Below are 57,671 nucleotides of genomic sequence, written 5' to 3' on the forward strand. Positions count from 1 at the left end.
GTAGCATCAAGAACGCAGGGTTTAATTATCAATAAACGTCTGCTGCCACTCCATAATAGTCTTTGGTCTTTTCTCTTTATTTTCCGGCACATTAGTAAAGTAGTGGACTCGCAAACTTCCATTTTTTTCTGGTGCGACGTAGGCGGCCCATATTTGGCCTATGCGATTGTACATAATTATCGATGCCCGTTTATTCGCTGCACCTCTGACCCAGGTAGATAACACTTTTGCGCCTCGGTTATCTTTATCATTGATATATAGATAGACATTGGCTGAAGCGACAAATTGATCATAATTTTTACCGACTAAATCGCGAAATGATTTATCAATGGCTGCATCTGTAAAGATGCCAATATTCAGCAAGTTTGGCGCTGGGCGGGGATCTTTTTCTGCTCGAACATATTGGCCGTCAATGAAAACATCTTTTGGCATCGAAATACGGCAACCCCAACTTCCGTTGCTGTGTACTTGCATTGAACCGTCTTTTATCGGGATCAACAATAATCGGCAACTGGCGGTATTTTCAATCAGGTCAACCACGGCTAATCCTTCGACTTTCCGTGCTTCTGCCATAAAATGACCCGAGTTCTCCCCTGACCATGCATGGCTATCAATACTAAATCCCCAGTCTGTAACCCGAGTTATTTTAATAACACCGCCACGGTCATTTCCTTTGGTCACATTCCACCATTGGCCGTTCCAGTTAAAATTCTTGTCAATATCAGACATAGACGCAATGCCTTGAAAATAGGCACGCTGGATGCAACTGTTACTGGTACAACTATTAAGAGCCTTCGCCCATTCTCGCCGTTGCTGATAGACAGTTTCAGTATCATATTTCACTAACATTGCTTGATAAATGCCACTGAATGTCTGGTCTAGCCAATGTAAATCTTCATTACCGCATACAGTGTACTCGACCGGCGTTGTTGCACGTTGACAGTTAATGGCAAAAGATGATGATGAGATAATCATCATCAATAGAAACAAAATACCGCGAAAAATAGCCATATTTATTATTAACCTAATGAGAAGTGTATTTTTATTATTAATAGACGATTCTTAAACGCACTTATTATATCGTTTTTATGATAAAAAATCTTTAGCAGGCAATGCCAATCCCCTATTCGTGTTTGGCATTTAGCACAAATAGGGGGCGTTTATCCATACTATTATTAGGGCAATACTTTATTACGATAATTATTCGTAATACTTAAATTTTTTCGCTAAGTTCATCTCTATCAAGCAACTTATATATTGTTCGATAGATTAAAAACAGCAACAGCCTGCGTCAATTGGCGGGCCTGCTCTTCAAGAGAAGCGGCGGCGGCGGCAGATTCTTGCACCAAGGAGGCATTTTGTTGCGTAACCCCGTCCATTTCTGCGACCGCCTGACCAATTTGGCCTATCCCTCGGCTCTGCTCATCAGAAGCTGAAGCAATTTCCCCCATAATATCAGTCACATTGGTGACCGCCTGAACAATAGTGCTCATCGTTTTTCCAGCCTCTGAGACTTGTTGAGACCCTATATTGACCCGTGATACCGATTCACTAATAAGTCCTTCAATTTCCTTAGCCGCCTGAGCACTACGCTGAGCCAAATTGCGGACTTCGCTGGCGACCACGGCAAAACCACGCCCCTGTTCCCCAGCTCTTGCCGCTTCCACTGCCGCATTTAATGCTAAAATATTGGTCTGAAAAGCAATGCTGTTTATTACACCAATAATATCCGCAATGCGGCGCGAGCTTTCAGTAATACTGCTCATGGTCTCGACCACATTATTGACAATTTTTCCGCCATTTTGCGCCGTGATAGACGCATTTTCCGCCAATTTACTGGCCTGATGAGCATTCTCTGCATTCTGTTTAACAGTCGCATTAAGCTGCTCCATACTTGCCGCTGTTTCTTCCAATGCTGCTGCTTGTTGTTCCGTACGCGAAGAGAGATCTGCATTACCCGCGGCTATTTCACCTGCGCCGGTATAAATAGCATCGGTGCTATTGCGGATGGTTGATACTGTATTTACCAGGCTATTTTGCATCTCACGTAAATAAGGTATTAATTGCCCAACACAGTTACGACCGAACTCTGTCATAGGGTGGCCTAACTGCCCTTCAGCCAAGAGTTTAAAGTGCGATTTAATCGCATTGAGTGGTTGCACCAGATAATTGACAATATAGCGGTCAGTAAAGAGTAAAATGATGCCCCCAGCAATTAATGCAGCCAGTAATGCCCATTCGCACCATTTTACTAATAAATGAACTTGTATATTTGCAGCTTCAGTTTCTTCATTAGCCTTAGAGTTGTATTTATCTATTGCCGCCCCAAACTCGCGGCTAAATGAAGGATAAACGTTGTTAAACAAATGGCTATAATCTTCAAAGCGATTATCTGTAACTGCTTTAAACATCGGGTCAATCCCTTTGTTCAATAATGTTGACCAGCGTTGTATCGTGTCATCAGTCAATTGTTTATCCATCCCATTAGGGGATTGTTGCGTAAACTTCTCTAGGGCATCTTTAGTAATTTTAAGTGCTGCACCTGCCGACTTTAATTCGCGGTCGGCATCTGTAATGGCTCCAGCTTGGCGATAAGCTGCGGCACGACTTAAACGTGTTACTGCACGGAAATATTGATCATTACCCTGGTTAAGAATATGAATATTTTTCTGTTGATGGGAGCTTTGCTGTAGGGAATCCGTCAATTGGTTAAGTGAGAATAATGTAAAGGCAGAGACGCCCCCCCAGAGAAGCAAAAATATAACAAGAATAGATAATAGCGCCATCCTGATGGTGATATTTTTTAGAAAATTCACGTCAATACCTTTGTATTTTATTTTTAGTTTATTCCCTTGAGGTTTCAAGGTGTTTATCGCTGATAATTTCCACATAAGAATATTATTATCAGGATTAATGATCAAAATAGCACAAAACCAATACAAAAGATCACAACCACCGATCAATAACAATCAACTGATTGCTTTTGCCTATTAAAATGTAAATAACAATCGTGATTTGTGATTACAAATGACAGCTAACCATCAGAATTTACTACATAATATGTATTTATTATGAATATAAATACAGCCTGATAATGTCAATTGACCATTAAAGTTTAAAAGCTATTAATTAATATAATTACAGAGATGTCATTAGCCACAGATATAACAACAGAATTAAATATCTTATTAAATAAGATTTGGCGTGATAAATAAAACAATAACAAAAATTCATATCAGACCAACAGGAATGATATGCAGAGAAATTTATCTATTTATTATTTTAGGTTCTTTTAGCTATTTTTGAGCAGAAATCTCGCATTGGTGAAAACGTGATTTTATGCATTTAGCTACGTCAAAGTGCATAACGCCAAACCGCAAGGCACCTCTCGGCAAAAATGATGGCATTGGCGGGCATGGCTTCAGAACCACTCTGTTCGTCAGGGTTGCTGTGGCACACATTGGCCTTCACAGAGATACAAACTGTAATAATAATTACTATCATTAGTTTTCGCGAATGGTAAATTACGGCTCAGCATTCACATTGCAAATCAATGCAAAGAGATGATTAACACTTATTTATATCAATCCGCTAAATATAAACACACTCACTTAGCGCCGACTCATCAGCAGAGAAAATGTCGTTATGTCCCTAGATATTCAGCATAAAATATCCCGTTCACGATTTATTAGCTTTGGTTTTTTCGCCCTGATTTTCTGTTTATCCGGCTGTAAACCTGCTGAAGAAACAACAGGTAAGCCAGCGCCTTCATCTGCCAATGACAGCACTGCGACCTGGTCGCGCACAGTAGAAACAGCTAAAGGCCCGGTGACACTGACCCATCAGCCGATACGAATTGTATCCACCAGCATTACCATTACCGGCACCTTGTTGGCTATCAATGCCCCGGTGATTGCCAGTGGGGCAACAGTACCAGATACCACAGTGGCGGATAACCAAGGTTTCTTTACCCAGTGGTCAGATGTGGCACAGTCGAGAAAACTGGTGCCGATGTATCACACCGAGCCAAATGCAGAAGCGGTCGCGGGTATGGATCCTGATTTAATTATTATTTCTGCCACTGGCGGCGATTCAGCATTGAAGTTGTATGAGCAATTGTCGGTAATTGCCCCCACATTAGTCATTAATTATGATGACAAAAGCTGGCAAGAATTGGCCCTTGTACTGGGGCAGGCGACAGGGCATGAAAAAGATGCGCAACAAGTGATTGATAAATTTGCCAATCGTCTCAATGAGGTAAAGCAGAATATTACTCTGCCACCACAACCGGTTTCAGCCTTTGTTTATCAATCGGCTGGCAGCACCGCTAATTTATGGACCGAGTTTTCAGCTCAAGGGAAATTGTTGCAGGACTTGGGTTTTACTCTGGCCAAGATCCCGGATGCAGTGAAAGGCAACACCAGTATGGGGCATCGTAAAGATATCATCCAACTGGGTGGTGAGAAGCTGGCTGAAGGCCTTAATGGCGAGACAATTTTGCTATTTTCTGGCGATCAACCGGCAATTGATGCATTGAAAAGTAATAAGTTTTTAGCCCACATCCCGGCGATTGAACACCATCGTGTTTATGCTGCGGGTTATGATACGTTTCGGCTGGATTATTATAGCGCGAGCAATTTGTTAGCACGGATTGAGGGGATGTTTAAAGCCAAGCCTCCAGCTCTTTAAGGATTAAAATATCATGAATCCGGCAGCAAATGGCCTGCTGTGGTTGCCCGGGGCAGATTAATCTTGTTTGGGATGGGGTTTTGCCTATGCATTCCCATAATAAGTCGTGCTAACATGCATCAATCAAATAATAATGATAATCAAAGCAATAACAAGACTCATTTGTTAAAGAAGAGTTACAATGCCAGCAGCTGATTTATCAACATCATCCTCACTGAAATCGCAGAAACGCCTCCTCCAGCGAGGAGAAAAAGCCCCGCGGCATCGCGGGATTTTGCTCTTGCTCAGCATTGTTATATTGATATTCGTGATAGCCGCCAGCTTAATGCTGGGGGCTAAAGCTATTCCTTTTTCCGTGGTCTGGCAGAGTTTGCTGGGCCAACACCACCATGCTGACAGCGTGTTGATTTTAGAATCTCGGCTTCCCCGAACCTTAATTGGTGTGCTTGCGGGTGCCGCATTAGGGTTATCTGGCGCAGTTATTCAGGCGCTGACTCGTAATCCATTGGCTGATCCCGGCATTTTAGGTGTCAATGCGGGGGCCAGTTTTGCGGTGGTGATCGGCATTACCGTTTTTGGTGTGCATGCCATTTATGGCTATATGATTGCGGCCTGTATTGGGGCCATGATGGCCACACTCGCCGTGTATTGGGTGGGAACACTGGGGGCCGGGCGGATTAATCCTCTGCGCCTGACACTCTCCGGCGTGGCAATTGGCGCAGTATTAATGGGGATATCTTCAGGTATTTCGCTAACCCACCCGCAGGTCTATGACAGTGTGCGTTTCTGGCAAGCCGGTTCACTGGATATCCGCAATATGTCAGTGGTGATGGCAGTCACGCCAGCAATTGTGCTCGGCAGTGTGATGGCCTTATTGCTGGCCCGCCCCCTCAATGCCATGCATATGGGCGAAGATTTAGCCGCAGCTATTGGCGCGCATATTGCCCAAACGCAATTTTGGGCCGTGGTCACAGTGACGTTACTCTGCGGCGCGGCCACCGCCGCCGTCGGGCCTATCGCCTTCGTCGGCCTGATGGTGCCACATATTGCTCGCTGGATTGTCGGGCCGAATCAATGCTGGGTGCTGCCTTTCACTTTGGTACTAACACCTATTTTGTTATTGGTCTCGGATATTGCTGGCCGCTTTTTAGTCCCCGGAGAATTGCGCGTTTCTGTCGTGACGGCATTTATTGGTGCGCCATTATTAATCTGGCTGGTGCGAAGTAACAAAAGGATGACCGCACTATGAAACCGGTAACGTCGCCGTGGCTATTTGGTCGCCCTGACGGCCCGATAAATCTGCGCATCCAGCCGCGTAGTGTGGTGGTGGGCAGTTTGCTGCTACTGGCCTGCTTATTGGCCGCCCTGCTGGCATTAATGATTGGCACGTTGTCGCTATCGCCACAACAAGTGGTTGCTGCGCTATTGGGTCACACCCACGGAGCGGCCAATATTATCGTCAACCAATGGCGGTTACCTCGGGCGGTAATGGCCTTGATTTTCGGCGGCGCACTGGGGATAAGCGGCGCAATATTTCAATCATTAGTGCGCAACCCCTTGGGCAGCCCCGATATTATTGGTTTTAATGCCGGTGCTTATACCGGCGCATTGGTAGCAATCATATTATTTAACGGCAGCTATTTTGAGATAGCCAGCAGCGCCCTGGGTGGCGGGTTATTATCTGCGGTTGCGGTGTATTTATTGGCTTACCGCCAGGGAATTCAAGGTTTTAGGTTAATTATTGTCGGTATTGCCATTGGCGCGATGCTCACCGCCTTCAACACCTGGCTGACCATCACGGCATCCTTGGAATCCGCCATGACTGCGGCGGCTTGGGGAGCCGGTTCACTCAATGGCCTGACATGGGCCAAAGGGCTGCCATCAGTCATATTTATTTTTATCGCGACCGGGGTGGCAATGCTACTCAGCCGCCGTCTGCCGCTGTTGGAAATGGGTGACGATGCCGCCGGCGCCTTGGGCGTACCGGTCGAAAGAACCCGACTGGGTTTGATGGCGATTGGAGTGATTTTGATGGCCGCAGTCACCGCCGCCGCCGGGCCAATTTCATTTATCGCGCTCGCCGCACCGCAGATTGCTAAACGCCTGGCGGGCACTCCCTCCGTGACCTTAACCGCATCGGCTCTGATGGGTGCGCTGTTATTGATTGGCGCAGACTTATGCGCCCAAAATCTCTTCTCACCGAATCAATTGCCGGTCGGAATAGTGACATTCAGCATCGGCGGTTTATATCTTATTTGGCTTTTAATCCGGGAGTCCGGGCGTTCATGAGCATTGTTAATTCAGCCCGTTTACAGGCCGAGGCCCTGACCTTAGGTTATGACGGCAAGATAATCAGTGAAAACCTAACTGTCGCCATTCCTGATGGTGAATTTACAGTTATTGTCGGCCCCAATGCCTGCGGGAAATCCACCTTGCTGCGCGCCTTAAGCCGCTTGCTAAAACCGCTGGCAGGCCAGGTGATTTTAGATGGTAAGAATATTGCCAGCATTGATACCCGCCAGGTTGCGCGCCAGTTAGGATTATTGCCACAAAGCTCGCAAGCGCCGGACGGCATCAGTGTGTTGGATTTAGTGGCGCGTGGCCGCTATCCCCATCAGAAATTGTTACAGCAGTGGACACAAACCGACCAACTGGCGGTCAGCAATGCTATGCAAGCCACTGGGGTGACGGAGCTGGCAGACCGGCCGGTGGATGCATTATCTGGCGGGCAGCGCCAGCGGGTGTGGATAGCAATGGTATTGGCGCAGCAAACACCATTGCTGCTGCTAGATGAGCCAACCACTTATTTGGATATCGCCCATCAAATTGATTTACTTGAGTTATTTAGCGAACTTAATCAGCAGCAGCACCATACGCTGGTGGCTGTTTTGCACGACCTTAATCACGCCTGCCGCTATGCCACACATATTATTGCCATGCGCGATGGGCAGATAGTGGCGCAAGGCAACCCCAGAGAGATCATCACCGCAGCGCTGGTGGAGCAGGTGTTTGGCATGCCGTGTTTGATTATTGAGGATCCGGTGTCACATACGCCGTTGGTGATACCAAAGGGGCGATTTTAGCTTTCATGTTAGTGTAAGTTGATAGCGATTTACTGGGGTTTCATGGGTTATCGCGCCCTGATTTTTCCTCAGTGGAACCGAATAAACTGGCGCCTAATAAACAGTGCAATCCATCAATCAAACCACCACGCCAACACAATGCATCGTGACCGCCTGAATAAATACGATAATGCAACCGGTGCCCGGCTTGGCGTAGCGCCTCACTCATGACTTCATTAACCTGATAAATCACATTTTCACGGCGGCCAGCCTCCATAAAAATATCCAATGGATGGTCAGCCCCCAGCCCTTGATGGACTTGTTCCGTTAACCAACCTTGGCGAGCGGCGGCCCCCGCCGTCAGTGTTTTCAAATTATCGACATCTGGCCACCAGAAGGAACCGGATTGGCTCAGTACACAGCCAAAACGCTGCGGCCAATGTAGCCCAGCATACAAGGAGGCCAACCCGCCAAAGCTTTGCCCGGCTACCAGAGTGCGCGCGGCTTGTTCAGTGAAAGGTTGCAGCAAGGCAATCTGTGGCAATAATTCTGTTTGCAGCGCCTGCCAGAAATCCTGATTGCAGGGCAATTCTTTCGAACGATGCGGCTGGTCAATAATGTCGATCAGCACATACACAGTTGCGGGTAAATGACCGGCCGCAGTTTCATTATCTAACACCCCAAATACCGGCTGCTGCTGCGCCCAATACTGGCCATCCAACAAAATCGCCAATGGCCTTTGCGCGCTATTTTCCATCTCAAAACCAGCCTGACTGACCGTGTGATAAACCCACACTTTGCGGCTGTTACCCAACAGTGGGCTGTTCCAGTTAATCAGTTGGAGCCGTTTGGCGTCGGTTGGCAGTTGTTGCCCGGCATCAATGCCTTGCCAGGCTTTTTGCGCCAACGCATCCGCTAACTGCACCGCAGAAAGCGGCATACCCCGATAACTGCGATGGGCACTCGTGAGGTTTAAGGGGTCGTTTTCTGACTGCGCCAATAATGAAAGCCACCAAGTTCGCTGCGCCTGACGCCGCTCTTGGGGGGTGCCCTGTGGTAAATTTAAACATGGCTCGGCGGCGACGGGGATAAAGCAATAACTGCCACGAAAATCAGCTTCTACTTCCGTCTGCCAATACCAAACATCCGTTTGCCCCCAGCGCTGGAGAGCTTCCGGATTAACACTGTGGTGGTCTGTCACGCCATTGACGTCAATATAAACCCGGCTATCAACAGAATTGCTCACCTTTCCCTGCCGGTCGCGCCACAGGAAAGTCAGCTTTACTTTGCCAGTTTCGAGTGGCTCCACCAGCGGTGTTCCCCATTGCGCTATCTGCTGCCACCATGAGTCACTGCCCGCCAAAGACGAAGCCAGCAGTTGCTGACTATCCGGGTATTTATTTGTCTGGCCCACACTCAATCCTCTTGATTTTATTACCTAAGTCTAGCGCCCTATCTTCGCACAAATACACATCTGATCACGGCGAGTTTATCAAAGAATAAGTTGCCAATGGCGGCGTGTTTCTATGGCAGCAGCCGTGTTGTCACCGCGACAGTCGGCGATTGCGGGGTAAGGATAACTGACATTTCCCCTGCACCGGTTTTGGCTGGTGCGAGTTTTAGCGCAAACTTATTTAAAGATAAGTAAATTTTCACCTCAGCCCAGGGGATTTTGGCTCTTAGCTCAAAAATAAGTCGAATAAATTCAGCCAACTAACCTTTTAGCAACCTTTCATATCATTCAATGCAACCCGATAAAACCATTCTAAAAACAGGGAGATAGCCTTATACTTGCTGTCAGTATTATTCCATCCCGCCACTGATTCAGGGTAAACATGCCAGCATTGCAGGGAATATCACAGCTGATACACCGGATGCGCGCCAATAAAAAGCGCCTGTGCGGGATGCTGTTGGTTGCCTGCTGGTTTATTCTGAATGCGCAATTGGCGGTGGCCGGCCATCAGTGCGATATTACCCCCACAGCTTCACCGGTCTTTACCCAGCATCAAGGGCATTTACAGCACGCCATGCCCTCGATGATGGATATGTCACATGGTCAGGCGCAAAATTCACTGTGTGAAAAACACTGTATCCCAGATGCCGTCCAGTCTGACAGTGGGATGCTGGTGTTGGCCGCCTTGCCGACCCAGACCGAATTAGTGTTGGCGGAACGGGCGCAAACACCACGAACTTCCCGCCTTGGCTGGTTTACCCCACCCATTGTCGGCCCTCCTACTGAAATCGTTTTCTGTCGATTTAGAGAATAGATCCGGACATTTTTAACCACATTATTCATGCAATTTTTGCGTGTCGTGATTATTTTATGTTTTGGAGCTATTCCTATGAATACCTTATCTCGCGCTATTTCCGCCACTGCGGGCATTCTGCTCTGCACTGCGGTGTTTTTCTCCTCTTCCCTGTTTGCTGCCAGCGCGCCAACAACCGGCGACATGCCGATGGCCCATAACCACCGGGCAATGATGGCCGATGCTGCCGCCACTGACACCAACAGCTATCACTCTACTGGGCAGATAAAAGCCTGGAATGCAGCCAGCGTCTCTATTGCCCATCGTGCTATTTCAGCCCTCAATTGGCCGCCGATGACCATGACATTCGACCTGCCGGATAACCTGATTGCCGCCCCACTGCCGGTGGGCGCACCAGTTGCATTCAGCTTTCGCCAGACCGAACAAGGTTATCAGCTCACCGCGATTTCAGCGCAGCAGCCATAAGGCGGAGTCATAATGAATCCTTTATTGAAGCACTCTCTGCCGGTGTGGCCGACGGCTGCGCTGCGTTTAAGATTGGCTCGCCTGTTATGGGCGACAGCGCTCAGTTTGCCCGCCACCAGCCATGCAGCAGATATCACACTGGCGCAAGCGCTGGCTTCGGCGCAGCAATACTCGGCTGAATTATCAGCCAATCAACATCAGGTTAATGCGCTAGAAAACATGGCCGACTCTGCCACCCAACTTCCTGATCCTAAACTGAAATTTGGTATTGAAAACCTGCCAGTTGGCGGCAGTAATGCTCGCCGCTTTACCCGCGAGGGCATGACAATGCAGCGAATTGGTTTTATGCAGGATTATGTCAGTAGCGATAAGCGGCAAAGAAAAGCCGATACCCTGAATGCAGAAGCCCGTAAAACAGCGGCGGGTAGCGAAACTATCCGCACCCGGCTTCAAAAAGAAACCGCGCAAGCTTGGCTGGATCTGGCACTGACTGAGCAGGCGGTAAGAGATGCCAAGGTTTTGGTGCAAGAGAGCGAAAAACAAGTTGGGCTGCAACGAGCCGGTGTCGCCAGTGGTGGCGCATTACCCAGCTCAGTGCTGGATGCGCGCCTGACACTCTCTGCCATGCAAGATAGGTTAACTACCGCGCAACGCGATGTGGCTTTGGCACAAACCCAACTGACACAACTGACCGGCATTGACGTCCAGCATATCACTGGCCCATTGCCGCCTTTCTCCCGCCTGCCCGCAGAGATAACCGCCTTGCGCGATGGCATCAACCAGCACCCGGAAATTTTGCTCGCCAGCCGTGAAGCCGAAGTGGCGAAAGCCCGCTCAGCACAGTCGGCGATTGCGGCCACGCCGGATATCGGCATTGAGGTCTATTACGGCAAACGCGCAGAAGAATATGAGGATATGGCCGGAGTCATGGTCACCGTCGACCTGCCGCTGTTTCGCTCACAACGTCAAGATAAAGACTATGCCGCCGATGTCTCGCGCTCAATGGAGGCCAATGACCAACTGACCTTACTGACCCGTGACCACCGGGCGCAGCTCGATACCCTATTGGCGCAATATCAGGCCACACAGCAGTTATGGCAGCGGCAAACCAATGAAGTTTTACCCCTGCAAAAACAGCGAGTTAATTTAATTATGGCGCAATATCAGGCCAATAAGAGCGATTTAAGTAATGTATTGGAAGCCCGTCGCGCCCTGCTCGACAGCCAACTGAATACCAGCAATGCCGCTCGGGAACTAGCCCGCACTTGGGCTGCCATCCGTTATCTGACTCCGCAGGAGGTAGTGCAATGAAAAAATCATTAAGTCTGACTTTGCTGGCCGTCGCGGTGGTCAGTGGCCTTGCTGGCTATCTCTTGGGCAAACCGGCGTCACCGGTCACCTCCACCACCAGCCCTGATGCCACGGCAGAACACAGCCGCAAAGTGCTTTATTGGTACGACCCTATGTCCCCCGGTCAGCGTTTTGATCAGCCGGGAAAATCACCTTTTATGGATATGGAACTGGTACCGCGTTATGCCGGTGAAACGGTGGAAGATGGCGGCGTGACCATCAGCGCCCGCCAGCAACAAAATCTGGGGGTGCGCACCGCCCCCGCAGAAATGCGCGCGCTCGATTATCGCCTGACGGGTTATGGCACAGTGGCAACCGATGAACGCAGTGTGCAGGTCATTGCCGCGCGGGCTAATGGCATTATTGAGCAATTATATGTGCGGGCAAATCAGCAGCTGGTCACCAAAAATCAGCCTTTGGCCCAGTTATGGGTGCCAGACTGGAGTGCTGCTCAGCAGGAATATTTGGCAATCCGTCAATTAGGTGATAACCAGCTCACCGCCGCCGCCCGCCAACGGCTACAGCTGCAATTTATGCCGGAAGCCGTGATCCGCAGTGTAGAAAAAAGGGGTCAGCCGCAAACCAGAGTGACACTGTTCTCCCCCGCCAATGGCTATGTGAATAAACTGGATATTCGCGCCGGAGCACAAGTCACCGCCACCCAATCCCTGTTCGAGCTCGCCAGTCTCGACTCGGTGTGGATCCTGGTGGATTATCCGCAATCTCAAGCCAATGTCGTCAAGATAGGCAGCACCATAGCCGCCACCACCGCCAGTTGGCCCGGCGAAACTTTCCAAGGCAAAGTCAGTGAGTTATTGCCCAATATGGATCTTGCGACCCGCACCTTAAAAGCACGGATCCAGCTAGAAAACCCACAACAAAAACTGAAACCGGGTATGTACCTGAATGTGCAATCTGCCCCCACTGATAATTTGGCACCGGTGCTGGCCATTCCACAGGAAGCTTTACTGATGAGCGGCAACCGCAACCGCGTGTTGCTGGCAGAAGGCAATGGCCACTTTAAGCCAGTCGAAGTCAGTGCCGGGCAGACTCAGGACGGCTGGGTAGAAATTAAATCCGGGCTCAGTCACGGCCAACTTGTCGTGACATCCGGGCAATTCCTGATTGATTCGGAAGCCAGTTTGCAAAGTGCCTTACCACAAATGGATGACATGCCGGCATTGGCGGCCGATGTTGATACAAATGCAGATAATAAGGCAAAAAAACCTGCTGATATTTACTCGGTACAAGGGGAAGTCAACGCCATTAGTGGCACAACTATTACCTTGTCTCATGGCCCCATCGCCGCCTTGAAATGGGGGGCAATGACCATGGATTTCCTGCTGCCACCGGGTGATTTATCTCCGGAAATCACCGTCGGCAGTCAGGTTAATTTTACCTTCACCTTGAATGAAGCAGGGGCGCAGATCCGCCAGATCCAACCAGTGAAAACCAATCACAACACGGATATTCATGGGAGCCACTTATGATTGCTGCCATTATCCGCTGGTCACTACGTAACCGGCTATTGGTGCTGCTGGGGGCGGTGATGATGGCCGCTTGGGGAATCTGGTCTTTGCAGCAAACACCGCTGGATGCCCTGCCGGATCTGTCGGATACCCAAGTCATTATTCGGGTCAGTTATCCCGGCAAAGCGCCACAAGTGGTGGAAGATCAAGTCACTTACCCGCTGACCACCACCATGCTGTCAGTGCCGGGTGCCAAAACAGTGCGCGGCTTTTCGATGTTCGGCGACGCCTACGTTTATGTGCTTTTTGATGATGGAACCGACCCCTACTGGGCGCGATCCAGAGTACTGGAATACCTCAGCCAGGTGCAATCCACTCTGCCCGCCGAGGCCAAGGCCTCACTGGGGCCGGATGCCACCGGCGTCGGCTGGATTTATGAATATGCCTTAATTGATAAAACCGGCAAGCAGAGTCTGGCGGATCTGCGCGCATTACAGGATTGGACACTAAAATTTGAGCTGAAAACCGTACCGAATGTCTCGGAAGTTGCCAGTGTTGGCGGCATGGTGCGCCAGTATCAAGTGGTTCTCGACCCTGAAAGAATGCGGGCTCTGAATCTCTCTCATCAGCAAATTGCCAGCGCCATTACCGACAGCAATCAAGAAGGTGGCGGTTCCGTGTTGGAAATGGGCGCGGCTGAATATATGGTGCGGGCCAGCGGCTACCTGAAAACACCGGAAGATTTTAGGAATATCGTGATCACCGCCCGCGATGGCATTCCTATTTTGCTGTCAGATGTTGCCACCGTGCGTATGGGGCCAGAGATGCGGCGCGGGGTTGCCGAACTGAATGGTGAAGGGGAAGTCGCTGGCGGCATCATTGTGATGCGCTATGGCAAAAATGCCCTGGAAACTATCAATGCCGTGAAAGAAAAGCTGCAACAGATTCAGCAAAATTTACCCGCAGGGGTAGAAATCGTGCCGGTTTATGACCGCTCGCAGCTGATTACTCAGGCCATCGACAGCTTGTCATTTAAATTGCTGGAAGAATTTTTAGTCGTCGCAATCATCTGTTCGCTATTTTTATTCCATTTCCGCTCGGCACTGGTGGCCATTATCACCCTGCCACTGGGGATCCTTGGTGCCTTTATTGTCATGCATTATCAGGGGGTTAATGCCAACATTATGTCATTGGGCGGTATCGCCATCGCTATTGGCGCTATGGTGGATGCCGCCATTGTCATGATTGAAAACATGCACAAAGTATTGGAACAATGGCGACGAGATAACCCTGGGCAGGTTCCAGCCAGCAAGGATTATTGGCACATTTCAGAGCAGGCGGCAATTGAAGTCGGCCCGGCACTCTTTTGCAGCTTACTGATTATCACCTTATCATTTATTCCGGTATTTACCTTACAGGCGCAAGAGGGGCGAATGTTTTCCCCACTGGCCTTCACCAAAACCTATGCTATGGCGGTTTCCGCAGGGCTAGCCATCACCTTAGTCCCTGTATTAATGGGCTATTTTATTCGCGGAAAGATTCCTGACGAAAATGCCAACCCCATTAACCGCTGGCTAATCGCCCTGTATCACCCGGTGTTAACCGCGGTATTGGCACGGCCGAAAACCACGTTGGTGATTGCGGGCATGTTGTTACTCGCAACTCTGTACCCACTCAGCCGCTTAGGCAGCGAATTTATGCCCGCCCTGGATGAAGGCGATTTACTGTATATGCCCTCAACCTTACCAGGGATTTCCGTGCGGGAAGCCAGCTATTTGCTGCAACAAACTGATCGCCTGATAAAAACAGTGCCGGAAGTCGACACCGTATTTGGTAAAGCCGGTCGAGCAGAAACTGCCACGGATCCCGCCCCACTCACCATGATCGAAACCACGATTAGGTTTAAACCCAAAGATCAATGGCGGCCGGGAATGACCATGACAAAATTGATTGAGGAGCTGGACGCGACCGTCAATGTCCCTGGCATTGCCAATCTGTGGGTGCCGCCGATCCGCAACCGGCTGGACATGCTATCGACCGGCATCAAAAGCCCGGTTGGCATTAAGGTCAATGGCAAAGATGTGCATCAGATTGAGCAAGTGGCACAGCAAATTGAGCAGGTGGTGCGCAAAGTACCGGGCGTAACTTCGGCTCTGTCTGAGCGGCTGGCTGATGGCCGCTATGTGGATATTGATATCGACCGCAAACGCGCCGCCCGCTATGGCGTCTCAGTCAAAGAGTTGCAATCGCTGGTGGCCACGGTGATTGGTGGGCAAAACATTGGCGAAACCATTGAAGGGCGCGAACGCTATCCCATAAATCTGCGTTATCCCCGGGAGATTCGTGATTCACTACAGAAATTGCGTGATTTGCCGGTAGTCACCGCCAGTGGCGGGCAAGTGGCATTATCAGAATTGGCGGATATCAAGGTGGCAGAAGGCCCGCCGATGCTAAAAAGTGAAAACGCGCGGCTGTCGGATTGGGTTTATGTCGATTTACGTGGGCGGGATCTGAAATCAGCGGTCACCGAGATGCAACAAGCCGTCGCCCAGCAAATAAAACTGCCGGAGGGCATTTCACTCAGTTGGTCGGGGCAATTTGAATATCTGGAGCGGGCAACCGCCAAACTGAAAATTGTGCTGCCGGTGACACTGGCGATCATTTTCGTGTTGCTGTATGTGACATTCAGCAGTGTCCGTGATGCTGCTTTAATCATGACAACCCTGCCTTTTGCGCTGATTGGCGGGGTCTGGTTACTCTATGGATTGGGATATAACTTTTCCGTTGCCGCCGCCGTCGGCTTTATCGCACTGGCGGGGGTTGCGGCAGAGTTCGGCGTCATCATGGTGCTGTATCTAAATCAGGCGGTCAAAAAACATCAGCAACCGGGTATCACTATGAGCGCCAGTGAGATGAGAACCGCAATTCATGAAGGAGCAGTACTGCGGGTGCGGCCAAAAGCCATGACTGTCGCCACGATTATGGCCGGTTTGCTGCCTATTATGTGGGGTGGCGGCGCGGGTTCAGAAGTAATGCAGCGCATTGCCGCCCCAATGATCGGCGGGATGGTCAGTGCGCCACTACTTTCTATGCTGGTTATTCCGGCGGTGTATATGTTGCTACATAAAAAAGGCCATCAACAGTAGCTTAATCTCAACAAATATCATCACGGCCCTGAGTTTTATCTGGTAGAACTCAGGGCTATTCTTTTGAGAAAAGAGAATACGAACAAAGTTTGTGTCAAATTTGATACTCAATGGCCAATATCATTACCCATAGATAGCCCTCTTTCACCCCTCTCATAATCTCTCTACCTGCTCAATATCAAGACCGGTTAAATTAATCAGCCAGGTATTCATTATCAAAAAAAAACAAACTTATCGTAAAGTTAACGGGAAAGTCACCTCAGACCGTCATTTTCACCTACACAATCCAATAACAAATATTATATTTAACAAACTAAGATGTAAAAACATATAAAAGAAATCAGAATATAGAAGACTAGTATAATAACCAAAATTTGGTGACAATAAAATTTAATAAACATATAAGAAATGGTGATAATAAATAATAACAAATATCATATTAAGGCCAGATAGAGACTTGTTAATCCCAATTACATCGTGCAAGAATACAGCGGGTAGCCGTTAGAGAAATTTTGAGAATTAAAAAACATAAACAAATGGTAAATTAACAATCTTAATACTGCCATTGCATGGAAAAAAGAAATCATAAAACTTACAATACTAAAGAGAAATACTCACTCGACGTAAGTCTGACTTACCCATAACAAGATAGAAACATATCGTGTGCTCAAAGAATAAATAGACACCTTTTACAGGACAGGTAGCCGTCAATATGGAGACAAAAGAGATTGTGTTTAAATTAGAAGGAATAGTGCTATTTTCCCCCTCTCAACGTTGTTTAAATGGCCCAGATGGTTCAGTTGTAATATTAACTGAAAATAATCTTAGGTTTTTACAACTGCTGCTAAATGGGGTAACTGAAAAAGAAGAAATAATCAATCAAGTATGGAAGGAACAGCGCGGAGCAGTGAGTGAAAGCAGTTACTATGGGCAGCTTTATATGTTGCGTAAGGCATTCGTTCAGGTTGGGCTAAAAGAATCTCTCATCCATACTATTCCACGTAAAGGTGTGCGCTACACTGGCTCAGTAAGCCAAATAGCGGCATGTAAAGAAATTGAAAGCCCGCAGAGCGGTATTGATAATACGCAAGTAACCACAGAGCCAGAATCCTCATATATTCCTATGCCTTCGCTACCAATAAAGAGTGCGCCAACAGCGGTTCCTCATGCTCAAATTAAGCACAATTTTCTCCAGAGTCATGGTTGGAAAAAATTAATTTCTTTACTCGCATTTTTTTCTTTTTGTTGGCTCTCATTCCTCTCAGTCTTAATCATTATTATCTTATTCAATGGTAATAACCCGGCATCTTAATGATGCCTCTGTAATAAATGTGATTTAACAAGACTAAATGATGATAGTAAAAAGGTCTCTCGGAAAAAAAAACTGTTAAATAGCTACCACTACGAACGAGGCGAACATAACAACATATCAATTCGGGTAGTAGAGTAGAGAGACAAAATAGATACTTAATTTACTATAACGGGATAATCCCAACACATTTAACAAGGAAAATAAATCATGATGAACTTAATCACTAAAGGCTATGTTACTGCTCAAGTTAAAACCCAAGAGTTTATGAAAGATAATCGCGGTTCTATTATTGAATACGTGATGATTATTGCTCTGGCGGGTGTTCTTATTACTGCTGCCTCGCCTACATTGCAAGCTTTGGTTACTGACTTAGTTGCTGCTGCAAAGAAAAGTGTAACACCGGCCTAAGTGTAATACCGGGTAATGCATAATAAGTAAATTAGATTTAAACTATAACATAGCAACCTTAAGTTGCTATGTTATCTACATAAGTCAGGAATAGCATTGAATATATTTCAATCATTATTAATTACATTTTTAGTGATGCAATTACTGCTAATTTGCTACAGCGATATTCGTTATCGAATTATTAGCAATAAATTTGTAGTCACTATCGCTATCACTGCATTGGTTTTAAGTTTTATCACCTACAATACGGTAAGCATTGTGATTCCGCTGATAGCACTACTCACCGGATATATTATATTTCACTTTAATTTTATTGGTGGCGGTGACGTTAAGTTAATCGCTGTATTGTTATTGACTCTAAATTCCGGTCAATCACTCAATTTCATTCTCTATACTGCAATAATGGGTGGTGTAGTGATGATAATAGGTATGTTAATCAACCGAGATGATATTCAACAGAGAGGGGTTCCCTACGCTGTAGCAATTTCTGGCGGTTTCTTATTGTCACTATTCTCATAAGAAAAAGCACAGTACTTCAGAACAACACGAGGTTATGATTATGAATCGTAAGTTCCTTTTATTAGTATCTCTTCTTATTATCGCAATAGGCACCACTGGTATATTGTCAGGTTATGGGGATAGTAATAAAAAAGAAGGTGAATTAATAAAACCGAATATAGAAAAGGAAATTGCCATTGTTCTGGCACAAGCCACACATGATTTACCCTCTGGTTCCCTATTAACAAAAATGGATTATTCCATAAAAAAATCAGCAGTTCCTCAATCAAGTAAACTGATAAAAGATGACATTTCAGCAATACCTAACATTGATAGTTACTTGCTAAAACACAATATACTTGCAGGATCTTATATCACTCAGGATATGTTAGTCTCACCTGATAGTGATGAATTTAACTATCATAATTTACAGCAAGGTCAAATAATTTATAAGTTTAACATCAAACAACAAGATGAATATTTATTGGACACCCTGCAAATCGGTGATGTCGTCTCGTTTCAATTAAGAGCTCTGGAGATAGATAATAATAAAGGAATGGAGAATGGTACTGTAATTGAAAGCAACAGCATGAATAACAGAAAAAAACAGAGTTATTCATTAAATGAAATAATCACCGGCGTAAAAATAATAAGAATAAAAAAGCACTCAGAAAGAGAATTATCAGAAAAAAAATACAATAATCAAAAGACTGAAAATGCATCAGCAGGTTATATTGACGTTATAATAAAAACAGAAGATCTCGATGTACTACATATAGTGGAAAAGTCAGGTGATATATTTCTAACACCAAGTTATAAACCAGATGATAAAGAGAGCAGAGCAAGAAATTTATATGATGTTATCCCAAAACTGCGCACAACAAGAGAGTTAAGAGGATGAAAATAGCTGGACTAAACCAAAAATACTTTAATACACTATTTATTTTACTTATCATTGCTGTTTGCCAGATCACGATAAACAGAGCCATTGCCAAACCTATTTATCTCTCTACTGGTGAATCCTATATCATAAATAGCCCGGATGAAATAGAGACTATTTTTGTGTCTGCTGCGGCAATTGCAGACTATGAACTTGTTGGTAAAAACAGTGTTATTGTTTATGCAAAAAATGAAGGTGTAGCAGAATTTATCTTATTCGACCAGAACCATAAACCGATCACTAAATCTGTCGTCATGGTCAATAATATCATTACCTTAGCAACAAAAAGAATACAGGCAGAATACCCAGGTAGCATTATAGATATTAGCAAGATAGGAAATAGCTATATTTTAACCGGAACAGTAGAATCAGAAGAAGCCAGAGATACTATTGTAAACATTGTCGGTGAGGCTATTGGTAGCAAGAAAAATAAAGGTAGTGACAATCAATATATTAATACCAACGATTATCCTGGCATAGTCAATAAAATAAAATTACCACAATCTAATCAAGTTAATGTTAAGTTGACCATTGCAGAAGTCACTAAAGATTTCACTGAAAACATTGGCATAAACTGGAGCACAATAGGAAATAATGTTGGTGCATTTCAATTTTTCCAATTTAATGCAAAAGGAATTAGTACGCTGGTACATGCTATTAATGATGATGCTATTGCACGTGTATTAGCCGAGCCTAATCTTTCAGTATTATCTGGTGAAACAGCCTCATTTTTAGTCGGTGGTGAAATACCCATTGCTAGTACGTCACAAAATGGTGTCAAAATTGACTATAAAGAGTTTGGTATCAAATTAAATATTGGCGCTAAAGTGAATGATAAAAAACGTATTCGCATCATGCTAAATGAAGAGGTCAGCAGTATAGGCAAATCATTCAATGTCACTGGGGGAGATTCTTATCCCTCTCTAAGAACACGTAAGGCGGCAACAACACTAGAATTAGGCGATGGCGAGAGCTTTATATTGGGCGGCCTCATAAGTAGTAACGAAAGGGAGTCCCTCAAAAAAAATACCTCTGATCGGCGACATACCTATATTAGGTGCATTTTTTCGTAATGCACAAACAGAACAAAGTCAGACTGAATTGGTCGTAATAGCCACTGTAAATTTAGTGAATCCCGTTACCGAGCAAGAGGTGGAGCTACCTGATTTTATGCGAGCATCAACACTCGAACGTTTTTTTAACTTTACACCTATTATGCAAACAAAAAGAGAAGCGATTGCCAGAGAATTTCTGCGTAAAGGAGGGTTTATTAAGTGAGATTCTTAATAATAGGGAGTTTGATGTTTTTCTTCAATATGGCTCAGGCCGCATTAACCATCCAACCTGAAGAAAATGATTATTCATTAATACTGACAAAAAACAATAAAATTAAAGAAAAAATATTTTTAGCACCTAAATGTAACACCAGCAGATTTAAATACGCCGTTTGTAATTATAGCCTTAATGACTATCGCCGCTTTAGAAATAGTGAAGTTGGATGTGCAGTAAATAACAACAGGAATAAATCCCGTATAAATGGTGTCACATGCAATTAATTACAAATAAAGACCTAATAAGTAAAAAAGATACCAAGATAAAAAATACAATTGCTATTATCTCTAAAAGGAAATGGTTGATAGATAATGTCGCTGAAAAAATACGACTAGCTGACATGAATAATATTAAAGAAATAGAAAAAGATATACTTACTGTTTCATCAGTTAACTTACCCGAGCAAACTATCGGAATAATTATTGATATTGGCAATGATCACAATATAAAAAACATATTGGATTTAATAAAGAACTGTACACCACGCGAATGTTGGTGTGTATTAGTCGGTGATATTGACTCAATCAGCATTGCCCAACAATTCACAGAGCAAGGAATATTATATTTAAATATACAATCACAGTCTGCCGAACTAACGCAACTTCTACTGAAAGGTATTCGGATAGAATCAGATCGAAAAGCCTTTTTCATCAGCGTACTTGGCTGTAAAGGTGGGATAGGTACCACACTGCTCAGTTTTCATTTAGCTAATGAAATAGCACAAATAAAAAAAACTCCTACGTTGTTATTGCAAGGAAATCAAGGGTCACAAGATCTTGATCTCGTTGTAGAAAAGAAAATGAGTACTGAAATAACTGAATATTATAAAAACCTCAATTTAATGCGCTGCAAAGAAAACAAGTTAAGTGAGGTTGATGCAAAAACCAATAATAAACACAACTTCATTGTGTTTGACCAACCTATTCATAACATACCAAAAGAAAATATTACAGATTATATTGAGCAATCTAATTGTATTATTATATTACTCGATAACAGTATGATGTCAGTCCGTATTGCCAAAGAATTCATTGGAATATATGACCGTTTCAAAAGAGATAATAGACAAGCAATTAGATTAATACTCTGTTTAAACGAAAGCAGACCCGTCGCTAAAAGCATGTTGGCGACTACTGATATTGAATCACTATTAGAAAGAAAAATCGATATACATATACCCTATATATATAAAACAAAAGAATCACTCAGTGACCAGAACTATTTTGGAAGAAAAAAAAATAAAATAGATACCTTGGTTAAAAATACGCTAGGCATAAGAGTTAACTCCTCCTTAAAAAATAGAATATGGATAAACCGAGTAATTTCATCATTCATAGGAAAGAGATAGGAAATGAAAATATCATTAACCATTCAAGAATTAATCCGCGAAAAAATGCTGGCTAATATTGATATAGATAAAGTCGAGCATCTTGTTAATGATTACAACAAACTTAATGGTTTGCTGACTCAGACATTTTATGAGTTGTTCAATGACAATGAACATCAACTAACTACGCAGGATCAGAAAAAAATAGTTTCAATGATTGCGGATGAAATTACTGGTTTTGGGCCATTAAGAGAACTGATGGCAGATGATTCAATTAGTGACATTATGGTTAATGGCCCAGAAAAAATATTTGTTGAACGGTTTGGTTTAATAACATTAACCGACCGTCGGTTTATTAACAATACCCAACTGACAGAGATTGCTAAACGTTTAATGCAAAGAGTCAATCGACGTATTGATGAAGGTCGCCCACTGGCTGATGCACGTTTAATTGATGGCAGTCGCATTAATATAGCACTGAGTCCCATAGCTCTGGATGGCACTGCGCTTTCTATTAGAAAATTCAGTAATAACAAGCGAAAATTAGAAGACTTAGTTGATATGGGTGCAATGAGTAGCGATATGGCAAATTTTTTAATTATCTCGGCCAGTTGTAGGGTCAATATAATTATTTCTGGTGGTACTGGATCAGGAAAAACAACACTGCTAAATGCGTTATCAAAGTATATTGCTAAAAATGAAAGAGTTATTACTTTAGAAGATGCCGCAGAGCTGAATCTTGAGCAACCTCATGTAGTAAGAATGGAAACACGCTTAGCTGGTCTGGAAAATACCGGGCAGATCTCTATGAGGGACTTAGTTATTAACTCACTGAGAATGCGCCCAGACAGAATTATTATCGGCGAATGTCGAGGTGAAGAAACTTTTGAGATGCTGCAAGCAATGAACACGGGACACAGTGGTTCTATGTCCACACTGCATGCTAACTCACCCAGAGATGCTGTTGCCCGCCTGGAAAGTATGATTATGATGGGGCCGGTCAATATGCCTCTTTTTACTATCCGCCGTAATATAGCATCTGCCATTAATCTTATTGTGCAGGTTTCGCGCATGAATGATGGCACAAGGAAGGTGTGCCACATCAGTGAAATTATGGGAATGGAAGGCGATAACGTTGTACTACATAATATCTTTTCATTTAAGCCAGCCAGTACACGCAATGAACAGGGCAACATTCAAGGTGAATTTATCAATCATGGTTTATTTAGCCGTTCCTCCGTTAGAGTCAATGCCGATATTTACAATTTATCAAATGAATTAAATAGCATTTTTTCTGGGATGGAAAAATGATTTACTACATAGTCCTTTTATCCGGGGTATTATTACTCTTATTAAGTAATAACAAATGGATGAAAATAAGAAAATCCATTTGTCCTATTGATAACAACACCATCATAAATAATTATTTTTTAATTACACCTTTAAAAAAAATAATTTCAGAATGGCTAAAGTACATAAAAGAGACAAATAAAGAAAATAATAAAAAACATATAACATACCCAATAGCATACTCAATATGTATATTTTCAGTGAACTTATTTTATTTTCATCTCAACACCGTGCTTATTTTTATATTTATCGTGACCAGTATTATATATTTCCAAATAAAGGCAGCAAGGAAGAAACATTATTCTCTTTTCAAACAAGATTTCCCCGAAGTCCTTTTAATGATAAACATGGCGTCAAGTAGCGGAGCAAGTATTAACCAAGTGCTTGAGCGTTGTGGACAGGAAATAACAGGCCCATTAGGAAGTGAGCTCCGTCTTATTTGCCGACGGCTTAACCTTGGTGAGTCACCTGAATCAGTTTTTCACGACGCCTACCAACGCTTTAATTTTCCCGAGTTTTATTTTCTTATAACAATTATTCTGCTTAATCTACAGCAAGGAGGGCAATTAAAAGACTTGACCAATAGGTTATCCCAAATTATATCAAAAAATAAAACTGCAGAACAGAAAAAAGCAACTATGACGGCTGAGACTAGAATGTCTGTAAATATTATTTCTGTTATGCCTATAGCATTTTCTCTTTTGCTCTACTTTATTGACTCTACAAGTATAGAGTCAATGTGGAACCACCCTACAGGTAAGTTAATATTTTACTATATAATCATCAGTGAGATAATTGGAATTTCATTGATAAGAAAAATGCTCAGGAAAACGCTATGAAAATATTATTTCTAATAATAGCATTTTTGGGATTTATGCTTCTATTTAAAACGAAAGCAAGAGTAAAAAAAATATCTATATACAATAAAGTAAATGAAAAAGACAAACTGCAAGATAAAAAAGATAATAAAACAGAAATAAACAACCAGGCAAAAGAACTATCTGAATTTATAGCACTGCCATTTATACTTGAAAACATAATTTATTTTAAGACACTTATCATTGTAGTAAACCTGGTGATTCTAGTAATCTTGTTAAGCACGGGGTTGATAAATATCAATATTACAGTCTTTATTGTTTTTGGGTTAATAACCATTGTGGGGACTTTTTTTCTACCTAAAATAATAATAAAAAATATTCTGTATAAAAGAACTGAGTCTGTGCTTAAATCATTACCTTTTTTTATTGATATTACAGCAGCCTGTGTTCAATCTGGAATGACAATAGATGGAGCATTAAATTATACAGCCAAAAAATTTAAATTAATCAACCCAGACCTAAGCCTTATTATGATTAAAATGAGCAAAAGAGCTGAAATTAACGGACTAGAGCTAGCAATAAAAGAATTGCATCAATGCTCCACTGCAATGGAGATTCGTATGTTTTGCAGTGCTCTGCAATACAGCATCAGTTTTGGCTCAAGCATTTATGATCAACTTGCTAAATTATCTCAAGAGATGAGAGAAATGCAATTATTGGTATCAGAGGAAAAAGTCAGTAAGTTATCGACAAAACTAACTTTTCCACTATTTATTTTTATTCTTATCCCATTTATCGTTTTAGTTATATCACCCAGCGTATTGGAGTTGCTCACCCATGTACAAAAAATGTAATAAAATTATTATTCTTACCATTTTTACTCTGCTAATAAGTGGTTGTTCTTGGAATAACAAAATGAGTAAACAAGATTTTAAACACCGTGAAATTATTTTGACTAAAGCAAATAACCATGCTGGACTAATAACATTGTATCGTAATGAATTAAAAATAAAAGAAGATGATTCCATTAGATTAAAGTTGGCAAATTCATATTACCTGGCCGGTGATACTAAGTCTTCACTCTATTATTTGCGGCCAATAGCTAAAAAACAGGATGAATCTATTTATTTACTGCAGGCTAAAAATCTTATCAATAATAATGATACCGTCGCGGCTAATGATGTTATAAATAAATTACTAAAAATATCTCCAAATAATTCTGAAGCACATAATTTAATGGGTATTATTTTAGCTAACAATGGTGAAATTAACAAAGCTGAAATCGCTATTGAAAAATCACGAGAATTATTTATTGCAGATGAGACAGCGATGAATAATCTTGCAGTGATAGCAATGCTTGATAACCGCCATTCTGATGCAGTAAGAATATTATTGCCGGATTATCTGTCGGGCAAAAGAAACCGATTAACACTACATAACTTAGTGTTTTCATTAGTAAAACTTGGCGATAAGAAATATGCAAAGAAGATAATTACCGCAGAAAAAATGGCTAAAGATCCTGATGAATTAATATTAGCGCTGAGTCAGGTAACTCGTCCTTATCAAGATAAATTATCTTATGGAGGAGAATAATGCATAATTTAAACTCTCATTTTTTTCACTCGAACAAAGGGGCTGTTGCTGTAGAGTTTTCTATAATTTTTACTTTGTTTTTTTTTATGCTGCTATCTAGCGCAGAAATCTCTCGCTTACTTTATATTTCTGCCAGTTTAGACTTAGCGGTTTCCGAGTCAGCAAAATTGGCTAAAAATATAGAGAGAAATGATAGTTCTAACTATGGGGAAATATTACGTGAGAAATTAATCATACACCAAGGAGTATTAGGTAAGTTTATACTTGAGGAGAAAAATATCAGCGTAAGTGTGACTTTTAGTCGCAGCATTTCAGATATTATTCGCCTTAACACGTCAAATGATAATACTCTACCACTCGCCATCTATAGAGTTGATTTTCTATACCACCCCATTTTCTTCCCTATTTCAACGTCTTGGGCCAATACCCTATTATCGCGAGAGGTTATTTTTGCACAAGAATATTAACAAACAAAATATGATTGAAAATACTCATGGTGCGGTAATCGTTGAATTTACCATCGTAATTTTACTTATTACGATTTTTATAAAAGCAATGATATCTGTATCTGAATATTATTCTACTGTTGGCAAGCTAGACCGTACATCTTATTCCCTGGCTGGAATAATACGTGAAAGAACCAAGTTATATAGTAATGATAATGAACTTACAGTAAGACAAACCAACCAATTATGGCAATTAGCTGAAAATATGTTATCAAATTCAGGTATATCTAATCCTAATATGGCATTAACGATAGAAATATTGCACTTTAACCCAACAAAGTCATCTGCGATTGAAGATAAGGTTATTGATGATACTAAGAGTTTACCATTGAGTATTGGCGATTGTGAGCCGGTAATTCCCCTAAGGGAGTTAACACATTTATCAACTTTCAGTAATGCTGGAAGATGGATACCGCTATATCAAGTCACATTATGTTTACCTGCCCCAGTTTGGTTACAAACTCCAGGAGAAAATGAAACGATGATAAAATCCTCTGCCATCGCTATTGAACGTTAACCAAATAAACTATTCAGAAACATAAATACAAGAGTAAAATCTATTTATGAAAAAAAACAATACTGAGTTAAAACAAGGAAATTCATTTCAATTTTTTATAAAAAACGAAAATGGCACAATATTAATGTCATTTATTTTTTTCTTACCTATTTTTATCGGCTTGATTTTTTTGTCTTTTGAAATATCTTGTTTTATACAAAAAAAAGCCAAGTTATCTGATGCTATGGAGCAAGCAACATTAGCATTAACGGTGGAGAATAATAATATTCCAAGTTCAGAACAGGAAGTAAAAAATAACATACTTATTTCTTCCTTTGCCCATGCATATCTACCAGAAGAAACATTTTCAGAACCCGTAATAACTATAAATAGCAGTGCGAGTCATATGGATTATCATGCAGATATTACGATGAGTTACCCTGCTAAATTCTTAAATAAAGCATTTAATTTAATATCCATATCTGATATTAAGTTAGATGAGAGTGCGATAGCTAAAAAAAACACCTCTATTACTGCCATACCCACAGATGTGGTGTTTGTTACTGATTACTCAGGTTCAATGAATAGAGATTTTGACGGTACTGATATTGATAGCACTGACATTAGTAAAGTAAGAATTGTAGCATTACGACGTATTTTTAAAAATCTGCATAACGAGATACAGCAAAACGAAAATATTAATCTAGTTGGTTTCGTGCCCTTCACATGGGGCACTAAACGCACAATTGATAATAACAACACAACACCCACGCTTCTTTGTCATTTTCCATTTGTACCCAAAAAACACAGTCCAGATGGGAATTATTTAACGAAATATAATATATCAGGACTTAAAGAACTCCCTGGCATGGATAAAATTGTTAGTTTAAATATGATTAATGATATTAATTATGGCAAGTTAAGTGATAAGGAATATATAAGTATTAGCGAAGAAATAACCGATAAAGCAAACTATACCGACAGGGAGAAAGCCCTGCGTTATCTTTCAAGAATATATTACGTGAAGCTAGAGAATGTTATATCCCCTGTAATTGAAGAAAATATTGACTATGAAAAAACCATTAAGTCAATTAATGGCAGTGACCACACTATTGATATTCCTCTTTCTGACGTACGTGTTAATGATTTTTGTTTGAGAACATCTATGGCTCATACCTTTGATTCAAACAATATGGATGACAGTCAGTTTTCCAAGATATTAAACTCCCGTGCCAACGGTGGGACATTAATAAGCTCAGGTATATTGTCAGGTAATAACCTTTTTAAAGAAACAAACAATAACAATCGCAAAATAATGGTTATTCTTTCTGACGGTGATGATAATGACAACACTCATGCTGGTGATAATAGAATAAATAAAGATGCGCCATACCTTAATATCACTAAGAAACTTATTGATAATGGGATGTGTGAAAGAATTAAAGATAATGATATCAGAATGGTATTTATCGCAATTGGATACACACCAGATGAAAATATAGATTGGAAAAAGTGCGTAGGTGAGGGGAATTTTTATTTAGCAAGTAACGCGCAGGAACTGGAGTTAGATATTAATCGAGCATTAGCCACTGAGGATACTGAAGTTGGCCGTAATACGCCGAAAAATTGATATCAGGCGCGGTAATATGATATTTACCGCGCCCTTAAATAAACTATTTTGTCGCAGTGGCTTCCATACCGACTAACCCCACCTTGAGGTAGCCTGATTTACGCAGCGCATCCATTACGCTCATCAAAGTTTCATAATCCACCACTTTATCTGCTTGGAAGAAAATCGTGGTTTCTTTATTGGCTTGAGTCACTTTATCCAGCGCTACCGCCAAAGAATCGCGGTCAACCTGCTGATCACCAACATAAAGCTGGTTATCGGCTTTCACTGTCAGAAACACCGGTTTTTCTGGCCGCGGCTGCGGTATTGCTGAAGATGCCGGTAAGTCTACTTTGATATCAACGGTCGCTAATGGTGCTGCCACCATAAAGATAATCAGTAATACCAGCATGACATCGATAAAGGGTGTCACGTTAATTTCGTGTAGTTCACCACTTTCATCAAGGTTATCGTTCATCCGCATAGCCATAAATCACCCCGCACGCAATTGGTGAGGAAGCTTTGATGACTTTGCTTCAGCACTGCTGTTCAAATCAAGATCACGACTCAACAGCAAAAGTACCTGTGCAGCAACATCCCCGACCTGAGCACGGTAAGAACCAATCAGGCGAGCAAAAATATTATAGATAACCACCGCAGGGATTGCGGCCACTAAGCCAAGTGCTGTCGCCAGTAAAGCCTCTGCAATACCCGGCGCAACAACCGCCAAATTAGTGGTCTGGGAGTGGGCAATACCGATAAAGCTATTCATAATGCCCCAAACCGTGCCAAACAACCCGACAAAAGGTGAGATGGCACCAATGGTTGCCAGGAAGCCATTACCTTTGCCCATTTGGCGGCTAATTGCTGCGACCCGGCGTTCCAGACGAAATGCAGCACGTTCTTTAATGCCATTATTGTCGTCTGACTCTGCCGATAACAGGCGCTCGTTTTGGGCTTCACTCAATAATAGGCTGCTGATACTTTCAGTAGAAAAGGCCGCTGCGCGCTCAGAAGCGGTATCAAGATTAGTGACCGCGCCGATAACTTCATGCTCCTGCTGCAAGCGGCGACGGGCACGGAATAACTCAGTACCTTTGGAAAACAAAATAGTCCAGGTCACGATTGATGCCAATACCAGACCAATCATTACCGCTTTCACCACCACATCAGCATGTTGATACATGCCCCAAACCGAGAGATCCATTGCCAACCCTTGTGGCGCTGGAGCGGTTAACGGCTGAATCACCGGTGCTGAAGTAACAGGTGCCACCACTTCTGCATTGATCGGCGTTGCAGCAACTGAGGTTATTTCCGGCGTTGGTAATGGTGTTGATATTGCCGTTGTTGGTGTCGTAACAGATGCAGCGACTGCACCACTGTTACCCGGTGCTGCAAATGCATGCCCGGCGAAACCTGCCACCAGTAATAATGCCATCGCACCTTTTATCATTCGGCCTTGCGCGAATGATTTCTCTTTAATCATTTTGCCAGCTGTTTTCACGCTGTGCCTCCACCCAATCTGCATATCAATTTAAGGACGAAATCAGTGGGCGATCATATCAAACAAATCAGGGATTGATAGTAATTATCATTAGTATTTGAGCCTATTCTTTGAGAAAAAATAATAATATCCTTGATATCAGGGACTACCGCGTTTGATAGCCGAATAAGCATTCTTGGTTGTACATTCTGAGTGACAGGGAATGTAAAATAAAAACAGTTAATTAAACCCAAGAGCCCTTGCCATAAAACAAGATATACAGCCAATTACCAACCCTTAATAAATTCGTCATTTCATTACTTACACAGCATTTTTCCATTACAAACCCGTACAAAACAGCAAGTCGCCCTCTTTAGTTTTTTTCATGGTGAAAGCTGCCCTCACACCACAACCATCATGCTAACGTAAGGAATACATCCCAATAATGAATGCTGGCCAAGGAAAGATAGGCTTGGCTTATAAAAAGGTGACAACGCGATCATGTCTGCAAATAAATCCTCGACAGAAAAACTGGAAACAACGTTAGTGAGTGCTGGCAGGAGTAAGCGATTTACCCAAGGCGCGGTCAATACCGTCATCCAGCGGGCATCTTCTCTGGTTTTTGACTCAGTGAAAGCGAAAAAACAGGCCACAATTAATCGTGGAAATGGTGAGCTATTCTATGGGCGCAGAGGCACGCTAACTCATTTTTCTTTGCAAGAAGCCATGACAGAATTGGAAGGCGGTGCGGGCTGTGTGCTTTATCCCTGTGGCGCGGCGGCTATCAGCAATGCCATTTTATCCTTTGTGGCCGCAGGTGATCATGTGCTGATGACCGGTTCTGCCTATGAACCTGCACAAAGTTTTTGCGACAAAGTATTATCGCGCATGAACATCACCACCACTTATTTTGACCCCATGCTAGGGGCCGAGATAGCCACACTGATTACACCGCAAACCAAAGTGGTTTTCCTGGAGTCCCCCGGCTCTATCACCATGGAAATACAAGATATTCCGGCAATAGTGAAAGCCATTCGCGCCGTTTCTCCCGACATGATTATCATGATGGACAATACTTGGGCAGCCGGTGTGCTGTTTAAAGCATTGGATTTTGATATAGATATCTCCATCCAATCCGGTACTAAATATATTATTGGTCATTCTGATGCGATGCTGGGGATTGCGGTTGCCAATGCCCGCTGTTGGGAACAGCTACGGGAAGACTCTTATCTGATGGGGCAAATGGTGGATGCAGATACCGCCTATCTGGCCAGCAGAGGTTTACGCACCTTGAGTGTGCGTCTGAAACAGCATGAAAAAAACAGCATCGAGATTGCCAACTGGCTAGCTCAGCGCCCAGAAGTTGCGGCGGTCTATCATCCAGCCTTACCTGATTGCAAAGGTCATGAATTTTTCAAGCGGGACTTCACCGGCTGTAATGGTTTGTTTTCTTTTGAATTAAAACAAGAACTGACTCAGCAACAATTGGAAAACTATCTCGATAATTTCACCCATTTCAGTATGGCTTTCTCTTGGGGCGGGTTTGAATCCTTAATCCTCGGTTATCAACCCAAGGATCTGCGGGCCATCCGTAAGTATGAGAGTGAAGGGATTAAAGGAACATTATTCCGTCTGCATATTGGCTTAGAGAATGTGCAAGATTTGCAAGAAGATTTGCTGGCAGGGTTTGAAAGAATTAAAGTTTGAACGGATGAAAATTTGAGCGGATGAAAGCTTAAGCAGCTAGTAGTCATCCTATCTGAACCGAATAACTTGCTAACGCGCGGTGATAATAACCGCGCATTAATTATCTCTTACATAAATAGTATCAATAGCACATATATATCCGCTCAAAATTCAGTTATTGAGGATAAGATCAATGTGGATTAGCACCATTACGGATACACTAAGTAAGTCCTCACAATAATATTTTCACACGATAGGCAAACAGGAACAGCAATGGATGTATTACACGAAATCCTTCATGCCTTGTGGCAGCAGGATTTTAGTAAATTGGCCGACCCCAATGTTATCTGGGTCATTTACGGCATACTCTTTACTACCCTATTTTTAGAAAATGGTTTGCTTCCAGCCTCTTTCCTCCCTGGTGATAGCTTATTGCTCTTGGCAGGCGCATTAATTGCCAAGGGTGTTATGGCCTTTTTACCCACCATGATAATTCTGACTATTGCGGCCAGTTTGGGTTGTTGGCTAAGTTACCTGCAAGGGCTATGGTTGGGCGATACCAAAGTGGTAAAAAGGTGGCTGTTACAGTTACCAGTGCATTATCGGCAGCGCGCTCATAATCTGTTTGTTCGTCATGGTTTGGCGGCACTGATTATTGGCCGTTTCCTGGCATTTGTACGGACATTATTGCCAACACTGGCCGGTATTTCTGGGTTGAATAGCGCACGTTTTCAATTCTTTAACTGGCTCAGTGGACTGCTCTGGGTGGGCAGTGTCGTAGGGCTGGGCTTCGCTCTTAGCCATATTCCGCTGGTTAAGCATTATGAAAATCAGGTAATGACAGCGCTGATGATTTTGCCGATTGTTTTGTTGCTTGTCGGCCTGGTCGGCACCCTGGTTTTGGTGTGGTGTAAACGTAAAAGCATGACTGAATAGCTGCCCCGCAGCTAAACAGCCTTTTTTACTGTATTAAATCCGGCACTCACTCAGTTAGCCCGCAATTTGGCGACCTCTTCACTGGGGGTCAAGCCGAAATAGCGTTTAAACTCCCGGCTAAATTGTGAGGCACTTTCATACCCCACCTTGTTGGCAGCCGTGCTCGCTTTTAGTCCATCATGCAATATCATCATCCTCGCGCGATGTAACCGGTAAGATTTCAGATATTGCAGGGGCGAAGTGTTGGTCACTGCTTTAAAATTATGATGAAAGGCTGAGACACTCATATTCACATCCGCAGCCAATTGCTCGACATTCAGATTATCTGCAAACTGATTTTCAATACGCCGCAATGTCTTGGTGATTTGATTGAAATGCCCGTGTCGGTTCACCAAGGCCTCCAATGCCCCGCCACACTGACCGCACAGCACATAATAGATAATTTCCCGCACAATTTGTGGGCCTAGCACTCTGGCATCACGGGGATTCAACATCACATCCAGTAGCCGCTCGGTTGCGCACAGCATCTCTTCCGTCAGCACCGATGAGTTGACGCCAGAGGTATTACCGGAAGGTTTTTCCAGCTCATCCTCACCTATATCTATAATTAAATCCTGTAGCATCTGGCTGTCGATATGAATCGAAATCCCAGCTAAGGGTATTTCAGGGCTGGCAAAGGTTTCGCATTCAAACGGCAAAGGCACGGTCAGAATAAGGTAGTTTTTCGGGTCGTACTGAAACACTTTACTGCCCAGATAACCCACTTTATGCCCCTGAAATAAAATCACCACACTGGGGGTGTACATTACCGGGGTACGTGGTTGGCGGACGGTAGAGTATAAAATTTGCACTTTGGGGACGGCAGAGGGCGTTAAACCATTGCCCTGCGCCAAGCGGGCAACCATCCCGGCCATCTGTGACTGAGTCTCTGTAATCTCGACCATCGCGCGCTCACCTATTTCTGTTAACTAAAATAATCTGACATAAATTGTGCAGTATTATGCGACTTTTCTACAGCGATTTAGAGAAATAGGCAAGAGCAAGGCAGAAATGTGCATTGAGGTATAGCATCAGGTTACCGACAATGGTTACCAATCATTTTTATCCACAGTTGGAAGATAAACCATGCAAAATTTCACTCTTCATACCCCGACTAAAATCTTGTTCGGTACTGGCCAGATAGCACAACTGAATAAAGAAATTCCTGCTGATGCTCGTATTTTAATTACCTATGGCGGCGGCAGCATCAAACAAAATGGTGTCCTTGACCAAGTGCACCAAGCACTGAAAGGTTTTGATTTTCTAGAATTTGGTGGTATTGAGCCGAACCCGACCTACGAAACCCTGATGAAAGCCATTGAGATTTGCCGTGCGGAGAACATCAACTTCCTGTTAGCTGTCGGAGGCGGGTCGGTGTTGGATGGCACTAAATTCATTGCCGCTGGCGTCAATTATCCACAAGACCCGTGGCATATTCTGGAAACCACTGGCAGCGACATTACCGAGGCCATCCCGATGGGCTCCGTGCTGACCTTGCCTGCCACCGGTTCTGAAGCCAACAATGGTGCCGTTATCAGCCGCCGCAGCACCGGTGATAAACAGCATTTCTTCTCAGCACATGTGCAGCCCCTGTTTGCCGTGCTGGATCCAGCAGTAACTTATACCTTGCCGCCGCGTCAGGTGGCCAACGGCGTAGTTGATGCTTTTGTTCATACTCTTGAGCAATATCTGACTTATCCGGTTGATGCGAAAGTGCAAGATCGTTTTGCGGAAGGCCTGCTGTTGACCCTGATTGAAGACGGCCCAAAAGCCCTGAGCGATCCAAAGAATTACAATGTACGTGCTAATATTATGTGGAGCGCCACTATGGCATTAAACGGCCTGATTGGTGCCGGTGTGCCGCAAGACTGGGCCACACACATGCTCGGCCACGAACTCACAGCACGTCATGGGCTGGATCACGCGCAAACATTAGCCGTGGTATTGCCCGCACTCTTGGTGGCGAAGAAACAACAAAAACGCGCGAAACTACTGCAATATGCGGAACGTGTTTGGGGCCTGCGAGAAGGGACTGAAGAACAACGCATTGATGCAGCAATTGAAGCAACCCGCCATTTCTTTGAAAGCATGGGCGTGGCAACGCGCTTATCCGCCTACCAACTGGATGGCAGCTCCATTCCTGATCTTATCAAGAAACTGGAAGAGCACGGGATGACTGCACTTGGCGAACACAGTGATATCACTTTAGCCGATAGCAAACGCATCTACGAAGCTGCTGTCTAATTATATTATCTGACGGAAATCGCTGCGGTGAATTCCGTATCATAACTGGGGGTTATGCCCCCAGTTCACTCTCTAACCACTGTAATGTATTAACCCAAGTGTTTGATTCCGATAATAAACCTGCCAAATGCAAATTCGAAGAGTATTAAGCTAAGGAGATAAATATGGCAACACAACCCATTATCAAACTGCACGATGGCAATTTGATGCCGCAACTCGGCCTTGGCGTGTGGCAAGCCAGTATTGAAGAAACACAACTGGCTGTCAGCAAAGCGCTGGAGGTGGGTTATCGATCAATTGATACTGCGGCAATTTATAAGAATGAAGAAGGAGTTGGTAAGGCGCTGAAAGCAGCAAACATTGCCCGTGATGAGATATTTATTACCACAAAATTATGGAATGATAGTCAACGGAATCCACAGCAGGCGCTGGAAGAGAGCCTGGAGAAACTCCAGCTCGATTATGTTGATCTCTATTTAATCCACTGGCCTGATCCCACACAAGATAACTATGTGAGTGCCTGGCGCGAGTTAGCTGTGTTGAAAAAACAGGGTTTGATCCGCAGCATTGGGGTGTGTAACTTCAATATTCCTCATCTGCAACGATTAATTGATGAAACCGGCGTTGCCCCTACCGTCAATCAAATTGAACTACACCCACTGCTACAACAGCGCCAAATTCACGCCTGGAATGCCACACATCATATTGCTACCGAATCCTGGAGCCCACTGGCACAAGGTGGCAAAGGCGTTTTTGACAACCCCGTCATCCATCAATTAGCGCAGAAATACCATAAGACGCCAGCACAGATAGTCATCCGTTGGCATTTGGACTGTGGGCTTATTGTTATTCCGAAATCAGTGACCCCCGCGCGTATCAGGGAAAACTTTGAAGTCTTTGATTTTAAACTGCACAAAGATGAACTGACGGCAATTTCGAAGTTGGATAGCGGTAAACGACTGGGGCCAGACCCGGATGTTTTCGGGTCTGACAGCTAATTTAAGCCAGATTAATGCTGTTTTGCTTTCCCTCGGGTAGCACCTGAGGGCTTATTGACCGGCGCGCTATTAGTGCCGGTTTTGCTTTTACCCTGCTGATTACCTGATGACTTAAGCACTGATGAGCCAGTAGCTGCCGGCCCTTTTTTACTCGTAGCCACTTTCACCGCAGGCGCTGCATTGACTTGCCCACCTGGCTGGCGTTGGCGAGTAATTGACGTGTGCTTAGTCAGTGCCGGAGTATGCTGGCGATAGGCGCGGCGCGCTTCACGTTGCTCTTCCAACGTTGCAGCCGGAACCAAACATTCACGGCGACTGCCAATTAAATGTTGCAGACCCATCTCTTCTAATGTCGTGCGAATCAGCGGCCAGTTAGCCGGATCATGGTAACGCAGCATGGCCTTATGCAACCGCCGTTGGCGATCGCCTTTCGGCACAACAACATCCTCACTCTTATAATCCACTTTCCCCAGCGGGTTCTTACCGGTGTAATACATGGTAGTGGAGTTAGCCATTGGGGATGGATAGAAGTTTTGCACCTGATCCAAACGGAAGCGGTTTTTCTTCAACCAAAGAGCCAAATTAACCATATCTTTATCTTCCGTCCCCGGATGCGCGGAGATGAAATACGGGATCAGATATTGCTCTTTACCCGCCTGCTTGGAATAGGTATCAAACAGCTCTTTAAAGCGCTGATAGCTGCCCATCCCCGGTTTCATCATTTTGGAAAGTGGCCCTTCCTCAGTATGTTCCGGTGCAATTTTCAAATAGCCGCCCACATGGTGGCTGGCTAATTCCTTGATATAACGCGGATCTTCCACAGCCAGATCGTAACGAACCCCTGATGCAATCAGGATCTTTTTGATCCCTTTCAGATCACGCGCCCGCCGATACAGAGAAATAGTCGGCTGATGGTTAGTATCCATATGCTGGCAAATTTCAGGATAAACACAAGACGCGCGGCGACAAGTTTGCTCAGCCCGTGGTGACTGACAACGCAGCATATACATGTTAGCCGTTGGGCCACCAAGATCAGAGATAATGCCGGTAAAGCCAGGGACTTTGTCGCGAATTTCTTCAATTTCACGAATAATTGAGTCTTCTGAGCGGCTCTGAATAATCCGCCCTTCGTGTTCAGTAATTGAACAGAATGAGCAGCCGCCATAACAGCCGCGCATGATATTGATTGAGAAGCGAATCATATCATAGGCAGGAATGGGTGATTTTCCATAGGATGGGTGTGGCACGCGCTGGTAAGGGAGCGCAAAGACACTGTCCATTTCTTCGGTACTAAGCGGAATAGCCGGTGGGTTGATCCAGATATAGCGATCGCCATGTTTTTGCATCAAAGCCCGCGCACAACCGGGGTTAGTTTCATGATGCAAAATCCGTGAGGTATGGGCATATAACACTTTGTCTGCTTTCACTTTTTCATAGGATGGCAGCAAAACATACGTTTTTTCCCACGGCTTTGGTTTAGCTGCTTGCACGGTGATCGGCTTGGCTTCCGGTTCCGGAATACTGTCCGTCGCACAGGGCAAATCTTCGCCATACGGATTAGGGATAGCTTCAATACGGCCCGGTTTATCCAGACGAGTTGAATCTACACCACTCCAGCCAGGCAATGCGGTCTTACGCATCACGACAGTATTGCGAACATCTTGAATATCAGCGATTTTCTCGCCATTTGCCAGGCGGTGCGCCACTTCCACCAAAGGCCGTTCACCATTGCCATACACCAGCATGTCCGCTTTGGCATCAACGATAACCGAGCGGCGCACGGTATCTGACCAATAATCATAATGAGCAATGCGCCGTAAGCTGGCTTCAATACCGCCGAGCAATACCGGTACATGGCTGTAGGCCTCCTTGCAGCGCTGGCTGTACACCAACGTGGCTCGGTCTGGCCGCTTACCGCCTTCATTATCCGGTGTGTAAGCATCATCATGACGCAACTTTCGATCTGCGGTATAGCGGTTGATCATCGAGTCCATATTGCCAGCGGTAACCCCGAAGAATAGATTCGGTTCACCCAAGCGCATAAAATCGTCTTTATTTGTCCAATCTGGCTGAGCAATAATTCCCACACGGAAGCCCTGAGCCTCTAACATGCGGCCAATAATTGCCATCCCAAAGCTTGGATGGTCTACATAGGCATCGCCAGTGACGACAATAATGTCACAGCTATCCCAGCCTAATATGTCCATTTCTGCGCGAGACATCGGTAAAAATGGCGCAGTGCCATAGCATTCAGCCCAATAAGGCTGATAAGAAAACAGGTCACGCTCTGGCTGGATCAGGCTGGCACTCATGGCAACACTCTTTGAATTGTGAAAAGTTGAGGTGGTTCGGGTTAAGAAATCATCACCGGGCGGCGATTATACGCATTTATCCATGAAAAGAGGAAGGATATCTATTTTGAATGTGGAGCCGGGGGTTAGGTTCGTTTGAGATAAGATTAGCAATGGCCATATCTCCAATGCCTCCACCGCCGAAGGAGTCGCACATGACTCCTGGAGGGAACTCCGCATTAGGGCAAAAATACCTGAGCAATGGCTCGTAACGCCCATAAAATGCAGAAGACTTACCCGCAGGGCAATATTTCTCACCCGCCGCAGATAAAGGTGGGCCGGCCTGCCCTCCAGCTCGGTTTAAGCGGCGGAGAACAGGGGCACAGAATATATATTAATCCAAACCTACTGCGCTATTTATGATAGCCCAAACCTTCGCTAATTTATGTTAGCCAAAACCTTAACCTATCGTCTGTGCTGCCTGTGTCACCAACTGCCCGGCTGACCCACGATCCGCCATCTCCAGAGTCTGGCTGTGGAACAAGAAGGGGAAATGCTCGGAAGAAACCTGATTGAAATACACCAGTAACTCCACATTACCATCAACCCAGACGGTATCTTTCCAGCCACGATCTTCTGCCATCGCCGGTGCGCCATTCACATTCTTCACCAAGAATGAAACACCTTGAATATGAAATGCTTGTGGCATATCGGCATGTATTGTCCAACGTTCCCAAGTCCCTTGCTGGGCTTGGGCATCCACCCGGCTCATATCCCAGATAACACCATTGATGCCGGGCAAATCATCCCCCAAACGGAACTCGCGGGTGCGCACTACACTGCCGTCCAGAATCTGGTCAGACAGCAAGCGCATTGGCAGATTGTCGGTGACCAAAGGTAATAAACCTGTGGGTTTTAATGTCAGAACCAGGGTAGAAATCAAGATACTTGAGGGTTCAAATAACCCGCGCAGGCGATCCATAATCCCGGCTGATTCACCCGCCGTAATGGAGACCTCGCTCCCCTGTGACATGTCAATCACCACTTCACGCCGTTCACCCGGTGCTAACGAGAGCTGCTGTACCGCGACAGGTGCCGGCAGGAAGCCCTGGTCACTGGCGACCACATGCAGCGGACGACCATCACTAAGTTGTAAGGTATAGCGGCGAGCATTGGAAGCATTCAATAAACGTAACCGCACCCAACCACGGGAAACTTCAACAAATGGGCTTTGGGCGCCGTTAACCAGCAAGGTATCCCCGATAAAGCCGCCTTTAGCAGGTGGGTCATATTCCGGAACACCAAAGTTATCCAGCCGTTTATCCTGAATAATAATCGGAAAATCATCAACACCATAATGGCTCGGAAGCGGCATCGCTTTGCTGATTTCATCTTCCACCAGCCACATACCAGCCAACCCGTTATAGACATGAGGTGCCATGCGATTAGGCGTGTTGGCATGATACCAACAGGTGGCGGCAGGTTGCCGTACAGGTAATACCGGAGACCAGTCAACGCCAGGAGAAATCATGCGCGCCGCACCGCCCATCAACGTACCTGGGACTTGCAAGCCGCTGATGGTCATGGATACCGGTTCAGTCAAACGGTTGCTGTAAATTAGCTTAACGTCATCGCCACTAAAAACCCGGACTGTCGGGCCCAAATACCTTCCGTTAATGCCCCATACAGCTGCTTTTTGCCCGCCACTGAATGCCCAATGTGCCCGTTGCAAAGTCAAAAACAGCGGCTGACCGCGGCGAGACTCCAATAAGGGGGGAACAGGTAATGAGGGTTGTTGGGTACTATTAGCCTGTGCCCTCAATGGCAGCGAGCCAGCGCCTAGCGCTAAACCCGCAGCCTGAATGAACTGGCGACGACTGAATGACATATCTTCTCCGTGAAAATCACAATCAAACTTACTGCAAAATTTTGCCTGACTGCGAATAACGCTGAAGGACGGCAAAACGCTCACGACCAGAGTCGTTTAAATGAAAATCCAAAATTTACTTCAGGCCAAATAATCAGCGCAAAAATAATTGGGTGGTAGGCACCAACATAGCCATTCCCACCCAAGTTGGGCGGCAACTGAATAACACATTGGTCAGGAACCTACTTGAACCGCCCCAGTACTCGCCCACAGGGTGAAACCCCTGCACCGGACTCACTCATGAGTTGGGCTAGTATCGCCGCCAGCACTTTTACACAGTGAAAGAGGCCGGGTATAACTTACTTTTCCGTGGCGGTTTGCTGTGCCTGCTGGGCAATCTCCGCATCGAGCTGCTCAATTTTAGCCAGCATCAAATTGCGGCAATGTTCCGACAACTCGCGCACGCGATCTTTGCCATAGCCGGTGGTATCCACTGGCGGCATGATTTCTACAATGACTTTGCCATTCGACCAACGGTTTAGGTTGATGTTGTTAGTGCTGGAAACACAGATTGGCACAATGGGCACGCCAGCGGCGATGGCAGCATGGAAAGCACCGGTCTTAAAGGGCAGCAAACCACGTCCACGGCTACGAGTTCCTTCTGGGAACATCCAGATAGATACATTTCTTTTTTTAACCTGCTCAACTACTTGAGCGATAGTCCCATGCGCTTTGGCGCGGTTATCGCGGTCAATCAACAGGTTGCCGGTCAGCCAATATAATGGGCCAAATAAAGGCACCCACAGCAAACTCTTTTTACCAACAGTGACGGTACCGGACTGCACCACATTCGACATGGTGACCATATCGTAATTATTCTGATGGTTAGCAATATAGATGCAAGTCCCGTAATTCGCAGCTTCTGCCGGAATTCGCTGTTCTACCGTAATCCCAAACAGCACGGACATCCGGCCAAAAAGATGGGCAAACGTCGCGAGATTACGCGGATTTCGTGGACGAAACAGGCAATAAATCGAGCCAAATACACACACTAGGACACAATATAAAACAGCCAGTACAGTGCGCAAAATTAATAACATAACAACCTCTTAAACACTTACTTATAGACACGTAATCGGCGCTAGTATAACGGCTTCCAAGCAAAATACCGCCAAGATTCCTTACCATCATGATGTTACGCGACAGCGCACGCAAAATGCGCGCACCGCCTGTTACATTTATTCGCCGCAACCCTAATTACGTTGAATATTACTCTTCGCTGTCTAGTGGTTCTGCCCGTTCTGGGGCATCAACATCAACACGATCAATACGTTGCAATCCACGGGGCAGTGGCGAACCTTTCCGACCACGTTCGGCACGGAATTTCTGCAAATCTTCTGGCCGTAAGGTTAGCTTACGTTTACCGAAATGAAGTGTAATAGATGTTTGAGGAGGTAAAACAAACAGCCATACCAGACGATCTTTACCCGCCGCCGCATCCGGGGCAGGGATTGAGACTATCTTATTACCCTTACCTTTTGATAATTCAGGTAAATCTGCAACTGGGAACATCAACATACGGCCAGCTGCTGTAATGGATAACAGCATGTCATCCGGCCCATAAATTTCCAGCGGCGGCAGCGCTTTGGCATTTTCCGGCAAGGTAATCATCGTCTTACCGGCACGGTTTTTAGCAATCAAATCATTGAAAGTACAAACAAAACCATAACCTGCATCTGATGCCATCAAGAGTTTTTGATGCTCCGGTGCCATCAAGACCTGTTCAATAGTGGCCCCCGGCGGCGGTGTTAACTTACCGGTCAGCGGCTCCCCTTGACCACGAGCAGATGGCAGGGTCAGTGGGTCTAGCGCGTAACTACGCCCGGTCGAGTCAATAAAGACCACCGGCTGGTTGCTCATGCCCCTGGCGGCGGCACGGAAACTGTCGCCCGCTTTATAATTTAAGCCCGTCGGGTCAATATCATGACCTTTGGCGCTACGCACCCAGCCCATTTCAGACAAGACAATCGTTACTGGCTCAGAAGGCACGATGTCATGGTCACTCATGGCCTTGGCTTCAGCGCGCTCTTTCAGTGGTGAGCGGCGATCGTCACCATAAGCGGCGGCATCGGCTTGAATTTCTTTTTTAAGCAACGTGTTGAGTTTACGTTCTGATGCCAATAATGCCTGTAACTGATCGCGTTCTTTAGCCAGCTCATCTTGCTCCCCACGAATTTTGACCTCTTCCAACTTGGCTAAGTGGCGGAGTTTCAGCTCGAGGATAGCTTCAGCTTGAGTTTCAGAAATCGCGAAGTGCTGCATCAGCAGCGGCTTGGGTTCATCTTCGGTGCGGATGATATGAATAACTTCATCAATATTTAGGAAGGCAATCAATAAGCCTTCTAAAATATGCAACCGCTTGAGTACTTTTTCCAGACGATAATTCAGGCGATTACGCACTGTTTGGCGGCGGAAAACCAGCCACTCGGTCAGAATTTCCAACAACCCTTTCACTGATGGCCGATGATCCAAGCCAATCATATTCATGTTAATGCGATAGCTTCTTTCCAGATCGGTAGTGGCGAACAGGTGGTTCATCACTTGATCTAAATCGACGCGATTAGTGCGCGGAACAATTACCAGACGAGTAGGGTTTTCATGGTCAGATTCATCGCGTAAATCCTCAACCATCGGCAATTTTTTAGCGCGCATTTGGCTGGCAATCTGTTCCAGCACTTTAGCACCAGAAACCTGATGCGGTAATGCGGTGATGACAGCGCTGCCATCTTCTTTCTTCCACAAAGCCCGCATGCGCACTGAGCCGCGGCCATTCTGGTAAATCTTCCGAATATCATCACGCGGAGTAATGATTTCTGCTTCGGTCGGGAAATCTGGCCCCTGCACAAACTCCAGCAACTCATCCAGCGATGTTGCAGGTTTATCAATAAGTGCAATTACCGCTTGTGCAATTTCGCGCACATTATGCGGTGGAATATCGGTTGCCATCCCCACGGCAATCCCAGTAGTCCCATTGAGCAGGATGTTGGGTAACCGCGCAGGTAGCGTTTTCGGCTCCTGCATGGTTCCGTCAAAGTTTGGCGTCCAATCTACTGTTCCCTGCCCCAATTCACCCAGCAGCACGTCGGCATATTTAGATAAACGAGATTCGGTATAACGCATCGCCGCAAAGGATTTAGGGTCATCCGGCGCGCCCCAGTTCCCTTGCCCATCAACTAAGGGATAGCGGTAAGAAAAAGGCTGCGCCATCAATACCATAGCTTCATAGCAGGCACTGTCGCCATGTGGATGGTATTTACCCAGCACATCACCCACGGTACGAGCAGATTTTTTGAATTTTGCGCTATTGTTCAGCCCCAGTTCGGACATCGCGTAAACAATGCGCCGCTGTACGGGTTTCAAACCATCGCCGATAAACGGCAACGCCCGATCCATGATGACGTACATGGAATAATTCAGATAGGCGTTTTCAGTAAAGGTGTGCAGCGGTAGGCGCTCTGCACCGTCATGAGTCAAATCACTCATTACTCAATTATCCTCAGACTCTGGAGGCGATCACTGTACGTCAAGATCGGCACCGCAAGTTTATTATCGATTTCTGTCCGCGATAGTACCTCATCTGCGGGGCCACTGTCACAACCCACAGATAATCTCAACCTTTCATCCTTAGCAGGGATATTTCTCCCCTATCCCAGTAAAAAAATGTTCATCGCCTTAATTCATCCTTTTTGTTGCTTATTCAGCAACAGTGTTATGCATTATTGCGTATTTTTCTCTGGCGGCGAAACCGTTAGCATACTCAGCATTCCGGGTTGGGCAGTTTCAAGCCCCCCGCTTCAGAAGGATTATATCAATGAGCAACGTATTAATTATTAACGCAATGAAAGAATTTGCGCACTCTAAAGGGGCGCTAAATCTCACTCTCACTAATGTAGCTGCCGAGTATCTACAAGAAAATGGCCATCAGGTTAAAATAACCACGGTTGACCAAGGCTATGATATTGAAAGTGAAATTGAAAATTATCTGTGGGCCGACACCGTGATTTATCAAATGCCAGGTTGGTGGATGGGCGAACCTTGGATTTTGAAAAAATATATCGATGAAGTCTTCACCTATGGCCATGGTCGTCTGTATCAAAGTGATGGTCGTACCCGCTCTGACGCGACTAAAGGCTATGGTTCTGGTGGTTTGATTCAGGGTAAAAAATATATGCTTTCAGTGACTTGGAATGCGCCACTCGAAGCCTTTAATGACCCAAACCAGTTCTTCGAGGGTGTTGGCGTTGACGGTGTTTATCTGCATTTCCATAAAGCCAACCAATTCCTTGGGATGGAACCATTGCCAACATTTATGTGTAACGATGTGATTAAACAACCTGATATTGAGGGCGATATTAATCGCTACCGTCAGCATCTGGCTGAAAATTTTAACAGCCAGACGGTTTAATTTCCCCGACCCAAGTTGGGCATGACATAAGTTGAGTGAATGATGATTACTGTTTTTGCAGAAATAAAAGTGAAACCGGGACGCCGCCAAACCGTGTTGCAAGCTATAGAAAAGTTGCGACCGGCGGTACTGGCAGAAGAAGGTTGTGGCGGCTATGCACCGATGATTGATGTACCGACTCAACTTGATTGGCAAAAAAACTCGCCGGACTCTATTTTCATGTTGGAAAAGTGGCAGAGTGTTCACCATTTGGAGCTACATTTGCAAATGGAACACATGCATCAGCATCGTGAAGTGATTAAAGATGATGTACTGGGCGTAAGCATTCATATTCTTGATAACGCTTAGTCCACTTGCTTGAAATTACAGGGGAGTTAAGGGCGATTACTTAAGCCAATCACTCCCCTTAATCTGTTCACTGACATAATCCAGGAAACAGGTAATTCGAGCTGCAAGCTGAGTATTACGATAATAAACCGCATTAATTGGCTGCCAGGTTTCCAATGTTTGGCTGGCCATCACCTCAACTAAACGCCCCGCAAGTTGATCTTCTCGGGTCATAAAATCAGATAATTCGACGATCCCCTCGCCTTGTAAAGCCAGTAACCGCAGGGTTTCACCGCTGGATGCGGCCAGATTAGGGGTAATTGACGAGCGCCCGCCGGGTAAATGGGGCAACGACCACTGATTGAGAAATTCTGGCTGGGTGAACCCCAATAGGCTGTGATTTGCCAGCTCATCAATAGTCTGGGGGGTGCCGTGGCGTTGCAGATAATCGGGGCTGGCAAGGATGCGCACCCGGCTGGCTCCCAGCAAACGCGCATGAATAGTTGAGTCACGTAGCGCGCCGATGCGAATAGCAATATCCGTGCGTTGCTCAAGTAAATCGATGTTTAGATCATCGGTATTCAGCTCAAGAATAATCTGCGGATATAACGCCCGGAAACCGGTAATCATCGGCACAATGACATGCTGCATAAAAGGCGCGGCTGCATTCACCCGCAGCCGCCCTGCGGGCTTCAGTTGCCGCAGAGCAATTTGTTCTTCAGCATCATCGACAGCACCGAGGATCTGCCGCGCATGGCCGAGAAACAACTCGCCCTCTTCTGTGAGTTCCAATCGCCGAGTGGTGCGGCGCAGCAATGTCGTCGCCAGCTTTTGCTCCAGCCGGCTTAATGCACGGCTGATACCCGACGTGGTTTGACCCCGCTGCTCCGCCGCCGCAGTAATAGAGCCGCAGTCAACTACCGAGGTAAAAGCCTGCAACTCTTCTAACGTCACTTTCATCGATCAGACCTCGATTTCAGCGGTATCCCCTTTCTCTTGCAGCCAATTGCGGCGATCTTCGGAGCGCTTCTTCGCCAGCAGCATATCCATCATTGCCATCGTCTTATCAATGTCATCATCACCGATGGTCAACTGCACCAAACGCCGCGTGTTCGGATCCAAGGTTGTTTCACGTAACTGCAACGGGTTCATTTCACCCAGCCCTTTAAAGCGCTGAACATTTGGCTTACCGCGTTTGCGTTTCAGTTGTTCCAAAACACCGGCTTTCTCTTCTTCATCCAGTGCATAAAACACTTCTTTACCCAAATCAATACGATACAGCGGCGGCATTGCTACATAGACGTGCCCGTTGCGAACTAAAGCACGGAAGTGACGGACAAACAGGGCGCACAGCAAAGTCGCAATATGCAAGCCATCGGAGTCCGCATCCGCCAGGATACAAATTTTACCGTAACGTAATTGGCTCAGGTCTTCGCTGTCGGGATCAATACCAATCGCCACTGAAATATCATGGACTTCCTGCGAGGCGAGCACTTCATCTGAAGAGACTTCCCACGTGTTGAGGATCTTACCTTTCAGCGGCATGATCGCCTGATATTCTCGGTCACGAGCTTGCTTGGCAGAACCCCCAGCGGAATCCCCTTCCACCAGAAACAGTTCCGTCATGCTCAAATCCTGCGAAGTACAGTCCGCCAGCTTGCCGGGTAATGCTGGGCCGCTGGTCAGTTTTTTACGTACCACTTTCTTCGCCGCACGCATTCGCCGTTGGGCGCTGGAAATCGCCAGTTCAGCCAACTGTTCGGCCGCTTGCACATTCTGATTCAGCCACAGGCTGAAAGCGTCTTTTACCACACCGGACACAAAGGCAGCACATTGACGTGAGGAAAGTCGCTCTTTCGTCTGCCCCGCAAATTGCGGATCCTGCATTTTTACTGACAACACGTAAGCACAGCGTTCCCAGATATCATCAGCCGAGAGCTTGACGCCGCGCGGCAGAATATTGCGGTATTCGCAAAAATCGCGCATGGCATCCAGCAAGCCCTGACGTAACCCATTTACATGGGTGCCGCCCTGCATGGTCGGGATCAAGTTGACGTAGCTTTCAGTCAGCAGCTCGCCCCCTTCCGGCAGCCATAATAGCGCCCAGTCAATCGCTTCGGTATCACCGGCAAACGATCCCACAAAGGGATCTTCTGGCAAGGTAACCCAGCCATTAACGGCTTCCATCAGATAATCAGTCAGGCCGTCGGCATAACACCAACGCTGCTCAGTATTATTCACCTTATCTTTAAAGATAATTTCGACGCCAGGGCACAGTACCGCTTTCGCTTTTAACAAATGCGACAATCGGGATACCGAGAAACGCGGGCTGTCGAAGAAAGAAACATCCGGCCAGAAATGCACGCTGGTACCCGTATTGCGTTTCCCACAAGTACCAATAACCTGTAAATCCTGCACTTTATCGCCATTTTCGAAGGCGATGCTGTAGATTTGGCTATCGCGGCGCACCGTGACTTCTACCCGCTTGGATAAGGCGTTAACAACTGAAATCCCTACGCCGTGCAAACCACCAGAAAACTGATAGCTTTTATTAGAGAATTTGCCGCCTGCATGCAAACGACACAAAATCAGTTCAACCGCAGGAACGCCTTCTTCTGGATGGATATCAACCGGCATCCCACGGCCATCATCAATCACCTCCAGTGATTGATCGGCGTGCAGAATAACGTCGATGCGGCGAGCATGTCCTGCCAGCGCCTCATCGACACTGTTATCAATCACCTCTTGACCAAGGTGGTTTGGCCGCGTGGTATCCGTGTACATTCCCGGACGACGACGCACTGGTTCTAAACCGCTGAGTACTTCAATGGCATCAGCGTTATAGCTGGATTCAGTCATGGTTGATTTTCGGCTAATGGTTGGAAGGCTAGACATACCCGACAGGCCATAACAGCCTGCGATACAATACCCACGCGAGTCACAAAGCGACTCAATTTATTGGCGCGGGTGATGCTTAAACTGCCAGAGGTCAAGCTGTGGCTAGCCCTAAAAAAGTTACAATCGGGGAGAAATAATGATCAAAGCCAACAAAGGCATGATTTCCACCTGATTCTACTGTTTGCCGGCAAGGGGTGTAATAGGCCACCGCTTGGCGGTAATCGAGGATTTCATCCCCGGTTTGTTGCAATAACCAGAGCAAATCCGGTGATTCCAACTTTTCAATCTGCATGGCTTTCAGATCGTAAATATGTCGAGACTCTAACACATATTGTTGCCCGGTGTAGGGGTTCTCATTTTCCCCCAAATAATCGCTGAGCAGCTCAAAGGGCCGCACTGCCGGGTTAACTACCACCGCCGGAATACTAAAGCGCTGGGAAAGCCAGGTCGCAAAATAACCACCAAGGGAAGAGCCAACAATACCAATGGATTGCCCGGCTTTATCCATCACGATGCTTTCCAGCATTTCTGCGGCTTCTGCCGGATAAGGCGGTAATTGTGGTATCAGCATTTCAATATGAGGGTGGTGGTGGTGCAACCAGCTTTTAAAAGTGGTCGCTTTGGCCGAGCTTGGAGAACTATTAAATCCGTGAATATATAGAAGCGTACTCATCAATAACCATCCGAGTCCATGTCCGGGCAAAACTCATTACTGGCTAACCGACGCACTTCAGTTTCAAGTCTTCCATTAGGCAGTAAATCGAGGTAGCGCCATCCCGGTGCCACAGTATCTAGTGTGAAGTTAGTACAGTGCGGTTTGAACTGCACACAAGTAGAAGGGCTGGCGAGCAAGCGCTTACCATACCAGTCGAGATCCAAATCCTGATGGATATGGCCGCACAGTAATGTCGTCACGTGCGGATAGCGCGTCAGCACCGCCGCCAGCATATGCGCATTACGCAAACTGTGCTGGTCAAGCCAAGTACAGCCAGAAGGCATTGGATGATGATGCAATAACACCAGTGTGTAGCGTTCTGGATGTGCCACCAGGCAACGTTCCATCCACTCCAACTGATGCTCACTCAGCTCACCATAAGGAACACCGAAAACCTGACTGTCTAATAACAGAATTTGCCAGTTTTCACCGACCAAAACTTGCTTTGACGGCGCAATGCCAGCATCGGCTAAAGCATCGACCATCGCAGGTTGGAAATCATGATTACCTGGGAGCCATACGCAAGGGGCAGATAGACGTGAGATACCCTCTGCAAAATTTTTATAAGCAGCGACAGAATGGTCCTGAGCCAAATCACCGGTTGCCACAATAAGATCAAAGGGATGCTGCTCCGCAATGATCGCATCCAACACCGCGCGATAACTGCGAGACGTATTCACACCCAGCAGAGTCTCATGCTCGCCCGCGAAGAGATGGGTATCTGTTATTTGTAAAATTCTGACCCTGGCCCCACTCGCCATAGGCAGTTTAAACAGGCTTTCCAAATGGTGTCCTTGTTTTTGTACCCTTTCCTACCCTATTTATCAGGTATCTTTACCCGCTGTAGGTCAGGCTATAAGTCTGTCTAACAAACCGGAACTGCCACTGCTCCATGCACTAAACAATAGCGCAACCAGTCAGCAAGAAACTGGTTAATTTGATGCTTTTCGTCCCGCTGATGCAACTTTTTATTAGGATAATCATAACTTGCTTTGAAGTAGGAGATCTGCTGACTTGCACACACTTCCGCGACCTTCGCATCATGATAAATCCGCACCGCCATAGACGGCAGGCTCCAGTGACTCAGTACAGGGGCTGTTTGCACAATCTCTACTACCGAAGTGTAGCGGGTCGATTCAATAATTGTCAGTCGATAACTTGCGCCATTAACCTGATAAGCCACATTTTCGCCCACTTCATCAACACGTGGTATCAAACGACACAATTGCGCGAAATTCATTTCGCATACCCGCATCATCTCAGGAAAATCAGGTGTGTAGCCTTTGCCCATTATTATACTCGCTTTTTACGACTGCCATTCTGCTCTCAAGGATTGATGGTGCAGCGCCAACCATTGTAATGCAATGATTGAAGCTGCGTTATCAATAGCACCTTCGTCAACCCAACGACAAGCTTGTTCACGGCTGACAACATGCACCCGAATATCTTCGTTTTCGTCGGCCAGACCATGAATACCTTTGGCGGTGGTTGCATCAACTTCACCCACCATGATGGACAAGCGCTCACTGGTACCCCCCGGGCTGGCTAAATAGCTGAGCACCGGTTTGCAGCGGCCAATATGAATTCCCGCTTCTTCCACGGCTTCACGACGCGCAACGTCCTCGACACTTTCGCCCTCTTCTATCATCCCGGCTATCATCTCTAATAACCAAGGCGACGGGCTGCTGTCAATGGCGGCAATCCGCAATTGCTCCACCAGCACCACTTCATCTCGCACCGGGTCATATGCCAATAACACGGCGGCATGGCCGCGCTCGAAAATTTCGCGTTTGACTTCCCCACTCATTTTGCCGTCAAACAGACGATGGCGAAACCGGTATAAATTCAGTGAAAAAAAACCACGGTATAAGGTTTCACGTGCGATAATTTCCACATCATTCTTGTCGAAAGTCACCGGTGAGGGTTGTTTTGAGGTCATAAAATTCTCCTTATTGAAGTATCTCGCCTAATTTGTGATTTTTGATGACACCCAAATGACACCACATAAGGTCGGTAACTGGGCAATTATACTTTTATTCTTCATGCTTTTTTATTAAAAGTATCACCACGTCATGGACTTCGCGCCATATCCTGACAGACTTAACGCAAGCTACCAGATTTTAAAATAGCAGGTATCATTAGTTGATAAATATCAGCTAATAGATAGAAATGAGCTTGCGAACAAATAATAGTAGCGGTTTTATAAACACAGACTGATAGCAAGGATTTGATAAGAGATTGGGTAACCCGTCTGCCGGGAGCAAATTTAGGCGCTACTGGGCGAGCCTTATGGATGGGCTGAGTATTAATCGCAACAAAGACCCCAACATCTTGACTGATGATGGCGATAAACATGGATAGATCCAGATGAGTTGTCTGAATACTCGTTTAGGTTTGTGATAGATTTAAGTAAATTTAGGCAAGATGGCACAATCAGCCACCTTATCCCATTGGCAGACTCTGATAGAATCGGCAACAATTCGTCTATCGACAGCTACCATAATAATATTGCCGCACAACTGCTGCACAACAAGGACTGCAAATGAAGAAACTGCTCCCCCTTCTTATCGGGCTGAGTCTGGCTGGTTTCAGTACCATGAGCCAGGCAGAGAACTTGCTGCAAGTTTATAAACAAGCCAGGGATAGTAACCCGGATTTGCGCAAATCCGCGGCTGATCGCGATGCTGCATATGAAAAAATTAATGAAGCTCGCAGCCCACTGCTACCACAGCTTGGTTTAGGTGCGGGTTACACCCATACCAATGGTTTCCGTGATGCTTCTGACAACCCGGATAGCAATGCGACGTCAGGTTCATTACAACTGACCCAAACCATTTTCGATATGTCGAAATGGCGCGCACTGACTTTACAAGAAAAAGCCGCTGGTATTCAGGATGTTACGTTCCAAACTAGCGAGCAAGCGCTGATCCTGAACACTGCAACTGCTTATTTTGCCGTACTGAACGCCATTGATACGCTGTCTTATACAGAAGCGCAGAAGCAATCTGTCTATCGCCAGTTAGACCAAACAACTCAACGTTTTAATGTGGGTTTAGTGGCGATTACTGACGTGCAGAACGCCCGTGCCAGCTACGATACCGTGTTAGCGGATGAAGTTACGGCCCGCAACAACCTGGATAACGCGCTGGAAAATCTGCGTCAAATTACCGGTGTTTATTACCCAGAGCTGGCGTCACTGAATGTTGACCGCTTAAAAACCGAACGCCCGCAAGCCGTTAATAACCTGTTGAAAGATGCTGAAAAACGTAACCTTTCTTTGCTTTCTGCCCGTTTGAGCCAAGATTTGGCACGTGAGCAAATTAAATCAGCAGAAACGGGTTATATGCCAACCATCGATTTGACTGCATCATCTTCAGTCACTAATACTCGTTACAGTGGTGGCACCCCAAGCACTCAGCAAGTCAACAATGATGCAGGTCAGAACAGAATTGGCGTGCAACTGAGCTTACCGCTATACAGCGGTGGCGCGACGAATTCTACGGTGAAACAAGCCCAGTATAACTTCGTCGGAGCCAGCGAGCAGTTGGAAAGCGCTCATCGCAGTGTGGTGCAGACGGTACGTTCCTCATTCAATAATATCTCAGCCTCAATCAGCAGTATTAAGGCTTATGAGCAGGTGGTTATTTCCAACCAAAGCTCATTGGATGCAATGGAAGCCGGTTATCAGGTCGGTACTCGTACCATTCTGGATGTGTTGACTGCGACAACCAACTTGTATCAGTCCAAACAACAACTCGCCAACGCGCGTTATAACTATCTGATTAATCAGTTAAATATAAAATCCGCTTTGGGTACGTTGAACATGAACGACCTGATGGAACTGAATGGCGTATTGGATAAACCAGTACCAACCTCAGCGACAGCTCTGGCACCGGATAATGCCACCCAAAATGCCTACGCTGATGGCGATAACGCTCAGTCGGCACCACGTGTCACCCCGGTTAGCCAACCGACGACAGCGGCTCCAGCCGCTGCACGTAATGGTAATCCATTCCGCAACTAATTCTTATTGGTTTGCCTCCGCCGGGCACAGTATTAAGCTGTGTCCGGCTTATTTTTTTACGCCTCTTTTTTTGCGACCAAGCATTTTTCGCCCATGAAAAAAGCGAGGTTGCCCGCATCATTTCGTATAGCTTTGTAAAGTCTGCCGCTCACTGCCCCTCACGCTTTAATTTCATACACATTTCCCCTATTCTTAGGGCACTTACTGGGATAAAGGGCATTCAATGCCCAGAAAAGAGACAAATAACGATGAAACGGACTCAAAACATCCATCAAGAGACTTTTCGTAAATCCTGGCGCACTTACCGCCTCGCGCCAGTTGCTTTAGCTGTCAGTGCCGTATTTATGCTAGCTGGCTGCGAAAAAACTGATGAAACAGTCTCTTTGTACCAAAATGCAGATGACTGCTCTCAAGCGAATCCGTCAAAGAGCGCGGAATGCACCACGGCTTACAATACGGCTTTGCAGGAAGCGGCTAAAACAGCCCCTAAATATGCAACCCGTGAAGACTGCGTTGCTGAATTTGGTGAGTCACAGTGTACTCAGGCACCAGCGCAAGCGGGCATGGTACCCACCTCTTCATCTACGAGTGAAACCGCAGCCGCTGCACCACAACAAAGCGGCAGTATGTGGATGCCATTAATGGCAGGTTATATGATGGGCCGAATGATGGGCGGCGGAGCAAGTCAGCCATTATTCACCTCTAAAGCACCCAATAGCCCAGCGAATGGCAAGTTTGTCGATGCAACCGGCAAAAACTTCGGTTCAGCGACCACTGGGCGCACCATGACGGTACCGAAAACCGCAATGGCACCCAAACCCGCAGTAACCAATACCATCACCCGTGGCGGTTTTGGTGAGTCTGTGGCAAAACAATCTACTATGCAGCGTAGTGCAGCAACATCTTCTAAAACCAGCACGCGCAGCATGGGTGGCTAAGGTCTGATTAATGAAACGTTTAGCGATTAGCGAACGCCCGGACTAGCGCGAAAAAGCCACTGAATTTGGTTTTCGTTTTCACACCATGTATGGCGAGCCGTACTGGTGCGAAGATGCCTATTATGAATTCACACTGGCACAAATTGAAGAGCTGGAAGACACCACCGCAGAACTGCATCAGATGTGCCTGCAAGTGGTTGAAAAAGTAGTAAATAGTGACCAGCTAATGGCTAAATTCCGCATTCCAAAGCATTGCTGGGATTTTGTCCGTAGCTCATGGCGAACCAACCAGCCATCGCTTTATTCTCGTCTTGATCTGGCTTATGACGGTGTCAATCCAGCAAAATTGCTGGAAAACAATGCAGATACCCCAACTTCATTGTATGAAGCCGCCTTTTTCCAATGGTTATGGTTGGAAGACCAGGTCAACGCGGGCAATTTGAGCCAAGATTCAGACCAATACAACAGCATGCAAGAAAAGCTGATTGAGCGCTTTGTTGACTTGCGTGATAACCACGGCTTTAGTTTGCTGCATCTGGCCTGCTGTCAGGATAGCGAAGAAGATCGCGGCACAGTGCAATATCTGCAAGATTGCGCACTGGAAGCTGGTCTGCCGACTGAATTCATGTTTATGGAAGAGATAGGCTTAGGGGAAAAAGGGCAATTTACCGACCTCGATAACCACGTTATCAGTAACTTGTTCAAACTCTACCCGTGGGAATTTATGTTCCGCGAAATGTTCTCCACTAAGCTGGAAGATGCTGGCGTACGTTGGCTGGAACCGGCCTGGAAGAGCATTATCTCCAATAAAGCATTGCTACCACTGCTGTGGGAAATGTTCCCAAATCACCCTAACCTGTTACCTGCTTATTTTGCTGAAGATGACCATCCCGCTATGGATCATTATGTCACCAAGCCGTTATTCTCACGCGAAGGTGCCAATATTCAGATAGTAGAAAACGGTAAAGAGGTTGCTCGAGTCGACGGGCCATACGGCGAGGAAGGCATGATTGTTCAGCAATTCCACCCATTGCCTAAATTTGGCGATAGCTACACGTTAATTGGCAGTTGGCTGGTTAACGATCAACCTTGCGGTATCGGTTTGCGTGAAGATAAAGAATTGATAACCCAAGATCTTTCACGTTTTTACCCACATATCATTTTGGGGTAAGACCGCGGATTAAATAAGGGAAGGCAACCGCCTTCCCTTAATTTTTAGGTAAACTCGGAATCGAGCACCTGAGCACTGGCTTACTTCACTTGTCTTTTAAAACAAATAGTACCTATCCGGCACCTTCCCCTCGGCTTAGCTTTGTGAGTCATTATTCTCTTACCGCTAATAACAACTATAACGCTAAGGGTATTTAGCCGATTTGCACTGACAGCATACTTAACGACCCCATCTCAATCCCATCAGTTGCAATCGAAATTGGCTCCACGCCATCCCAGCTTCCCAATACATACAGTAATGGCAAATAATGTTCAGGCGATGGGTTGGACAACGCCGCCCCTTCATGCTGCATAAAGTTGACTAATGGGTGGTTATCACCTTGATAAATAATATTATCTTTCACAAACTGGTTGAAAGATTCAGCCCAAGGATACGGGCTTGTATCGCCCTGCCATCTCACCATCCGCAAGTTATGCACCACGTTACCGCTGGCGATAATCATCACCCCCTGCTCACGCAGCACTGCCAATTTACGGCCTAACTCATAGTGATATTCCGCCGGTTGGGTGCCATCGATACTCAGTTGCACCACAGGAATATCTGCCTCAGGATACATTTTAATTAATACTCCCCAGCTCCCATGATCTAGTCCCCATTCACTGGTATCAGCCCGCACGGCGATAGGTGCCAGTAATTGCTGAATTTGTGCTGCCAGTGATGGTGAACCCGGAGCAGGATATTGCGTATCAAATAACGCCTGTGGAAAGCCACCAAAATCATGGATAGTCCGAGGTTGCTCCATGGCGGTTACTGCTGTTCCACGAGTGTACCAGTGGGCAGACACCATCAGAATAGCTTTAGGACGTGGTAATGACTCACCCAACGCACGCCATGCCTGGGTGTAACTGTTTTCTTCCAGCACGTTCATCGGGCTACCGTGGCCGAGAAACAGTGCAGGCATACGAGAGGTGTTCATAGACAATCCTTACTGTTAAGAAAAAGAGTAGCGCGGATGAGCTATGGCGGCTCAAAACCTCTGCGCTGACTATAAGCATTACATTACGCGCTTTTTTTTCATTACACAGCCGGATAACAGTGATGAAGATATTCAATAAATTTGAAGGGGAAATTTGAGCAGGGAAAGAGCAATTGAAATGCCGTGATGGTAAAAATAGCTGGGTTGTTCATATTCAAGAGAATAATAGCAACCCAGTGTCTAAGCCAAATTATCTATAGGCAATATCCGTTGATATTGCCATCAGAAATCAGCTGGCTTTTTTGGCATGTGCCTGGAGATACTCAGCCAAATCATCAATCGTCACAACTGGCATATTATGTAATTTCGCGAATTCAATAACTTCTGGCGCATGTGCCATAGTGCCATCGTCATTGGTCAATTCACACAGCACACCCGCAGGTTTGTAACCCGCCAATGTTGCCAAATCAATAGATGCTTCGGTATGACCACGGCGTGTTAACACGCCACCCGGCTGACCGCGCAGCGGGAATACATGGCCTGGGCGATTAAGATCAGCAGGTTTCGCGTTATCAGCAATTGCAGCGCGGATAGTCGTCAAACGGTCAGCAGCTGAAACCCCGGTTGTTACGCCTTTCGCCGCTTCAATTGTCACGGTAAATGCAGTTTGGAACTGGCTGGAGTTATGAGTCACCATCATTGGCAAATCAAGCTGTTGGCGGCGTTCGTCAGTAATACACAGACACACAATGCCACTACCATGACGGATGGTAAGAGCCATTTGCTCAACAGTCATGGTTTCAGCTGCAAAAACGATGTCACCTTCGTTTTCACGACTTTCGTCATCCAATACCATTACGCCACGGCCATGACGCAGCGCGTCAACAGCACGTTCTACACGCTCAACAGGCGTGCCAAAATCTGATAGAAGGGTCTGATTCATGGTAAAAAACCTCATTAAAATTATGGATTACCAGAATCAGGGCGGTCTTGAGGAGTAAAAGGCCATTTTCATCTAAAAATAGAAATAGCCGAAATAACGCAAGCGAGCTTTTAAGCCCAGCAGATACCGTTACTCTCTCCCATCCGGACTATAACCGTCGGCCCCGGAATTACACCGGATCTGCTGACCCCTACTTTGATTCTCTTCAACAAGAGAAACAAGGTGAGCGCTCGCGGGCTTTTGCACCACGACACAGAAATGCCGTAACACAATTTACCGCCGGTGGGGACTTGCACCCCGCCCTGAGAATAAGCCGTACAACTATAACTCCATTGATTGGTTGGAGCAATTCCCAAAATGGTGATGTGTGGAGGTTTATACAATTTGCATCTGGCATTACACTAGAGGAGGTAAATACACATCTAATTAGGGAAACGACATGATTGACCCGAAAAAAATTGAACAAATCGCCCGCCAGGTGCATGAGTCCATGCCGAAAGGTATTCGCGAATTCGGGGACGACGTCGAAAAGAAAATCCGACTGGTACTGCAAGCGCAGTTAACCCGTCTGGATTTGGTTAATCGTGAAGAGTTCGACGTACAAACTCAGGTCTTGCTGCGTACCAGAGAAAAGTTAGCTTTGCTGGAACAACGGATGGGCGAACTGGAAGCCAAATTCAACAGTACGGCTGCTGCGAGTGATGAACAAGCTGGCGAGTAATAAATGGTGAGAGGCTATCACTGATAATCAGGGCGCTCCTGTAGCGCCCTCAGTATAGGCTTATGACGGAATGACCTGTGCCCGCATGCGGGATATCAGTATCCATAGCAGAGAAAACATCAGTAAGGCGTATAAACTTTTCCAGCCAATCATTACCAACAATACACAACACAGGATACTGCCAGTCACTGACATCACCCGCGAACGCCCTCTCAACAAACGAATTCCTGCCAGCATACACAACAAATAAATCAGTACGAAAATACCATTAGCATAAACAATCAGCAGGTCTAAGGGCAGAGAAAGCCAGTA

At 45.6% G+C, this 57,671-nt stretch carries 51 protein-coding genes, 2 pseudogenes and 1 riboswitch (1 of these 54 running past the window's edge); of the genes and pseudogenes, 33 read left to right on the top strand and 20 right to left on the bottom strand.

The features are described from left to right. Window positions 1–21: 21 nt before the first annotated feature. The gene (locus YROHD0001_RS10005; RefSeq protein ID WP_004714453.1) at window positions 22–1,011 is read right to left on the bottom strand and encodes a lysozyme inhibitor LprI family protein; all 990 of its coding nucleotides are present in this window, start codon (window positions 1,009–1,011) and stop codon (window positions 22–24) included. A gap of 239 nt (window positions 1,012–1,250) precedes the next feature. Then, window positions 1,251–2,816: a methyl-accepting chemotaxis protein gene (locus YROHD0001_RS10000; RefSeq protein WP_032816820.1), complete on the bottom strand. Its 1,566-nt coding sequence runs from the start codon at window positions 2,814–2,816 to the stop codon at window positions 1,251–1,253. A gap of 829 nt (window positions 2,817–3,645) precedes the next feature. On the opposite strand from YROHD0001_RS10000, the gene fepB reads away from it, so the two are divergent. The 4 genes from fepB to YROHD0001_RS09980 all read left to right on the top strand — a co-directional run bounded on the left by fepB (window position 3,646) and on the right by YROHD0001_RS09980 (window position 7,772). Continuing rightward, window positions 3,646–4,689 (top strand): Fe2+-enterobactin ABC transporter substrate-binding protein, encoded by a 1,044-nt coding sequence (gene fepB / locus YROHD0001_RS09995; RefSeq protein ID WP_004714456.1) that lies wholly within the window; start codon window positions 3,646–3,648, stop codon window positions 4,687–4,689. A 181-nt stretch (window positions 4,690–4,870) separates the two neighbouring features. Next, the gene (gene fepD / locus YROHD0001_RS09990; RefSeq protein WP_004714457.1) at window positions 4,871–5,938 is read left to right on the top strand and encodes a Fe(3+)-siderophore ABC transporter permease; all 1,068 of its coding nucleotides are present in this window, start codon (window positions 4,871–4,873) and stop codon (window positions 5,936–5,938) included. Further along, a complete protein-coding gene (gene fepG / locus YROHD0001_RS09985; protein WP_032816748.1) occupies window positions 5,935–6,978 on the top strand; it encodes an iron-enterobactin ABC transporter permease in 1,044 nt (347 codons plus the stop codon). Before fepD ends, fepG begins: the two co-directional genes overlap by 4 nt. Continuing rightward, a complete protein-coding gene (locus YROHD0001_RS09980; RefSeq protein ID WP_032816750.1) occupies window positions 6,975–7,772 on the top strand; it encodes an ABC transporter ATP-binding protein in 798 nt (265 codons plus the stop codon). The genes fepG and YROHD0001_RS09980 overlap by 4 nt, the downstream gene beginning before the upstream one ends. Window positions 7,773–7,812: 40 nt before the next feature. On the opposite strand, the gene fes is transcribed toward YROHD0001_RS09980, so the two are convergent. Then, window positions 7,813–9,165 (bottom strand): enterochelin esterase, encoded by a 1,353-nt coding sequence (gene fes, locus YROHD0001_RS09975; protein WP_004714460.1) that lies wholly within the window; start codon window positions 9,163–9,165, stop codon window positions 7,813–7,815. 451 nt (window positions 9,166–9,616) lie between these two features. Between fes and YROHD0001_RS09970 the strand changes: the two genes are divergently transcribed. The 19 genes and pseudogenes from YROHD0001_RS09970 (at window position 9,617) to YROHD0001_RS20450 (ending at window position 28,658) form a co-directional block, all read left to right on the top strand. Next, the gene (locus YROHD0001_RS09970) at window positions 9,617–10,018 is read left to right on the top strand and encodes a hypothetical protein (RefSeq protein ID WP_049616104.1); all 402 of its coding nucleotides are present in this window, start codon (window positions 9,617–9,619) and stop codon (window positions 10,016–10,018) included. Between the two features lie 75 nt (window positions 10,019–10,093). Continuing rightward, window positions 10,094–10,483: a copper-binding protein gene (locus tag YROHD0001_RS09965; RefSeq protein WP_004714463.1), complete on the top strand. Its 390-nt coding sequence runs from the start codon at window positions 10,094–10,096 to the stop codon at window positions 10,481–10,483. A gap of 12 nt (window positions 10,484–10,495) precedes the next feature. Continuing rightward, complete coding sequence (locus YROHD0001_RS09960) at window positions 10,496–11,794, top strand: TolC family protein (protein WP_004714464.1); 1,299 nt, start codon at window positions 10,496–10,498, stop codon at window positions 11,792–11,794. Beyond that, window positions 11,791–13,323 carry an efflux RND transporter periplasmic adaptor subunit gene (locus YROHD0001_RS09955; RefSeq protein ID WP_032816751.1) on the top strand — a complete coding sequence of 511 codons (1,533 nt, stop codon included), beginning with the start codon at window positions 11,791–11,793 and terminating at the stop codon, window positions 13,321–13,323. Before YROHD0001_RS09960 ends, YROHD0001_RS09955 begins: the two co-directional genes overlap by 4 nt. Further along, the gene (locus tag YROHD0001_RS09950) at window positions 13,320–16,448 is read left to right on the top strand and encodes an efflux RND transporter permease subunit (protein ID WP_032816752.1); all 3,129 of its coding nucleotides are present in this window, start codon (window positions 13,320–13,322) and stop codon (window positions 16,446–16,448) included. The genes YROHD0001_RS09955 and YROHD0001_RS09950 overlap by 4 nt, the downstream gene beginning before the upstream one ends. A gap of 712 nt (window positions 16,449–17,160) precedes the next feature. Continuing rightward, complete coding sequence (locus tag YROHD0001_RS09945; protein ID WP_004714467.1) at window positions 17,161–17,760, top strand: winged helix-turn-helix domain-containing protein; 600 nt, start codon at window positions 17,161–17,163, stop codon at window positions 17,758–17,760. Window positions 17,761–17,967: 207 nt separating this feature from the next. Next, a complete protein-coding gene (locus YROHD0001_RS09940; RefSeq protein ID WP_004714468.1) occupies window positions 17,968–18,168 on the top strand; it encodes a hypothetical protein in 201 nt (66 codons plus the stop codon). A gap of 96 nt (window positions 18,169–18,264) precedes the next feature. Next, window positions 18,265–18,687 (top strand): A24 family peptidase, encoded by a 423-nt coding sequence (locus YROHD0001_RS09935; protein WP_004714469.1) that lies wholly within the window; start codon window positions 18,265–18,267, stop codon window positions 18,685–18,687. 40 nt (window positions 18,688–18,727) lie between these two features. After that, window positions 18,728–19,567, top strand: coding sequence for a hypothetical protein (locus YROHD0001_RS09930; protein ID WP_032816755.1), 840 nt, complete (start codon window positions 18,728–18,730; stop codon window positions 19,565–19,567). Further along, window positions 19,564–20,884 (top strand): annotated as a pseudogene (locus YROHD0001_RS20290) (type II and III secretion system protein family protein). Before YROHD0001_RS09930 ends, YROHD0001_RS20290 begins: the two are co-directional and overlap by 4 nt. A 23-nt stretch (window positions 20,885–20,907) precedes the next feature. Then, window positions 20,908–21,162, top strand: a complete 255-nt coding sequence (locus tag YROHD0001_RS09925) for a hypothetical protein (RefSeq protein ID WP_004714473.1) — start codon at window positions 20,908–20,910, stop codon at window positions 21,160–21,162. Further along, the gene (locus tag YROHD0001_RS09920) at window positions 21,153–22,286 is read left to right on the top strand and encodes a CpaE/TadZ family protein (protein ID WP_032816758.1); all 1,134 of its coding nucleotides are present in this window, start codon (window positions 21,153–21,155) and stop codon (window positions 22,284–22,286) included. The genes YROHD0001_RS09925 and YROHD0001_RS09920 overlap by 10 nt, the downstream gene beginning before the upstream one ends. 3 nt (window positions 22,287–22,289) lie before the next feature. Beyond that, on the top strand, window positions 22,290–23,576 hold the full coding sequence (locus tag YROHD0001_RS09915; RefSeq protein ID WP_004714475.1) for a TadA family conjugal transfer-associated ATPase: 1,287 nt from the start codon (window positions 22,290–22,292) through the stop codon (window positions 23,574–23,576). Further along, window positions 23,573–24,454, top strand: a complete 882-nt coding sequence (locus YROHD0001_RS09910; RefSeq protein WP_032816760.1) for a type II secretion system F family protein — start codon at window positions 23,573–23,575, stop codon at window positions 24,452–24,454. The genes YROHD0001_RS09915 and YROHD0001_RS09910 overlap by 4 nt, the downstream gene beginning before the upstream one ends. Continuing rightward, window positions 24,451–25,287, top strand: a complete 837-nt coding sequence (locus tag YROHD0001_RS09905) for a type II secretion system F family protein (protein ID WP_032816762.1) — start codon at window positions 24,451–24,453, stop codon at window positions 25,285–25,287. Before YROHD0001_RS09910 ends, YROHD0001_RS09905 begins: the two co-directional genes overlap by 4 nt. Beyond that, entirely contained in the window at window positions 25,271–26,026 is a 756-nt protein-coding gene (locus tag YROHD0001_RS09900) for a tetratricopeptide repeat protein (protein WP_032816764.1), read from the top strand. Before YROHD0001_RS09905 ends, YROHD0001_RS09900 begins: the two co-directional genes overlap by 17 nt. Next, window positions 26,026–26,493 carry a TadE/TadG family type IV pilus assembly protein gene (locus tag YROHD0001_RS0117795; protein ID WP_032816765.1) on the top strand — a complete coding sequence of 156 codons (468 nt, stop codon included), beginning with the start codon at window positions 26,026–26,028 and terminating at the stop codon, window positions 26,491–26,493. The genes YROHD0001_RS09900 and YROHD0001_RS0117795 overlap by 1 nt, the downstream gene beginning before the upstream one ends. Next, window positions 26,477–27,049 (top strand): tight adherence pilus pseudopilin TadF, encoded by a 573-nt coding sequence (gene tadF / locus YROHD0001_RS09895; RefSeq protein WP_032816767.1) that lies wholly within the window; start codon window positions 26,477–26,479, stop codon window positions 27,047–27,049. Before YROHD0001_RS0117795 ends, tadF begins: the two co-directional genes overlap by 17 nt. A 46-nt stretch (window positions 27,050–27,095) precedes the next feature. Continuing rightward, the gene (locus tag YROHD0001_RS20450) at window positions 27,096–28,658 is read left to right on the top strand and encodes a TadE/TadG family type IV pilus assembly protein (RefSeq protein WP_004714480.1); all 1,563 of its coding nucleotides are present in this window, start codon (window positions 27,096–27,098) and stop codon (window positions 28,656–28,658) included. Window positions 28,659–28,701: 43 nt separating this feature from the next. On the opposite strand, the gene exbD is transcribed toward YROHD0001_RS20450, so the two are convergent. After that, window positions 28,702–29,127, bottom strand: coding sequence for a TonB system transport protein ExbD (gene exbD / locus YROHD0001_RS09885; protein WP_032816769.1), 426 nt, complete (start codon window positions 29,125–29,127; stop codon window positions 28,702–28,704). A 3-nt stretch (window positions 29,128–29,130) separates the two neighbouring features. After that, on the bottom strand, window positions 29,131–30,141 hold the full coding sequence (gene exbB, locus YROHD0001_RS0117800) for a tol-pal system-associated acyl-CoA thioesterase (protein WP_004714482.1): 1,011 nt from the start codon (window positions 30,139–30,141) through the stop codon (window positions 29,131–29,133). A gap of 480 nt (window positions 30,142–30,621) precedes the next feature. Between exbB and metC the strand changes: the two genes are divergently transcribed. Further along, window positions 30,622–31,827, top strand: a complete 1,206-nt coding sequence (metC, locus tag YROHD0001_RS09880) for a cystathionine beta-lyase (protein ID WP_004714483.1) — start codon at window positions 30,622–30,624, stop codon at window positions 31,825–31,827. Window positions 31,828–32,079: 252 nt separating this feature from the next. Further along, complete coding sequence (locus YROHD0001_RS09875) at window positions 32,080–32,742, top strand: DedA family protein (RefSeq protein WP_004714484.1); 663 nt, start codon at window positions 32,080–32,082, stop codon at window positions 32,740–32,742. A gap of 50 nt (window positions 32,743–32,792) precedes the next feature. Here YROHD0001_RS09875 and YROHD0001_RS09870 read toward each other — a convergent pair whose 3' ends face one another. Further along, complete coding sequence (locus YROHD0001_RS09870) at window positions 32,793–33,686, bottom strand: AraC family transcriptional regulator (protein ID WP_004714485.1); 894 nt, start codon at window positions 33,684–33,686, stop codon at window positions 32,793–32,795. Window positions 33,687–33,867: 181 nt separating this feature from the next. On the opposite strand from YROHD0001_RS09870, the gene yqhD reads away from it, so the two are divergent. Both yqhD and dkgA read left to right on the top strand, forming a co-directional pair. Further along, the gene (gene yqhD / locus YROHD0001_RS09865; protein WP_004714486.1) at window positions 33,868–35,025 is read left to right on the top strand and encodes an alcohol dehydrogenase; all 1,158 of its coding nucleotides are present in this window, start codon (window positions 33,868–33,870) and stop codon (window positions 35,023–35,025) included. A gap of 164 nt (window positions 35,026–35,189) precedes the next feature. After that, the gene (gene dkgA, locus YROHD0001_RS09860) at window positions 35,190–36,023 is read left to right on the top strand and encodes a 2,5-didehydrogluconate reductase DkgA (RefSeq protein WP_004714487.1); all 834 of its coding nucleotides are present in this window, start codon (window positions 35,190–35,192) and stop codon (window positions 36,021–36,023) included. Window positions 36,024–36,034: 11 nt separating this feature from the next. Here dkgA and YROHD0001_RS09855 read toward each other — a convergent pair whose 3' ends face one another. From YROHD0001_RS09855 to parC, 4 genes are all read right to left on the bottom strand, one after another. Then, window positions 36,035–38,335: a YgiQ family radical SAM protein gene (locus YROHD0001_RS09855; RefSeq protein ID WP_004714488.1), complete on the bottom strand. Its 2,301-nt coding sequence runs from the start codon at window positions 38,333–38,335 to the stop codon at window positions 36,035–36,037. A 439-nt stretch (window positions 38,336–38,774) separates the two neighbouring features. After that, a complete protein-coding gene (gene ftsP, locus YROHD0001_RS09850; RefSeq protein WP_004714489.1) occupies window positions 38,775–40,202 on the bottom strand; it encodes a cell division protein FtsP in 1,428 nt (475 codons plus the stop codon). Between the two features lie 338 nt (window positions 40,203–40,540). Continuing rightward, window positions 40,541–41,281 carry a 1-acylglycerol-3-phosphate O-acyltransferase gene (locus tag YROHD0001_RS09845; RefSeq protein ID WP_032816771.1) on the bottom strand — a complete coding sequence of 247 codons (741 nt, stop codon included), beginning with the start codon at window positions 41,279–41,281 and terminating at the stop codon, window positions 40,541–40,543. Between the two features lie 169 nt (window positions 41,282–41,450). Beyond that, a complete protein-coding gene (gene parC / locus YROHD0001_RS09840; RefSeq protein WP_004714492.1) occupies window positions 41,451–43,724 on the bottom strand; it encodes a DNA topoisomerase IV subunit A in 2,274 nt (757 codons plus the stop codon). Between the two features lie 328 nt (window positions 43,725–44,052). Here parC and YROHD0001_RS09835 point away from each other — a divergent pair, with 328 nt between their 5' ends. Next, the gene (locus YROHD0001_RS09835; protein WP_032816773.1) at window positions 44,053–44,646 is read left to right on the top strand and encodes an NAD(P)H-dependent oxidoreductase; all 594 of its coding nucleotides are present in this window, start codon (window positions 44,053–44,055) and stop codon (window positions 44,644–44,646) included. Window positions 44,647–44,688: 42 nt separating this feature from the next. Further along, on the top strand, window positions 44,689–44,994 hold the full coding sequence (locus YROHD0001_RS09830) for a putative quinol monooxygenase (protein ID WP_032816774.1): 306 nt from the start codon (window positions 44,689–44,691) through the stop codon (window positions 44,992–44,994). A 36-nt stretch (window positions 44,995–45,030) separates the two neighbouring features. Here the strand turns inward: YROHD0001_RS09830 and YROHD0001_RS09825 are convergent, their stop codons facing one another. From YROHD0001_RS09825 to YROHD0001_RS09795, 7 genes are all read right to left on the bottom strand, one after another. After that, complete coding sequence (locus tag YROHD0001_RS09825) at window positions 45,031–45,933, bottom strand: LysR family transcriptional regulator (RefSeq protein WP_004714496.1); 903 nt, start codon at window positions 45,931–45,933, stop codon at window positions 45,031–45,033. A gap of 3 nt (window positions 45,934–45,936) precedes the next feature. After that, window positions 45,937–47,832 carry a DNA topoisomerase IV subunit B gene (gene parE, locus YROHD0001_RS09820; protein ID WP_004714497.1) on the bottom strand — a complete coding sequence of 632 codons (1,896 nt, stop codon included), beginning with the start codon at window positions 47,830–47,832 and terminating at the stop codon, window positions 45,937–45,939. A gap of 130 nt (window positions 47,833–47,962) precedes the next feature. Then, window positions 47,963–48,544, bottom strand: coding sequence for an esterase YqiA (gene yqiA, locus YROHD0001_RS09815; RefSeq protein ID WP_032816776.1), 582 nt, complete (start codon window positions 48,542–48,544; stop codon window positions 47,963–47,965). Next, on the bottom strand, window positions 48,544–49,371 hold the full coding sequence (gene cpdA, locus YROHD0001_RS09810) for a 3',5'-cyclic-AMP phosphodiesterase (RefSeq protein WP_004714499.1): 828 nt from the start codon (window positions 49,369–49,371) through the stop codon (window positions 48,544–48,546). The genes yqiA and cpdA overlap by 1 nt, the downstream gene beginning before the upstream one ends. Window positions 49,372–49,451: 80 nt before the next feature. Beyond that, window positions 49,452–49,877: a DUF1249 family protein gene (locus YROHD0001_RS09805; RefSeq protein WP_004714500.1), complete on the bottom strand. Its 426-nt coding sequence runs from the start codon at window positions 49,875–49,877 to the stop codon at window positions 49,452–49,454. A gap of 15 nt (window positions 49,878–49,892) precedes the next feature. Further along, the gene (nudF, locus tag YROHD0001_RS09800) at window positions 49,893–50,525 is read right to left on the bottom strand and encodes an ADP-ribose diphosphatase (protein ID WP_004714501.1); all 633 of its coding nucleotides are present in this window, start codon (window positions 50,523–50,525) and stop codon (window positions 49,893–49,895) included. 161 nt (window positions 50,526–50,686) lie between these two features. Continuing rightward, window positions 50,687–50,941 (bottom strand): hypothetical protein, encoded by a 255-nt coding sequence (locus tag YROHD0001_RS09795; RefSeq protein ID WP_004714502.1) that lies wholly within the window; start codon window positions 50,939–50,941, stop codon window positions 50,687–50,689. A 187-nt stretch (window positions 50,942–51,128) separates the two neighbouring features. Between YROHD0001_RS09795 and tolC the strand changes: the two genes are divergently transcribed. The 3 genes and pseudogenes from tolC (at window position 51,129) to YROHD0001_RS19295 (ending at window position 54,719) form a co-directional block, all read left to right on the top strand. After that, on the top strand, window positions 51,129–52,610 hold the full coding sequence (gene tolC, locus YROHD0001_RS09790; protein ID WP_004714504.1) for an outer membrane channel protein TolC: 1,482 nt from the start codon (window positions 51,129–51,131) through the stop codon (window positions 52,608–52,610). Window positions 52,611–52,858: 248 nt separating this feature from the next. Further along, the gene (locus YROHD0001_RS09785) at window positions 52,859–53,548 is read left to right on the top strand and encodes a DUF1190 family protein (RefSeq protein WP_004714505.1); all 690 of its coding nucleotides are present in this window, start codon (window positions 52,859–52,861) and stop codon (window positions 53,546–53,548) included. A gap of 10 nt (window positions 53,549–53,558) precedes the next feature. Then, a pseudogene (locus YROHD0001_RS19295) lies at window positions 53,559–54,719 on the top strand (glutathionylspermidine synthase family protein). A gap of 193 nt (window positions 54,720–54,912) precedes the next feature. Here the strand turns inward: YROHD0001_RS19295 and ygiD are convergent. Continuing rightward, a complete protein-coding gene (gene ygiD / locus YROHD0001_RS09775) occupies window positions 54,913–55,695 on the bottom strand; it encodes a 4,5-DOPA-extradiol-dioxygenase (protein WP_032816777.1) in 783 nt (260 codons plus the stop codon). Between the two features lie 289 nt (window positions 55,696–55,984). Continuing rightward, entirely contained in the window at window positions 55,985–56,638 is a 654-nt protein-coding gene (gene ribB / locus YROHD0001_RS09770; RefSeq protein WP_004714508.1) for a 3,4-dihydroxy-2-butanone-4-phosphate synthase, read from the bottom strand. A 127-nt stretch (window positions 56,639–56,765) separates the two neighbouring features. Next, a riboswitch (FMN riboswitch) is annotated at window positions 56,766–56,952 on the bottom strand. Window positions 56,953–57,077: 125 nt separating this feature from the next. Here ribB and ubiK point away from each other — a divergent pair. Then, on the top strand, window positions 57,078–57,359 hold the full coding sequence (gene ubiK / locus YROHD0001_RS09765; protein WP_004714509.1) for a ubiquinone biosynthesis accessory factor UbiK: 282 nt from the start codon (window positions 57,078–57,080) through the stop codon (window positions 57,357–57,359). Between the two features lie 60 nt (window positions 57,360–57,419). Here ubiK and yjeH read toward each other — a convergent pair whose 3' ends face one another. Then, window positions 57,420–57,671: the 3' portion of an L-methionine/branched-chain amino acid transporter gene (yjeH, locus tag YROHD0001_RS09760; protein ID WP_004714510.1), read on the bottom strand. Its footprint extends 996 nt past the window's final position; 252 of the gene's 1,248 nt are visible here — the last part of the coding sequence; the start codon falls outside the window, past its right edge; it ends in the stop codon at window positions 57,420–57,422.

It is taken from the genome of Yersinia rohdei ATCC 43380 (assembly GCF_000173775.1).
Taxonomy (GTDB): Bacteria; Pseudomonadota; Gammaproteobacteria; order Enterobacterales; family Enterobacteriaceae; genus Yersinia; species Yersinia rohdei.

Excerpts from the sequence above, each read along its gene's own strand:
- YROHD0001_RS10005 (WP_004714453.1), bottom strand. The coding sequence starts at position 1,011 with ATGGCTATTTTTCGCGGTATTTTGTTTCTATTGATGATGATTATCTCA.
- fepB (WP_004714456.1), top strand. The coding sequence starts at position 3,646 with ATGTCCCTAGATATTCAGCATAAAATATCCCGTTCACGATTTATTAGC.
- fepD (WP_004714457.1), top strand. The coding sequence starts at position 4,871 with ATGCCAGCAGCTGATTTATCAACATCATCCTCACTGAAATCGCAGAAA.
- fepG (WP_032816748.1), top strand. The coding sequence starts at position 5,935 with ATGAAACCGGTAACGTCGCCGTGGCTATTTGGTCGCCCTGACGGCCCG.
- YROHD0001_RS09980 (WP_032816750.1), top strand. The coding sequence starts at position 6,975 with ATGAGCATTGTTAATTCAGCCCGTTTACAGGCCGAGGCCCTGACCTTA.
- YROHD0001_RS09965 (WP_004714463.1), top strand. The coding sequence starts at position 10,094 with ATGAATACCTTATCTCGCGCTATTTCCGCCACTGCGGGCATTCTGCTC.
- YROHD0001_RS09960 (WP_004714464.1), top strand. The coding sequence starts at position 10,496 with ATGAATCCTTTATTGAAGCACTCTCTGCCGGTGTGGCCGACGGCTGCG.
- YROHD0001_RS09955 (WP_032816751.1), top strand. The coding sequence starts at position 11,791 with ATGAAAAAATCATTAAGTCTGACTTTGCTGGCCGTCGCGGTGGTCAGT.
- YROHD0001_RS09950 (WP_032816752.1), top strand. The coding sequence starts at position 13,320 with ATGATTGCTGCCATTATCCGCTGGTCACTACGTAACCGGCTATTGGTG.
- YROHD0001_RS09945 (WP_004714467.1), top strand. The coding sequence starts at position 17,161 with ATGGAGACAAAAGAGATTGTGTTTAAATTAGAAGGAATAGTGCTATTT.
- YROHD0001_RS09940 (WP_004714468.1), top strand. The coding sequence starts at position 17,968 with ATGATGAACTTAATCACTAAAGGCTATGTTACTGCTCAAGTTAAAACC.
- YROHD0001_RS09930 (WP_032816755.1), top strand. The coding sequence starts at position 18,728 with ATGAATCGTAAGTTCCTTTTATTAGTATCTCTTCTTATTATCGCAATA.
- YROHD0001_RS09925 (WP_004714473.1), top strand. The coding sequence starts at position 20,908 with ATGTTTTTCTTCAATATGGCTCAGGCCGCATTAACCATCCAACCTGAA.
- YROHD0001_RS09920 (WP_032816758.1), top strand. The coding sequence starts at position 21,153 with ATGCAATTAATTACAAATAAAGACCTAATAAGTAAAAAAGATACCAAG.
- YROHD0001_RS09915 (WP_004714475.1), top strand. The coding sequence starts at position 22,290 with ATGAAAATATCATTAACCATTCAAGAATTAATCCGCGAAAAAATGCTG.
- YROHD0001_RS09910 (WP_032816760.1), top strand. The coding sequence starts at position 23,573 with ATGATTTACTACATAGTCCTTTTATCCGGGGTATTATTACTCTTATTA.
- YROHD0001_RS09905 (WP_032816762.1), top strand. The coding sequence starts at position 24,451 with ATGAAAATATTATTTCTAATAATAGCATTTTTGGGATTTATGCTTCTA.
- YROHD0001_RS09900 (WP_032816764.1), top strand. The coding sequence starts at position 25,271 with ATGTACAAAAAATGTAATAAAATTATTATTCTTACCATTTTTACTCTG.
- YROHD0001_RS0117795 (WP_032816765.1), top strand. The coding sequence starts at position 26,026 with ATGCATAATTTAAACTCTCATTTTTTTCACTCGAACAAAGGGGCTGTT.
- YROHD0001_RS20450 (WP_004714480.1), top strand. The coding sequence starts at position 27,096 with ATGAAAAAAAACAATACTGAGTTAAAACAAGGAAATTCATTTCAATTT.
- exbD (WP_032816769.1), bottom strand. The coding sequence starts at position 29,127 with ATGGCTATGCGGATGAACGATAACCTTGATGAAAGTGGTGAACTACAC.
- metC (WP_004714483.1), top strand. The coding sequence starts at position 30,622 with ATGTCTGCAAATAAATCCTCGACAGAAAAACTGGAAACAACGTTAGTG.
- YROHD0001_RS09875 (WP_004714484.1), top strand. The coding sequence starts at position 32,080 with ATGGATGTATTACACGAAATCCTTCATGCCTTGTGGCAGCAGGATTTT.
- YROHD0001_RS09870 (WP_004714485.1), bottom strand. The coding sequence starts at position 33,686 with ATGGTCGAGATTACAGAGACTCAGTCACAGATGGCCGGGATGGTTGCC.
- yqhD (WP_004714486.1), top strand. The coding sequence starts at position 33,868 with ATGCAAAATTTCACTCTTCATACCCCGACTAAAATCTTGTTCGGTACT.
- dkgA (WP_004714487.1), top strand. The coding sequence starts at position 35,190 with ATGGCAACACAACCCATTATCAAACTGCACGATGGCAATTTGATGCCG.
- YROHD0001_RS09855 (WP_004714488.1), bottom strand. The coding sequence starts at position 38,335 with ATGAGTGCCAGCCTGATCCAGCCAGAGCGTGACCTGTTTTCTTATCAG.
- ftsP (WP_004714489.1), bottom strand. The coding sequence starts at position 40,202 with ATGTCATTCAGTCGTCGCCAGTTCATTCAGGCTGCGGGTTTAGCGCTA.
- YROHD0001_RS09845 (WP_032816771.1), bottom strand. The coding sequence starts at position 41,281 with ATGTTATTAATTTTGCGCACTGTACTGGCTGTTTTATATTGTGTCCTA.
- parC (WP_004714492.1), bottom strand. The coding sequence starts at position 43,724 with ATGAGTGATTTGACTCATGACGGTGCAGAGCGCCTACCGCTGCACACC.
- YROHD0001_RS09835 (WP_032816773.1), top strand. The coding sequence starts at position 44,053 with ATGAGCAACGTATTAATTATTAACGCAATGAAAGAATTTGCGCACTCT.
- YROHD0001_RS09830 (WP_032816774.1), top strand. The coding sequence starts at position 44,689 with ATGATTACTGTTTTTGCAGAAATAAAAGTGAAACCGGGACGCCGCCAA.
- YROHD0001_RS09825 (WP_004714496.1), bottom strand. The coding sequence starts at position 45,933 with ATGAAAGTGACGTTAGAAGAGTTGCAGGCTTTTACCTCGGTAGTTGAC.
- parE (WP_004714497.1), bottom strand. The coding sequence starts at position 47,832 with ATGACTGAATCCAGCTATAACGCTGATGCCATTGAAGTACTCAGCGGT.
- yqiA (WP_032816776.1), bottom strand. The coding sequence starts at position 48,544 with ATGAGTACGCTTCTATATATTCACGGATTTAATAGTTCTCCAAGCTCG.
- YROHD0001_RS09805 (WP_004714500.1), bottom strand. The coding sequence starts at position 49,877 with ATGGGCAAAGGCTACACACCTGATTTTCCTGAGATGATGCGGGTATGC.
- nudF (WP_004714501.1), bottom strand. The coding sequence starts at position 50,525 with ATGACCTCAAAACAACCCTCACCGGTGACTTTCGACAAGAATGATGTG.
- YROHD0001_RS09795 (WP_004714502.1), bottom strand. The coding sequence starts at position 50,941 with ATGTTTATCGCCATCATCAGTCAAGATGTTGGGGTCTTTGTTGCGATT.
- tolC (WP_004714504.1), top strand. The coding sequence starts at position 51,129 with ATGAAGAAACTGCTCCCCCTTCTTATCGGGCTGAGTCTGGCTGGTTTC.
- YROHD0001_RS09785 (WP_004714505.1), top strand. The coding sequence starts at position 52,859 with ATGAAACGGACTCAAAACATCCATCAAGAGACTTTTCGTAAATCCTGG.
- ygiD (WP_032816777.1), bottom strand. The coding sequence starts at position 55,695 with ATGAACACCTCTCGTATGCCTGCACTGTTTCTCGGCCACGGTAGCCCG.
- ribB (WP_004714508.1), bottom strand. The coding sequence starts at position 56,638 with ATGAATCAGACCCTTCTATCAGATTTTGGCACGCCTGTTGAGCGTGTA.
- ubiK (WP_004714509.1), top strand. The coding sequence starts at position 57,078 with ATGATTGACCCGAAAAAAATTGAACAAATCGCCCGCCAGGTGCATGAG.